Annotated in this window: 50 protein-coding genes; 23 read left to right on the top strand and 27 right to left on the bottom strand. The window is 63.8% G+C overall.

The window, feature by feature from the left end; all coding sequences use genetic code 11:
- Nucleotides 1-58: 58 nt before the first annotated feature.
- From NKI37_RS12850 to NKI37_RS12840, 3 genes are all read left to right on the top strand, one after another.
- Entirely contained in the window at nt 59-1,060 is a 1,002-nt protein-coding gene (locus tag NKI37_RS12850; protein WP_023714560.1) for an Ldh family oxidoreductase, read from the top strand.
- A gap of 328 nt (nt 1,061-1,388) precedes the next feature.
- A complete protein-coding gene (locus NKI37_RS12845) occupies nt 1,389-1,841 on the top strand; it encodes a DoxX family protein (RefSeq protein ID WP_023700422.1) in 453 nt (150 codons plus the stop codon).
- Between the two features lie 104 nt (nt 1,842-1,945).
- Nucleotides 1,946-2,926 (top strand): complex I NDUFA9 subunit family protein, encoded by a 981-nt coding sequence (locus tag NKI37_RS12840; protein ID WP_023732640.1) that lies wholly within the window; start codon nt 1,946-1,948, stop codon nt 2,924-2,926.
- Between the two features lie 14 nt (nt 2,927-2,940).
- Here NKI37_RS12840 and NKI37_RS12835 read toward each other — a convergent pair whose 3' ends face one another.
- Complete coding sequence (locus tag NKI37_RS12835; protein ID WP_352789717.1) at nt 2,941-4,311, bottom strand: cytochrome P450; 1,371 nt, start codon at nt 4,309-4,311, stop codon at nt 2,941-2,943.
- Nucleotides 4,312-4,528: 217 nt separating this feature from the next.
- Between NKI37_RS12835 and NKI37_RS12830 the strand changes: the two genes are divergently transcribed.
- The 3 genes from NKI37_RS12830 (at nt 4,529) to gyrB (ending at nt 10,422) form a co-directional block, all read left to right on the top strand.
- Nucleotides 4,529-5,098, top strand: coding sequence for an NADPH-dependent FMN reductase (locus NKI37_RS12830; protein ID WP_023745825.1), 570 nt, complete (start codon nt 4,529-4,531; stop codon nt 5,096-5,098).
- Between the two features lie 76 nt (nt 5,099-5,174).
- A complete protein-coding gene (locus NKI37_RS12825; RefSeq protein WP_352789713.1) occupies nt 5,175-7,805 on the top strand; it encodes a caspase family protein in 2,631 nt (876 codons plus the stop codon).
- 145 nt (nt 7,806-7,950) lie between these two features.
- Nucleotides 7,951-10,422: a DNA topoisomerase (ATP-hydrolyzing) subunit B gene (gyrB, locus tag NKI37_RS12820; protein WP_352789710.1), complete on the top strand. Its 2,472-nt coding sequence runs from the start codon at nt 7,951-7,953 to the stop codon at nt 10,420-10,422.
- A gap of 36 nt (nt 10,423-10,458) precedes the next feature.
- Here the strand turns inward: gyrB and NKI37_RS12815 are convergent, their stop codons facing one another.
- Nucleotides 10,459-10,902, bottom strand: a complete 444-nt coding sequence (locus NKI37_RS12815) for a hypothetical protein (RefSeq protein ID WP_352789707.1) — start codon at nt 10,900-10,902, stop codon at nt 10,459-10,461.
- 136 nt (nt 10,903-11,038) lie between these two features.
- The gene (locus tag NKI37_RS12810) at nt 11,039-11,908 is read right to left on the bottom strand and encodes a hypothetical protein (protein WP_352789704.1); all 870 of its coding nucleotides are present in this window, start codon (nt 11,906-11,908) and stop codon (nt 11,039-11,041) included.
- 331 nt (nt 11,909-12,239) lie between these two features.
- Here NKI37_RS12810 and NKI37_RS12805 point away from each other — a divergent pair, with 331 nt between their 5' ends.
- A complete protein-coding gene (locus NKI37_RS12805) occupies nt 12,240-13,157 on the top strand; it encodes a membrane protein (RefSeq protein ID WP_023689227.1) in 918 nt (305 codons plus the stop codon).
- A gap of 92 nt (nt 13,158-13,249) precedes the next feature.
- On the opposite strand, the gene NKI37_RS12800 is transcribed toward NKI37_RS12805, so the two are convergent.
- From NKI37_RS12800 to NKI37_RS12755, 10 genes are all read right to left on the bottom strand, one after another.
- Nucleotides 13,250-14,647 carry an NAD(P)(+) transhydrogenase (Re/Si-specific) subunit beta gene (locus NKI37_RS12800; protein ID WP_023671337.1) on the bottom strand — a complete coding sequence of 466 codons (1,398 nt, stop codon included), beginning with the start codon at nt 14,645-14,647 and terminating at the stop codon, nt 13,250-13,252.
- A gap of 6 nt (nt 14,648-14,653) precedes the next feature.
- Nucleotides 14,654-15,079 carry a proton-translocating transhydrogenase family protein gene (locus NKI37_RS12795; protein ID WP_032885960.1) on the bottom strand — a complete coding sequence of 142 codons (426 nt, stop codon included), beginning with the start codon at nt 15,077-15,079 and terminating at the stop codon, nt 14,654-14,656.
- On the bottom strand, nt 15,079-16,356 hold the full coding sequence (locus NKI37_RS12790) for a Re/Si-specific NAD(P)(+) transhydrogenase subunit alpha (RefSeq protein ID WP_023729729.1): 1,278 nt from the start codon (nt 16,354-16,356) through the stop codon (nt 15,079-15,081). Before NKI37_RS12790 ends, NKI37_RS12795 begins: the two co-directional genes overlap by 1 nt.
- Before the next feature lie 101 nt (nt 16,357-16,457).
- Entirely contained in the window at nt 16,458-16,682 is a 225-nt protein-coding gene (locus NKI37_RS12785) for an aa3-type cytochrome c oxidase subunit IV (protein WP_023671340.1), read from the bottom strand.
- Nucleotides 16,683-16,847: 165 nt separating this feature from the next.
- Nucleotides 16,848-16,997: a DUF3096 domain-containing protein gene (locus NKI37_RS12780; protein ID WP_352543913.1), complete on the bottom strand. Its 150-nt coding sequence runs from the start codon at nt 16,995-16,997 to the stop codon at nt 16,848-16,850.
- Nucleotides 16,998-17,101: 104 nt separating this feature from the next.
- Complete coding sequence (locus NKI37_RS12775) at nt 17,102-17,869, bottom strand: N-acyl amino acid synthase FeeM domain-containing protein (protein WP_023671342.1); 768 nt, start codon at nt 17,867-17,869, stop codon at nt 17,102-17,104.
- A gap of 167 nt (nt 17,870-18,036) precedes the next feature.
- Complete coding sequence (locus tag NKI37_RS12770) at nt 18,037-20,379, bottom strand: putative bifunctional diguanylate cyclase/phosphodiesterase (RefSeq protein ID WP_502896363.1); 2,343 nt, start codon at nt 20,377-20,379, stop codon at nt 18,037-18,039.
- Nucleotides 20,380-20,491: 112 nt separating this feature from the next.
- Complete coding sequence (locus tag NKI37_RS12765) at nt 20,492-23,962, bottom strand: indolepyruvate ferredoxin oxidoreductase family protein (RefSeq protein ID WP_352789701.1); 3,471 nt, start codon at nt 23,960-23,962, stop codon at nt 20,492-20,494.
- A 221-nt stretch (nt 23,963-24,183) separates the two neighbouring features.
- On the bottom strand, nt 24,184-24,714 hold the full coding sequence (locus NKI37_RS12760; RefSeq protein ID WP_023671345.1) for a hypothetical protein: 531 nt from the start codon (nt 24,712-24,714) through the stop codon (nt 24,184-24,186).
- Entirely contained in the window at nt 24,707-25,315 is a 609-nt protein-coding gene (locus tag NKI37_RS12755) for a CGNR zinc finger domain-containing protein (protein ID WP_023694705.1), read from the bottom strand. The genes NKI37_RS12760 and NKI37_RS12755 overlap by 8 nt, the downstream gene beginning before the upstream one ends.
- A gap of 89 nt (nt 25,316-25,404) precedes the next feature.
- Between NKI37_RS12755 and NKI37_RS12750 the strand changes: the two genes are divergently transcribed.
- From NKI37_RS12750 to NKI37_RS12735, 4 genes are all read left to right on the top strand, one after another.
- The gene (locus NKI37_RS12750) at nt 25,405-26,310 is read left to right on the top strand and encodes a branched-chain amino acid ABC transporter permease (protein ID WP_023695936.1); all 906 of its coding nucleotides are present in this window, start codon (nt 25,405-25,407) and stop codon (nt 26,308-26,310) included.
- 197 nt (nt 26,311-26,507) lie between these two features.
- Nucleotides 26,508-27,113: a TRAP transporter small permease subunit gene (locus NKI37_RS12745; protein WP_023671348.1), complete on the top strand. Its 606-nt coding sequence runs from the start codon at nt 26,508-26,510 to the stop codon at nt 27,111-27,113.
- Nucleotides 27,110-28,888, top strand: a complete 1,779-nt coding sequence (locus NKI37_RS12740; RefSeq protein ID WP_352794460.1) for a TRAP transporter large permease — start codon at nt 27,110-27,112, stop codon at nt 28,886-28,888. The genes NKI37_RS12745 and NKI37_RS12740 overlap by 4 nt, the downstream gene beginning before the upstream one ends.
- Nucleotides 28,889-28,921: 33 nt before the next feature.
- On the top strand, nt 28,922-29,950 hold the full coding sequence (locus NKI37_RS12735) for a zinc-dependent alcohol dehydrogenase family protein (protein ID WP_023694709.1): 1,029 nt from the start codon (nt 28,922-28,924) through the stop codon (nt 29,948-29,950).
- Between the two features lie 251 nt (nt 29,951-30,201).
- Here NKI37_RS12735 and NKI37_RS12730 read toward each other — a convergent pair whose 3' ends face one another.
- Complete coding sequence (locus NKI37_RS12730; RefSeq protein WP_352789697.1) at nt 30,202-31,311, bottom strand: TRAP transporter substrate-binding protein; 1,110 nt, start codon at nt 31,309-31,311, stop codon at nt 30,202-30,204.
- A gap of 294 nt (nt 31,312-31,605) precedes the next feature.
- Here NKI37_RS12730 and NKI37_RS12725 point away from each other — a divergent pair, with 294 nt between their 5' ends.
- Nucleotides 31,606-32,379 (top strand): gamma-glutamyl-gamma-aminobutyrate hydrolase family protein, encoded by a 774-nt coding sequence (locus NKI37_RS12725; protein WP_023703661.1) that lies wholly within the window; start codon nt 31,606-31,608, stop codon nt 32,377-32,379.
- Nucleotides 32,380-32,389: 10 nt separating this feature from the next.
- Here the strand turns inward: NKI37_RS12725 and NKI37_RS12720 are convergent, their stop codons facing one another.
- The 5 genes from NKI37_RS12720 to NKI37_RS12700 all read right to left on the bottom strand — a co-directional run bounded on the left by NKI37_RS12720 (nt 32,390) and on the right by NKI37_RS12700 (nt 36,919).
- Nucleotides 32,390-32,800 carry a hypothetical protein gene (locus tag NKI37_RS12720; RefSeq protein WP_023683514.1) on the bottom strand — a complete coding sequence of 137 codons (411 nt, stop codon included), beginning with the start codon at nt 32,798-32,800 and terminating at the stop codon, nt 32,390-32,392.
- An 82-nt stretch (nt 32,801-32,882) separates the two neighbouring features.
- Nucleotides 32,883-33,866: a 2-hydroxyacid dehydrogenase gene (locus tag NKI37_RS12715; RefSeq protein ID WP_023671354.1), complete on the bottom strand. Its 984-nt coding sequence runs from the start codon at nt 33,864-33,866 to the stop codon at nt 32,883-32,885.
- The gene (locus NKI37_RS12710) at nt 33,863-34,885 is read right to left on the bottom strand and encodes a LacI family DNA-binding transcriptional regulator (protein ID WP_023671355.1); all 1,023 of its coding nucleotides are present in this window, start codon (nt 34,883-34,885) and stop codon (nt 33,863-33,865) included. Before NKI37_RS12710 ends, NKI37_RS12715 begins: the two co-directional genes overlap by 4 nt.
- A gap of 65 nt (nt 34,886-34,950) precedes the next feature.
- Complete coding sequence (locus tag NKI37_RS12705) at nt 34,951-35,835, bottom strand: DMT family transporter (RefSeq protein ID WP_032906353.1); 885 nt, start codon at nt 35,833-35,835, stop codon at nt 34,951-34,953.
- A 181-nt stretch (nt 35,836-36,016) separates the two neighbouring features.
- Nucleotides 36,017-36,919 (bottom strand): LysR family transcriptional regulator, encoded by a 903-nt coding sequence (locus tag NKI37_RS12700; RefSeq protein ID WP_023694713.1) that lies wholly within the window; start codon nt 36,917-36,919, stop codon nt 36,017-36,019.
- Between the two features lie 128 nt (nt 36,920-37,047).
- Between NKI37_RS12700 and NKI37_RS12695 the strand changes: the two genes are divergently transcribed.
- Nucleotides 37,048-37,836, top strand: coding sequence for an alpha/beta fold hydrolase (locus NKI37_RS12695; RefSeq protein ID WP_352789693.1), 789 nt, complete (start codon nt 37,048-37,050; stop codon nt 37,834-37,836).
- On the opposite strand, the gene NKI37_RS12690 is transcribed toward NKI37_RS12695, so the two are convergent.
- Entirely contained in the window at nt 37,833-38,240 is a 408-nt protein-coding gene (locus NKI37_RS12690) for a DUF2000 family protein (protein WP_023694715.1), read from the bottom strand. The two genes, NKI37_RS12695 and NKI37_RS12690, sit on opposite strands and share 4 nt — an antisense overlap.
- A 47-nt stretch (nt 38,241-38,287) precedes the next feature.
- Between NKI37_RS12690 and NKI37_RS12685 the strand changes: the two genes are divergently transcribed.
- Nucleotides 38,288-39,151: an AraC family transcriptional regulator gene (locus NKI37_RS12685; protein WP_023694716.1), complete on the top strand. Its 864-nt coding sequence runs from the start codon at nt 38,288-38,290 to the stop codon at nt 39,149-39,151.
- 26 nt (nt 39,152-39,177) lie between these two features.
- On the opposite strand, the gene NKI37_RS12680 is transcribed toward NKI37_RS12685, so the two are convergent.
- Complete coding sequence (locus NKI37_RS12680) at nt 39,178-39,648, bottom strand: MarR family winged helix-turn-helix transcriptional regulator (RefSeq protein WP_023694717.1); 471 nt, start codon at nt 39,646-39,648, stop codon at nt 39,178-39,180.
- A gap of 421 nt (nt 39,649-40,069) precedes the next feature.
- Here NKI37_RS12680 and NKI37_RS12675 point away from each other — a divergent pair, with 421 nt between their 5' ends.
- Together NKI37_RS12675 and NKI37_RS12670 are read left to right on the top strand one after the other, a co-directional pair.
- On the top strand, nt 40,070-41,122 hold the full coding sequence (locus NKI37_RS12675; RefSeq protein ID WP_023703656.1) for a CobW family GTP-binding protein: 1,053 nt from the start codon (nt 40,070-40,072) through the stop codon (nt 41,120-41,122).
- 249 nt (nt 41,123-41,371) lie between these two features.
- Complete coding sequence (locus tag NKI37_RS12670) at nt 41,372-42,346, top strand: WD40 repeat domain-containing protein (protein WP_023711331.1); 975 nt, start codon at nt 41,372-41,374, stop codon at nt 42,344-42,346.
- 1 nt (nt 42,347) lies between these two features.
- On the opposite strand, the gene NKI37_RS12665 is transcribed toward NKI37_RS12670, so the two are convergent.
- A complete protein-coding gene (locus tag NKI37_RS12665) occupies nt 42,348-42,800 on the bottom strand; it encodes a hypothetical protein (protein ID WP_023683507.1) in 453 nt (150 codons plus the stop codon).
- A 155-nt stretch (nt 42,801-42,955) separates the two neighbouring features.
- Between NKI37_RS12665 and NKI37_RS12660 the strand changes: the two genes are divergently transcribed.
- The 4 genes from NKI37_RS12660 to NKI37_RS12645 all read left to right on the top strand — a co-directional run bounded on the left by NKI37_RS12660 (nt 42,956) and on the right by NKI37_RS12645 (nt 48,583).
- On the top strand, nt 42,956-44,338 hold the full coding sequence (locus NKI37_RS12660) for an aspartate aminotransferase family protein (protein ID WP_023711330.1): 1,383 nt from the start codon (nt 42,956-42,958) through the stop codon (nt 44,336-44,338).
- Between the two features lie 35 nt (nt 44,339-44,373).
- Nucleotides 44,374-45,759, top strand: a complete 1,386-nt coding sequence (locus NKI37_RS12655) for a glutamine synthetase family protein (protein ID WP_023695949.1) — start codon at nt 44,374-44,376, stop codon at nt 45,757-45,759.
- Between the two features lie 119 nt (nt 45,760-45,878).
- Entirely contained in the window at nt 45,879-47,114 is a 1,236-nt protein-coding gene (locus NKI37_RS12650) for a putative DNA modification/repair radical SAM protein (protein WP_023700413.1), read from the top strand.
- 2 nt (nt 47,115-47,116) lie between these two features.
- Nucleotides 47,117-48,583, top strand: a complete 1,467-nt coding sequence (locus NKI37_RS12645; protein ID WP_352789690.1) for a UdgX family uracil-DNA binding protein — start codon at nt 47,117-47,119, stop codon at nt 48,581-48,583.
- A 138-nt stretch (nt 48,584-48,721) separates the two neighbouring features.
- On the opposite strand, the gene NKI37_RS12640 is transcribed toward NKI37_RS12645, so the two are convergent.
- The 4 genes from NKI37_RS12640 to NKI37_RS12625 form a co-directional block, all read right to left on the bottom strand.
- Nucleotides 48,722-50,002 (bottom strand): glycerate kinase type-2 family protein, encoded by a 1,281-nt coding sequence (locus NKI37_RS12640; protein WP_031209106.1) that lies wholly within the window; start codon nt 50,000-50,002, stop codon nt 48,722-48,724.
- Between the two features lie 159 nt (nt 50,003-50,161).
- Nucleotides 50,162-50,668 (bottom strand): heme-degrading domain-containing protein, encoded by a 507-nt coding sequence (locus tag NKI37_RS12635; RefSeq protein WP_352594976.1) that lies wholly within the window; start codon nt 50,666-50,668, stop codon nt 50,162-50,164.
- Between the two features lie 311 nt (nt 50,669-50,979).
- On the bottom strand, nt 50,980-52,296 hold the full coding sequence (gene guaD / locus NKI37_RS12630; protein ID WP_352594973.1) for a guanine deaminase: 1,317 nt from the start codon (nt 52,294-52,296) through the stop codon (nt 50,980-50,982).
- 2 nt (nt 52,297-52,298) lie between these two features.
- Entirely contained in the window at nt 52,299-53,516 is a 1,218-nt protein-coding gene (locus NKI37_RS12625; protein ID WP_023694727.1) for a urate hydroxylase PuuD, read from the bottom strand.
- A 135-nt stretch (nt 53,517-53,651) separates the two neighbouring features.
- Here NKI37_RS12625 and NKI37_RS12620 point away from each other — a divergent pair, with 135 nt between their 5' ends.
- From NKI37_RS12620 to NKI37_RS12610, 3 genes are all read left to right on the top strand, one after another.
- Nucleotides 53,652-54,572: a LysR family transcriptional regulator gene (locus NKI37_RS12620; protein WP_023671373.1), complete on the top strand. Its 921-nt coding sequence runs from the start codon at nt 53,652-53,654 to the stop codon at nt 54,570-54,572.
- 107 nt (nt 54,573-54,679) lie between these two features.
- On the top strand, nt 54,680-55,621 hold the full coding sequence (locus NKI37_RS12615; RefSeq protein ID WP_352791822.1) for an LLM class flavin-dependent oxidoreductase: 942 nt from the start codon (nt 54,680-54,682) through the stop codon (nt 55,619-55,621).
- A complete protein-coding gene (locus NKI37_RS12610) occupies nt 55,618-56,877 on the top strand; it encodes an LLM class flavin-dependent oxidoreductase (protein ID WP_352791821.1) in 1,260 nt (419 codons plus the stop codon). Before NKI37_RS12615 ends, NKI37_RS12610 begins: the two co-directional genes overlap by 4 nt.
- On the opposite strand, the gene xdhC is transcribed toward NKI37_RS12610, so the two are convergent.
- On the bottom strand, nt 56,874-57,671 hold a 798-nt coding region (xdhC, locus tag NKI37_RS12605; RefSeq protein ID WP_352794458.1), incomplete at its 5' end, for a xanthine dehydrogenase accessory protein XdhC. The two genes, NKI37_RS12610 and xdhC, sit on opposite strands and share 4 nt — an antisense overlap.

Raw genomic sequence — 57,671 nt, 5'->3', positions numbered from 1 at the left:
CTTTCGGTACTCCCTACTGACTACTCCCTACTCACTCACCACCAATCGGGTCCGCACCATGCAACTCTCTCTCGACCAGGCAACAGGGCTGTGCCGGATGGCGGCGCTCGGCGCCGGCGCCAATGAGGAGGCGGCGCGGTCGCTCACCGCCTCGATCATTGCCGCCGAGGCGGAAGGGCTTTCGACCGTCGGGCTGACCCATTTCATCGATTACCTCGAAGCGCTGGAAGCCGGCCGCATCGACGGCAATGCCGATCCGGTGATCACCAGGCCGGCGCTCGCCGTCTATCTCTCCGATGCGCGTGGCGGCCTCGCCCATACCGGCTTCGACCGCACCATCGACGACCTCGCCAAGGCGGCAAAGCTGTTCGGCGTCGCCATCTTCTCGCAGAAGAACGCCTATACGTGCGGCGCACTAGGCTATTTCACCGGGCGTCTGGCGCAGCTGGGATTGGTCTCCTTCGCCGCCACCAACGGGCCGGCGGTGCTGGCAGGCTCGGGCTCGGTCAAGCCGGTCTATTGCACCAACCCGATGTCGTTTGCGGCACCCGCCGCCGATGGCGCGCCGCTGGTCATCGACCAGTCGTCGAGCGCCACCGCCTTCGTCAACATCCGCAAGGCGGCCGAGGACGGCAAGAAGATCCCCGAAGGCTGGGCGCTGGACGCCAGCGGCAACCCGACCACCGATCCGGCCGCGGCCATGAAGGGCGCCATGCTGGCCTTCGGCGGCCAGCGCGGCGCCAACATCGCGCTGATGGTCGAAGTGCTGGCGGCTGGCCTGTCGGGCGCCAACTGGTCGCTCGACGCGCCCTGGTTCTCCGGCGGACCGGACAGCCCGGGAACCGGCCTGTTCGTGCTCGCTGTCGAGCCCAAGCTGCTCGACCCGGATTTCGAGCAACGCATGAAGGACCAGCTCGACCGGCTGCGCCGGCGCTTTGGCGTGCACGTGCCGGGCCGGGCGCGGGCCGAAGCGGCGGAGAAGGCGCAGGCGCGCGGCATCAACGCCCCCAAAGCCGTGGTGCAGCGCATTTCCGAATTCGCCGAGCGCTATTCGGGCTGAAGCAGTCCTGCGACAACGAATTTTTTACGCGACCTGGCTGAACCTTTCTACCGATCGCAACGACCAATAGCTGCCGGGTCGGGTTTGCCCGGTCGGTGTCTTCTGTCGGATGCGTTTAGGGCCCGGGCGGGCGTATGCCGTCTCAGGTTACCCGCCCGTTGCGCTCTGTCTCGACCGTTGCGTCACCCGGAAAACCCCGCTTCGGCGGGGTTTTCTGCGTTCGTGCTCTGTGTGCTAAAACATGATGGCGGAAGTTAACTTTTGTTAACTTGACTTGCCGGGAACCATCGGGCGTTTGCAAGGGATCGTCACAACAACAGGAGCTACGATGTCCGCAACCACCGACGCTTCCCGCGGCAAACTTATCGTTCCGGTGTTTGGCCGCCTGTATTCGTCGCTGCATGATGGCGCCGAAACCCTTCTGCGCGTCGTCGCCGGCGGGTTTCTCACCATTCACGGCTCGCAGAAGATCACCAACCCTTTCGGCGCCGCCGAGATGGTCGAAGGCCTCGGCTTCTATCCCGGCGCGTTCTGGTCGCTGCTTTTGTCCTGCACCGAATTCTTCGGCGGCATTCTGATCGCCATCGGCCTGTTGACTCGGCCCGCCGCCTTTGCCGGCATGATCGTGCTGCTGGTCACCGTCTGGTTCCACTGGATCACTGTCGGCCAGGGCTTTTCCGGCGCTGAAAAGTCGCTTCTGTGGGCGGCGATCCTGCTGTTCTTCGTTATCCGCGGCGGCAACCGCCAGTCGGTCGACGCGCGCCTCGGCAAGGCGTTCTGAAGGGTCCATAAGAGGGTGGCAGCGACGACGCGTCACCCTTTGCCTTTGGCCCAAAACGGACTATGAAACGGCTTCAGCCAAGCTTTCGAGCGCCGGAGCCAGCCATGACCGAAATCCTGCAGATCCCCAAGCTCGTGGTCGTCTTCGGCGGCTCCGGCTTCGTCGGCCGCCACATCGTGCGGGCGCTGGCCAAGCGCGGCTACCGCATCAGGGTGGGGGTGCGCCGGCCCGATCTCGCTGGACATCTGCAGCCGCTCGGCAATGTCGGCCAGATCCAGCCGGTGCAGGCCAATGTGCGCGTGCGCTGGTCCGTCGACCGCGCCGTGCAGGGCGCCGACCATGTCATCAATCTGGTCGCCATCCCGCATGAAAGCGGCCGGCAGAAATTCAACACCGTGCACGAATTCGGCGCCCGCGCCGTCGCCGAAGCCGCGCGCTCGGTCGGCGCAGGACTGACCCATATTTCGGCGCTTGGCGCCGACCTCAACGCCGAGTCCGACTATGCCCGCACCAAGGCGCTCGGCGAAAAGGCCGTCCTGGAGACGATCCCGGACGCCGTCATCTTCCGACCGTCGATCAATTTCGGACCCGAGGACAGTTTCTTCAACCGCTTCGCCGACATGGCGCGCTATTCGCCGGTGCTGCCGCTGATCGGCGGCGGCCAGACCAAGTTCCAGCCGGTCTATGTCGGCGATGTCGCCGAAGCGGTGGCGCGTTCGGTCGAGGGCAAGATCAAGGGCGGCCAGATCTATGAACTCGGCGGGCCGCAAGTGCTCACCTTCAAGCAGTGCATGGAAGAGCTGCTCACCGTCATCGAGCGCAAGCGGCTCCTGGTGCCGGTGCCGTGGTGGATGGCCAATCTGCAGGCCTCGATCCTCGGCCTGCTGCCCAACCCGTTGCTGACCAAGGACCAGGTGCTGCTGCTGCGCCAGCCCAACATTGTGTCGGAGGAGGCCAACAAGGCCAACCGGAACCTTGCCGGCCTCGACATCCAGCCGCAGTCTATCGGCACAATCCTGCCCAGCTATCTCTGGCGCTTCCGCGCCGCAGGCCAGTTCCAGCGCAAGCCCGCCGGCATCGCGTAACAAGGCGTGCGCCGTTAAACGCGCCGCGTCACCTGCATCGGCAGGCCGCCCTGCGGCTGTGTCGTCAGTTTCTGCACCGGCCACGGCTTGGTCTCGGCGGTCACATCGAAGCGGAAGCGCGACAGCATGATGGCCAGCGCAATGATCGCCTCCTGCATGGCGAAGCTGGCGCCGATGCAGATGCGCGGACCGGCGCCGAACGGCAGATACTGGAAGCGGTCGATCTTCTCGCGGTTTCCCGGATGGAAGCGTTCGGGCATGAAGGCGTCGGGCCTGTCCCACAGTTTTCTGTGGCGGTGGACGACCCAAGGCATCACCAGTACGGCCGCGCGCTTGGGGAGCACCAGATCGTTCCAGGTCTCCGTCTCGATCGGCTCGCGGTTGATCGACGGCGCCGGCGGATAAAGCCGCAGCGCCTCCTCGAAGGCGGCGCGGGTGAACGGCATTGCGTCGAGCCATTTCGTCGGGTCGGGTTCGCGCGCCAGCACGGCCTCGATCTCGCGCTCGACCTTTTCGCGCTCCCACGGCGCTTCGGCGAGGCAGTAGATCGTCCAGCCCAGTGCCCGCGCGGTGGTCTCGTGGCCGGCGCCGATGAAGGTGATGATGTTGTCCTCGACTTCCGCCCGCGTCAGCCCGTCGGGGCCTTCGGCGCGCAGCAGAAGCGTCAGGAAATCCTGCGGCGCGGTGTCGGGGTCGCGCTTCAGCCGCTCCTCGCGCATCTTGACTGTATCGGTGACGATCTTGCGGAAATAGGCCATGGTCTTGCGGCCGCGGATGCGGGTCAGCCGCGGCAGCCATTCGGGCGCGCGCAACAGGTCGAGCGGATCGACACGGCCCATGGTTTCGAACAGGCGGTCGATTTCCTGCGCGAAACTGCCGGGCTCGCCCGCAATCTCGCCCGAAAACAGCGTTTCGGCCAGGATATCGTAGGTGAGCAGCGTCATATCATGGGCGACATCGGTCATCCCGCCTTCGTCATAGCGGGCGACGAACTGCATCGTGCGGCGCAGCATCGGCTCGGCGAAGCCGAAGATATGCCGCGGCGTGAACACCGGCGCCATCGCCTTGCGCGAGCGCTTCCACACCTCGCCTTCGGCGGTCAGCAGCCCGTCGCGCAAGATCGGCCGCAGGATCATCTGGCGCACCGTCGCCATCTTGTAGTTCTTGGCGTTGTCGATCAGCACGTGGCGGATAAGGCCGGGATCGTTGGCGACGATCAGATGCCCGCCGACGCCATTCGCCGAAATCCAGGGTTCGTTGTAGGTGTGCTCGCCCCAGAGTTCGAGGGGATTGCGGTAGACGATCCGCATCATCTCCAGCGTCGAAGGCGGCGTCGTGCGCGGCTTGGGCGCCGGCGGCACGAAGGGGACGGGCTGCGTGTCCATGAGGTACTCCGCTGATAGCTTAGATGTAGTGGTTGACGATCCGGGCGTCCATGTGACCGAAGGGCAAGCCGAAACGCTGCAGCGCCCGGTGTGCCCGACAGACGGTGTGTTCATCGGATCGTGACCGCCGGTGAAACGGTTGCGGCTTGTCCGGTTGGACACTCTGCCATAGGTGACAGTTACCAACAGCTACTGCCAATCGCCCAGGAGAGTCCGCTTGAAGCACAAGCTGAACATCATAATCGGCAGCACGCGGCCGGGCCGCGCCGGGCCGGTCTTCGCCCACTGGCTGGAGGATTTTGCCCGCGAGCACGGCAAATTCGAACCGGTGCTGACCGACATTGCCACGTTCCATCTGCCGGTTCTGGACGAGCCGCATCACCCCAGGCTCGGCAATTACCAGAACGACCACACCAAAGCCTGGTCGAAGGTCATTGATGCCGCCGACGCCTTCGTGTTCGTTGCGCCGGAGTACAATTATTTCGTGGCGCCTGCGATCGTCAACGCCATCGACTACCTTGCGCGCGAATGGAAATACAAGCCAGCCGCCATCTTCAGCTATGGCGGCGTTTCCGGAGGCCTGCGCGCCGCGCAGGCGCTGAAGCCGCTGCTGACCGCGGTGGGCGTCATGCCCATCTCGGAAGGCGTCGCGCTGCCGATGTATCAGAAACTGCTGGAGAGCGACGGCTCCTTCCAGGCTAGTGAGCAGGTAGAGGGTGGGACCAAGACCATGCTGGACGAGCTCTCGCGCTGGAGCGGGGCGCTGAAGCCGATGCGGGCTACGTAACGCAGCCGGCCCCGGCTTGCTCATGCCATAAAGAGGTGGAATGGTCGGCAGGTGACTGAGCCGGGGGCGGTTCGATTTGCGCCTGTTGTTTGCCTTGCTGTTGATGCTTGCGACCACCGCCACAGCGGTGGCGGAGCGGCGCGTGGCGTTGGTCATTGCCGAGGACGACTACCGGCTGGTGCGGCCGCTGGCCAATCCTGTCAATGACGGCGAGGTGATGGAAGTGGCGCTGAAGAAGCTCGGCTTCGAGGTCGTGGTCGAGACCAATCGTGATCTCAGGCGCATGCGCCGGGCTCTCGACGATTTTCGCGAGGACGCCATGGGCGCCGACGTGGCGCTGGTGTATTTCTCCGGCCATGGCGTCGAAATCTCCGGCGACAACCGTCTTCTGCCGGTCGATGCCGATGCCTCCTCGCTCGACCAGCTGGAGAAGACCAGCCTGCCGCTGGAGGAAGTGCGCGATGCGGTTGCCGCCACGGCGAAGGTCGGGCTGATCGTGCTCGACGCCTGCCGCAGCGATCCGTTCACAGGCGGCAACGGCGACGGGCGTGGCGCCACATCGCTGATCAAGGACCTGGTGGACAAGATCAAGCCGGGCCTCGGACGCGTCGGCAAGGCGGAAAACATCCTGTTCGCCTTTTCGGCGGCGCCCGGCGAGACGGCTGCCGACGGTACCGGTGCGAATTCGCCCTTTACAGCGGCGCTGATCAAATACCTCGGCACCGACGGGCTCGAAATCCGCTCGGTGCTGACGCTGGTGCAGCAGGAGGTCTACGACCTTTCGCGCGGAAAACAGCTGCCCTACGTCGAGAGCGGGCTGCCGAAGCTGTTCTTCGCCTCGGCGGCCAAGGAACAACTGCCGGAGCGCGAGCGGCTGTTGCTTGCCATGGCCGATGTGACGCCGGAAATGCGCGGCGCGGTCGAACGGGTCGCCAGCGATGCCGACATGCCGCTGGCGCCGCTCTATGGCGCGCTGATCAGTTCCGACACCAGCCATCTCTCCGGCGAAAGCCTGGACGCCAAGCTGCGCGAGGCGGCCGACGCCTTCGTCAAGGTGCGCGGCGAGATGAAGACGCTGGCCGCCGACGACCCGCAGGTGACCGAACTGCGCCGCCAGGCCGAGGAACAGTTGGCGCTCGGCGCTTTCGATGGCGCACGCGTGATCCTCGCCAAGGCCGCCGACGTCGACAATGTCTCGCGCCAGGCGTTGAAGGCCAATTTCGTCAGCCGCACCCTGTCCGAAGCCGCGACGCGATTTCTCTCGGGCGGCGCGGCGCGTGCCACCCTGGACTATGCAACCGCCATCAAGGACTATGAAACGGTGCTGGCGCTCTATGGCGAAGCCGGGCAGACCTCGCTCAGCCTGGAACAGGCCGACCGCCAAAGCCGCACGCTGGAAGAGCTCGGCATCCTCTACACAACGGTCGGCAACACCGACGCCGCCAGCCGCGCCTTTGCGGCGCTGGTCGCCAATCTTGAGCAGCGAGCGCGCCAGGAAACCGATCCGAGCGTCAAGCGCGACCTGGCCATCGGCCATATCAAGTTCGCCAACATCAAGATGGCGCAAGGCGATCTGCCGGCCTCCCTGCAAAACTATGAGGCGGCCAGGGACATGTTGCAGGGCCTGACCACAGACGTGCCGGACAAGAAGGACTGGCTCGGCGATCTCGCCATGGCCAATGACAAGATCGGCAATGTGCTGGCCACGCAAGGCGACGTGGGTGCGGCAGCCCAGGCCTACCAGCAAAGCCTGTCCATCAAGCAGCAATTGGCCGATGCCGAGCCGAACAGCGTCTATCTGCTGCGCGACCTGACCATTACCTACGACGAAATCGGCGGTCTTGCCCGCACCGCCGGCCAGCTGGATGGCGCCCAGACTGCATTCGAAGAGAGCCTGAGAATTCGGCTGGCGCTGGCGCAGAACAACCCCGACGACCCCAGGCATCAGCGCGCCGTCTCCGTCAGCTACACAAGGATCGGCGACGTCCTGCGCGAGCGTGGCGACGCTGCGGGCGCGCTCGACGCCTACAACAAGAGCCAAATAATCGCCGAAGCGCTGGTGCGCCGCGACTCAAACGACACCGATTTGAAGCGCGACCTGTCGGTCGGTTACGCCAAGATCGGCAATGCTTACGGCGACCAGAAGGACTGGCCACTCGCGTTGGAGGCCTACCAGCAGGCGCTGGCCACGGCGCGAGACCTTGCCGCCAGCGACCCAGGCAACACCGATTGGCAGCGCGACCTGTCGGTCTGTCTGGAAAAAATTGCCGGCGTGTTTGATGCCCAGGGCGATATCACCGGTGCTTTGCAGAACTACCAGGACAGTCTCGTCATTGCCGACCGGTTGGCAAATCTCGACCCGGGCAATTCCGACTGGCAGCGCGACCTGTCGATCACGTTCGAGGAAATAGGCCTGCTGGAGACCAAGCAGCGCCACTATGAGGGCTCGAAGAAGGCCTTCGAAGCCAGCCTGGCCATCCGCCAGCGGTTGGCCCTGTCCGATCCGGACAATGCGATCTGGCAATTCGATCTGGTACAGGCCTACATCAACTATGCCTATGTGGCGAAGAATCCGAAGGCTGTGTTGTCGCAGGCGCTAGACCTGACGCTGGAGCTTGACCGCACAGGCAAACTGGCGCCGAGGGACAAACCCACGATCAAATATCTGCGCCGTCTTCTGGCCAAATTGAAAGCCGCGAAAAAATAGCCGGCTGCCAGCTCGGGATTCAGCCCTGAAATGCCCGCAAACCTTGGAAAAACCGCCTTTTGCGCCTATATCTAGGACATCAAAGCGGCGTGATTCGAAGCCATTTTTTCGCGCTGAGCATGCGGCATCAATCAGACAGGTTTTCATGAGCGATCAAAGCGACAACGCCAACGGCGCTGAGGCCGAATACGGCGCCGATTCCATCAAGGTTTTGAAGGGGTTGGACGCTGTCCGCAAGCGGCCGGGCATGTATATCGGCGACACCGACGACGGCTCGGGCCTGCATCACATGGTCTATGAGGTGGTCGACAACGCCATCGACGAGGCGCTGGCCGGCCATGCCGACCTGGTCACGGTGACGCTTAATCCCGACGGTTCGGTCACCGTTATCGACAATGGCCGCGGGATTCCGACCGATATTCACACTGGCGAAGGCATTTCGGCGGCCGAAGTGATCATGACGCAGCTGCATGCCGGCGGCAAATTCGACCAGAATTCCTACAAGGTGTCTGGCGGCCTGCACGGCGTCGGCGTCTCGGTGGTCAATGCGCTGTCGGCCTGGCTGAAGCTGAAAATCCGCCGCAACGGCCAGATTTTCGAGATGAGCTTCACGCATGGCAATGCCGATGCGCCGCTCAAGGCCACCGGCAGCTATGAGCAGAACAAGCAGCCCGGCACCTATGAGGGCCGCAGCGGTTCCGAGATCACCTTCTTTCCGTCGTCCGAAACCTTCACCATGGTCGAATTCGACTTCGGCACGCTGGAGCACCGGCTGCGCGAACTCGCCTTCCTGAATTCCGGGGTGCGCATCATTTTGACCGATGCCCGCCATGCCGATCTCGTGCGCCACGAACTGCACTATGATGGCGGCCTGGAAGAGTTCGTCAAATATCTCGACCGGGTCAAGAAACCGCTGATCGACAAGCCGATCGCCATCAAGGCCGAGCGCGACGGCATCACCGTCGAAGTGGCGATGTGGTGGAACGACAGCTACCACGAGAACGTGCTGGCCTTCACCAACAACATCCCGCAGCGCGATGGCGGCACCCATCTGGCCGGCTTCCGTGGCGCGCTGACGCGCCAGATCACCGGCTATGGCGAATCGTCGGGCCTGAACAAGAAGGAAAAGGTGGCGCTGATCGGCGACGACTGCCGCGAAGGCCTGACGGCGGTGCTGTCGGTCAAGGTGCCCGACCCGAAATTCTCCTCGCAGACCAAGGACAAGCTGGTCTCGTCAGAGGTGCGGCCCGTGGTCGAAGGCCTGGTCAACGAGGCGCTTGGCACATGGCTGGAAGAACACCCGACCGAGGGCAAGGTGGTCATCGACAAGGTGATCCAGGCGGCCGCGGCGCGTGAAGCCGCGCGCAAGGCCCGCGACATCACCCGCAAAAGCTCGCTCGGCGTCACCTCTCTGCCCGGCAAGCTTGCCGACTGCCAGGAACGCGACCCGGCGAAATCCGAAATCTTCATCGTCGAGGGTGACTCGGCCGGCGGCTCCGCCAAGGGCGGCCGTTCGCGCCAGAACCAGGCGATCCTGCCGCTGCGCGGCAAGATCCTCAATGTCGAGCGCGCCCGCTTCGACCGCATGCTAGGCTCCGAGATGATCGGCACGCTGATCACCGCGCTCGGCACCTCGATCGGCAAGGACGAGTTCAACGCCGACAAATTGCGCTACCACAAGATCATCCTGATGACCGACGCCGACGTCGACGGCGCCCATATCAGGACCTTGCTGCTCACCTTCTTCTTCCGCCAGATGCCGGAGCTGATCGAGCGCGGCCATCTCTACATCGCCCAGCCGCCGCTCTACAAAGTGACGCGCGGAAAAAGCTCGCAATACATCAAGGACGAGAGCGCCTTCGAGGAATTCCTGATCGGCTCCGGGCTGGAAGAGGCGTCGCTGACGCTTGCCTCCGGCGAGGCGCGGGCCGGACAGGATCTGCGCGGCTCGATCGACGATGCACTGGCAGTACGCCAGCTCATCAACGGGCTGCATACGCGATACAACAGGGGTGTGGTCGAACAGGCGGCGATCGCCGGTGCGCTCAATGCCGATGTGCTGAACGATCTCGGCCGCGCCAACGCCATGGCCGAACGCGTCGCCCAGCGCCTCGACATCATCGCCGAGGACACCGAGCGCGGCTGGACCGGCCGGCTGTCGACCTCCAATGAAGGCGTCGGCGGCTACGTGTTCGAACGCACGGTGCGCAGCGTCAAGGAATTCGCGCAGCTCGATGCCGGGCTGATAAATTCAGCCGACGCACGCCAGCTCGACCGCTATGCTCCGCGCCTCATGGAGGTTTATGGCGAGCCGCCGGTGCTGCGCCGCAAGGATGTCTCCGAAACCATTTCGGGGCCGCTGGCGCTGCTCAACGCGGTGTTTGCGACCGGCCGCAAGGGCCTGACTATGCAGCGCTACAAGGGCCTCGGCGAGATGAACGCCGAGCAGCTCTGGGAAACCACGCTCGACCCGAATGTGCGCTCGCTGCTGCAGGTCAAGGTGAATGACGCAACCGATGCTGACAGCTTGTTCTCGCGGCTGATGGGCGACGAGGTCGAGCCGCGGCGCGAATTCATCCAGGACAATGCGCTGTCGGTGGCCAATCTGGACATTTGATGGCGGGGGCCTTGCCGCCGAAGCTCCACTCCGGGGTCAGGCCTTTGGTTCCAGCTTTCGCCCGAGGTCCACCACGTCGCGCAGCACTTGCAGATGCGAGCGTGGCGCGGAGCCCGACGGCAGGGCGATTTCGACGCCGTTTGCCGTCGATGACCAATAAAGCGTGTGGGTGAAGATACGGCCAAGTGAGCTGCGAAGCTCGACCTGGATGTTCTCCACACCGGGGCCGAAATTTTCCGTCATCGGACCGGAAATCGGATCGCCTGTCGCCCAGCCATTGCCGCGGTCGTAGACGTTCGTCCAGCGCGTTGCCGCAAACACCGCGCCATGATGCACCGCGCGCTGCGCCTTGCCTGCTTGGCTGTGTCCTTCCTGGTAAAGCACGGTGCCGCCGGCGCGCCCGTCATCGGCCATCGGGGGGCAGGCCGAGAACAGGCGCTCGGCAAGGCCACGCCTGAATTCCGCGAGATTGTAGGTCACCAGGAATTCGCTGTGGGAGAGCGGACTGCCAAGCGTGACGAAATCGCTGATCTTCCAGGGCAGCGGGTGGTCGGCGTCCTTGGTCCGAAGCTGCTGGTAGAGCGCCCATTGGCCGCGCCGGAACCCGGCGAGGTCTTCAAGGTTCTTTGGCCACGCTGACCCATCTGAGCCGAGCGTTGCCTTGTCGATGGCGTCGACCGCCGCCAGTTTGGCCTTGTCGCGGACTGCTTCCAGCCTTCGCGGCCGGAACTCGGCCCCACAGGATCTGCAGCAAATCATAGGCGATGATCGACCCAAAGCTGTGCGAGACCAGCACGATGCGGTCGTAAGCATCGTCCTTCATCAGCGTCTTGAGCAACGTCAGGCCTCTGTCGCGGATCAGCGCACGCTTCTCGATCGTCGCCGCCTCGGCGCGCACATAAGCTGCGACGTCACCGAAATAGGGCAGGGCGAACTGATCCACCGCCCAGATGACAAAAGAAGCGAGGGTGGTGATCATCAGGCCGGTCGTCAAGGTAACGGCCTGTTGCCAGACCGATGTTGCCAGCACGAGTGCTGCGCCCAGAATGACGATAACGATCAGAAGTGTGGCGACGTAAAGCTTGCGGGCGTCGGGCGGAATGTCGGCGGGCTTGCGCCACAACAGGTTCGTCACCCAGGCGGCCAGCCGGCCGCGCGTCGTGCCTTGCGTGATGTCGGCCCAATAAAGCTCGTAGAAATCGGTACGGCGGCCATCGACGTCGTAGGGCGTGGTGATGCGGCGCAGCTCGTGTGACTTGGTCCGGCTGTCGGGCGTGATCCAGCTCTGGTTGATCGTGGCGCCGGAAACGTCCGGATCGGGAATCTGGGCGTAGGGTGGAGCACGGGTGGGATCGCTGCTCCAGACCGCCTGGACGAATCCCCTCAGCGTACCCATCGGCCGCTGCTCGCCCATGCCGTGCACGATCACCACCGCCTGGCTGGGCTGCGCCTTTTTGTAAGCCAGCGATGCGACAGTCTTGGGCATCAGCGTCTCCGTTGACGACATCCGACGGCGGGATCGCTCATGCTACCCCCGGCTCACCGAGCCAACAATACACGGCAGCCCATGTGGAACTCCGTGAACCAATCCACAGTTTCGCAGTCGTGCCTCGGGCCGCGCGGAAAATAGTTCCGTTCCCGGTAAGCAAATCATTTCATTGCTCCTCGGAACGGAAATCGCTCAGGAACATTGTGACGACATCGATCAATTTCTCGCAGGGAGGCTCTTTATGGGACGCGGTATTTTGCTCTGGTTGCTCGGTATTCCGATCCCGATCATCATTCTCATCATGCTGTTCGTACGGTAGGAGGCGTCGATGCAGTCCACCGTATCGGCTGTCGACGTATCTGCTTCAACAGAATCCTCCGCCACGGCCGTCAGCTGGGGGCCCATCATCGCCGGCGCCTTCGCGGCCTCGACGCTGACCTTCATCCTCATGCTGCTCGGCTCAGGACTGGGGCTGACCATGGTCTCGCCATGGTCCGGCGCCAGTGCCTCGCTGACCACCTTCGCGGTGTCCGGCGCGATCTGGCTCATCATCGTGCAATGGCTGTCCTCCGGGGTCGGTGGCTATCTTGCCGGACGCCTGCGCACCAAATGGGTCGGCATCCACACCGACGAGGTCTATTTCCGTGACACCGCGCACGGCCTCCTCGCCTGGGCGCTGGCGACATTGCTGGTCGTCGGCATTCTCGGGTCGGCGCTGTCGGCAGTGCTTGGTTCAGGCGTGCAGGCGGCTTCTACTGTTGCCTCAGGCGCCGCCATGGGTGCTTCGGCCGGCGCGTCCGCCAATGCGGGCAGCGCACCGGCCGACAATGCAACGTCCTATCTTGTGGATACGCTGTTCCGTCCGGCTGATGCCGCCAGGCTCGCGGCGGCCAATCCGGACAGCGATGCGGCTGCGGCCGGGCAGGCTTCGCGCATCCTCATCGCCAGTGCGGCGGCAGGCGAAATTTCGGCTGACGACAAGACCTATCTGTCGCAGCTGGTCGCCGCCCGCACCGGGCTTTCCGAGGCTGACGCCAAGGCGCGTGTCGACGCCCTGGTGGCCAGGGTCGAGGACGCCAAGGTCAAGGCCAAGCAGGCCGCCGACGCCGCACGGAAAGGCAGCGCCACCTTCGCACTGCTTGGCGCCCTGTCGCTGGTTATCGGCGCCTTCATCGCCAGCGCTGCGGCAGCACTGGGCGGCAGGCAGCGCGACGACGAGGAAGCGGTTTTCCTGACCAGCCGCTGAACCGGTCTTCAACATCAAAAAGCCCGGTCGAACCGGGCTTTTTTGTTTCCGATGATGGACCGACAACCTTCCAGTGGAAGGTTGCGGCGGGGTCAGTGATCCATGGCCTTGACGATTTCCTCGGTCATCTTCTTGGCGTCGCCGAGCAGCATCATGGTGCCGTCCTTGTAGAACAGCGTGTTGTCGATGCCGGCGTAGCCCGAGCCGAGCGAGCGCTTGACGAACAGGCAGGTGCGGGCCTTGTCGACGTCGAGGATCGGCATACCGTAGATCGGCGACGACTTGTCGTCGCGGGCGGACGGATTGGTGACGTCATTGGCGCCGATGACATAGGCGACATCGGCCTGCGCGAACTCGGAGTTGATGTCTTCCAGTTCGAACACTTCGTCATAGGGAACATTGGCTTCGGCGAGCAGCACGTTCATATGGCCGGGCATGCGGCCGGCCACGGGGTGGATGGCGTATTTGACGTCGACGCCATTGGCCTTGAGCTTGTCGGCCATTTCGCGCAGCGCGTGCTGGGCCTGGGCGACCGCCATGCCGTAGCCCGGCACGATGATGACCTTCTGTGCGTTCATCATCAGATAGGCAGCGTCGTCGGCCGAGCCCTGCTTGACCGTGCGTTCGATGCCGTCGTCGGCAACCGCCGCGGTCTCGCCGCCGAAGCCGCCGAGGATGACCGAGATGAACGACCGGTTCATGCCCTTGCACATGATGTAGGACAGGATGGCGCCGGACGAGCCGACCAGCGCGCCGGTGATGATCAACGCCAGATTGCCAAGCGTGAAGCCGAGTGCCGCGGCGGCCCAGCCGGAATAGGAATTCAGCATCGAGACGACGACCGGCATGTCGGCGCCGCCGATCGGGATGATCAAGAGGACGCCGAGCGCCAGCGACGCCGCGACGATCAGCCAGAACACCAGCTTGGCCTCGGTGGTGACCAGAAGCACGATCAGCACGATCAGCGCGATGCCGAGGACCGCGTTGATGATGTGACGGCCGCCGATCATGATCGGCTTGCCCGACATGCGGCCATCGAGCTTGAGGAAGGCGATGACGGAGCCGGTGAAGGTGATGGCGCCGATGGCAACGCCAAGGCTCATCTCGATCAACGCCTGGGCGTGGATGTCGCCATTCGTGCCGATGCCGAAACTTTCCGGCGCGTAGATGGCGGCTGCCGCTACCATGACGGCGGCAAGGCCGACCAGCGAGTGGAAGGCGGCAACCAGCTGCGGCATCGAAGTCATGGCGATGCGGCGCGCGGTAACGGCGCCGACGCCGCCGCCGATGGCCAGACCAAGCACGATCAGGCCGAAGCGCCCGGCGGACGGAGTCGCCAGCGCCAGCGTGGTGGCAATGGCAATGCCCATGCCGATCATGCCGTAGAGATTGCCTTGGCGGCTGGTGGTCGGATGCGACAGGCCGCGCAGCGCCATGATGAACAGGACGCCGGAGACCAGGTAGAGGAAGGACGCGAAGTTGGCGTTCATGGCTCTCTACCGGTCCTTCTTCTTGTACATGGCCAGCATGCGCTGGGTGACCAGGAAGCCGCCAAAGATGTTGACCGAGACCAGCATCAGCGCGACGAAGCCGAAGCCGGTGGCAATGCCGGAGGCCGAGATGCCGACGGCCAGCAGCGCGCCGACGACGATGACCGAGGAGATGGCGTTGGTGACCGCCATCAGCGGCGTGTGCAGCGCCGGCGTCACCGACCAGACGACGTAGTATCCGACGAAGATCGCAAGTACGAAGATGGCGAAGCGGAAGACGAAGGGATCGATGGCGCCGCCGGACAGTGCGTGCGCGGCATCGCCCGCCGCATCGGCGCCACCGGGCGCGTTGGCCAGGTTCTGCACAGCCAGCCGGACGGCGGCACTTGCCTGGTCGAGCTGATCGAGGGCTTTCTGCAAGGTCTGATCCATCACGCGATCCCCTTCGGCTTGGCGGCGGACTTGCCGGCAGTGGCTTTGTCGGACGCCTTTTTCGGTGCAGCCTTCTTCGGCGTGGCATCAGCCACCATGGTCTCCGCCGGAATGGCCGCCGGTTCGACATGGGGCTGTTCCGCCGCCTTGGCGAAGGCCGGATGCACCACGCGGCCAGCGTCGGTCAGCATCGTCGCCTTGACCAGATCGTCTTCGCGGTTGATGGCGAGCGTCTTGCTGGTCTTGTCGACCAGCGTCTCGAGGAAGGCGAACAGGTTCCTGGCGTAGAGCAGCGAGGCCGATGCGGCGACGCGGCCGGGCACGTTGAGGTGGCCGACGACCTTAACGTTGTTGGCCGTCGTCACCACCTGACCCGCAACCGCGCCTTCGACATTGCCGCCGCGCTCGACGGCGAGGTCGACGATCACCGAACCCGGCTTCATCGAGGCGACCATCGCCGCCGACACCAGCTTCGGCGCCGGCCGGCCGGGGATCAGCGCCGTGGTGATGACGATGTCCTGCTTGGCGATGTGCTCAGCGGTGAGCGCTGCCTGCTTGGCCTGGTACTCCTTCGACATTTCCTTGGCGTAGCCGCCGGCGGTCTCGGCCGCCTTGAACTCCTCGTCCTCGACGGCGAGGAACTTTGCGCCAAGCGACGCCACCTGTTCCTTAGCGGCGGGGCGAACGTCGGTGGCGGTGACGACGGCGCCGAGGCGGCGCGCCGTGGCGATCGCCTGCAGGCCGGCGACGCCGACGCCCATGATGAAGATCTTCGCCGCCGGCACAGTGCCGGCCGCCGTCATCATCATCGGCAACGCCCGGTCATACTCCGATGCGCCGTCAATCACGGCCTGGTAGCCGGCGAGATTGGCCTGCGACGACAGCACATCCATCGACTGGGCGCGGGTGATGCGCGGCATGAATTCCATCGAGAAGGCGGTGACCCCAGCCTCGGCAAGCGCCGCGACCGCGGCATCATTGCCGTAGGGATCCATGATGGCGATGACCGCCGCACCCGATTTGTAGTCCTTCAACTCGGCGTCGGTCGGCCGGCGCACCTTCAGCACCACATCCGCCCGGCTCGCATCCGAAGCCTTGCCGATCGCGGCACCCGCCTTGGCGAACTCCTCATCGGGGATGCGCGACCTGGTGCCGGCGCCCGTCTCGACGGTGACGTCGAAGCCCAGCGCCGCCAGCCGCTTCACGGTATCGGGCGAGGCCGCGACACGAGGCTCGCTGGCATCGAGCTCGCGAGGGATGAAAACCGTCTGTCCCACCGCATGATCCTTTCGGCTGGAACCTGTTTGCGCAAGAGTGCGGCTTTGCGAAAGAGTGCGGCCGGATGTCCGGCTACGCCCTTGGCAAGGGTCTGAAGAGACTATCGGAGAATGAAGGCGCCGAGGGCGAGGATCAGCACGAACAGGATGGTCGCGGAGAAGAAGCCGCCTGCGAAGAAGCCGAAAGCCATTGCCAGGAGCAGGGCGCCGCAGAACAGCGAGCCGTATTTGGCCAGCGCCAGAAAGCCATGATAGGTGCGGTCATGTTCGGCATAGTCCATCTTCGCGCCCAGTTCGACAGGACCGGTCGGCGTGTGATCAGCCATAGGAATACCCCTTCGAAGACATCTTTGAGGCACATAGCGAAAAGCCGGGCCAAGAGCAATGGCGCTATTGCCGCACGACCAGTGACAACAGCCTCAAAGGAATGTTGAAAGCCGGCGGCATGGGCTTGTCGCCGGCCTGGCGTCGAACGTTGAGGGTTTTGCGTTTCAACCAGCCAGATGCGGGAACAGCCCGAGCAGTCCGACGACGATCAGATAGAGCGCGACGATGTAGTTCAGCAGCCGCGGCATCACCAGGATCAGCACGCCGGCAATCAGCGAGATCAGCGGGGTCAGTGCTAGCTCGGGAATATGCATGTCGGTTCCTTTCTATGGCCGCGTCGGGGTCGTGACGTCCAGAACGCGGAAGCGGCCGGAAAGCTCCTCGCACCGGGCGCTAAAGTGCGCCGGTTTTGCCGACATTACGCTGCTTCGCGAAAATATTTGGCGGTGGGCAGGATGGTCAGCGGCGCGAGCTCGCCGGCCGGCGCCTTGGCAAACAGCATACGCCGCTCCAGCGCCGTCGACTGGAAGAAGGGAAAGCGCTCCAGCGTCGGGGCCATGTTCTGCTCGCAGATCGATTCATAGAAGAAGATCGGCATGGTGAAGGGCGGGTAGAGGCGCGGCTCGCCGACCTGCACCGATCCGAAGATGCGATGGTAGAAGGCCGTGTGCTCCTCGCGGATCATCGAAATGCAGCTGGTGGCGTTGAAGAAGGTGTTGGCGATAACCGCGAGCCGCAGCGTGACATAGGGCAGGGCGCGGTTGGCCGACGACATTTGCGGATCGATCGCCAACCGGCTCGGGTCGATGAAGGTTTCACCGCGCGCCAGCCGCAGCAGCAGCCGGTCGCCGAAAACGGTCATGATCGGCGCTTCGGGGGTCTCACGGGTTAAATGGTGGAGCCTGACGGTGCTGACCAGCTCGCCATCCATGAAGACGCCGAAACAGTAGCAATTGCGCACTTCGTCAAGGTGATCGACGAGCTTCTGTTCGGTAATGGTATCAAGCAGGCCGTGTGTATGAAAGGCCTTGTAGCGCAGCCGGTAGACCGCTTCGAGATCCTCGCCGCTTTCGCAGCGCCGGTATTCGACACGCTCGAGGACGTCGAGGACGTTGCGGGCGAACAAGGAAGGCGGGCCAGATTTGACTGCCGCACCCGAAAGCACACCTGACTGATGCGTGTCCATTACTTCCCCTCGTACCGCCGCAGGAGAACAATACCGGACGACCGAAGGAACAAGAAGATGAAACTCTAATCGTCTGTGTTTACCGATCATTAACCTTAACAATCAGTTAACGCCTAGACAATACAACGCTTTTTAGACGGGCTTTTCAAGCGCAATTTAATGACGGGTCAGGGCGTGGCGAGTTTTGCCGCCGGCCGCAGCTCGGCGGCGAAAGGCCAGGTCACGTTGGACATGGTCTCTATGCCCGAGGCACTGAGTGCTGCGCCAAACAGGAAGCCCTGGACGAGGTCCGGCTTGACCGAATGCACCAGGATCTTCAGCTGTTCGAAGGTTTCCACACCTTCGATGGTGACGGTCAGCCCGAGCACGCGGGTCAGGTCGACGATGCCCTTCAACAAGTCGAGCGAACGCTTGTTTTGGGTCACGTCCATCAGGAACGAACGGTCGATCTTGATCTTGTCGAGCGGCAGCTTGTGGAGGTAGCTCAGGCTTGAATAGCCGGTGCCGAAATCGTCGAGCGCGATGCGCACGCCAAGCTGCTTCAGTTCCTCGATATACTGGCGCGTCAGCGATTTGTCGTCGAGCAGCGCGGTTTCGGTGACTTCGATCTCGAGGCGGCCGGCGGCGAGCCCCGAAGTGGCAAGCGCGTCGCGAACCTTCTGGACAACGTCGCGGTTGCGGAAATCCTTGGCCGAAAGGTTGACCGAGACGCTGGTCTGGCCCGGCCATTTGGCGCATTCGGCGCAGGCAGCCGCGAGCACAAAAGTGCTGATCTCGGAAATGATGCCCATTTCTTCGGCCAGCGGAATGAAGATGCTGGGCGAAACCGGCCCGAGATCGGGATGATCCCAGCGGCACAGCGCCTCGCAACTGGCGATGCGCATGGTGTTCATCGCCACGATCGGCTGATAGACCACCCGCAGCGCCTTGCCTTCGACCGCCGTGCGCAGGTCGGCCTTCATCAGCTGGCGGTTGCGGAACGCCGCATCCATCGCTGCCTCGAACAGCCGCCAGTTGTTCTTGCCGAGTTCCTTGGCCTTGTAGAGCGCCAGATCGGCCTTGACGATCATGGCGTCGACATCGGTGTCGTCGACCCTGGACAGCACGGCGCCCGCGCTTGCCTGGATGCGCAGACCGTGGCCTGCGACGTCGACCTCGCCCTGCAGATCGGCAAAGATCTGGTCGAGCAGGCCCGTCAGATGGCTTTCATCCTCGACGCGGTCGAAGAAGATCATGAACTCGTCGCCGCCGAAACGGCTGACATTGACGCCTTGCCCGGCGACGGCCGCCAGCCGCTCGGCAACGGCATAGATAAGTCCGTCGCCGACCGGATGGCCGAGGGTGTCGTTGACGCTCTTGAAATCGTCGAGATCGAGCACCGCCAGGGCACACAGGCGGTCGCGGCTGCCCGACGCCATGGCCTCGCCGACCAGCTCATGGAAATACGCGCGGTTCGGCAGGCCGGTAAGGCTGTCATAGCGCGCCATGAAGCGGATTTTTTCCTCAGCCTCGACACGGGCGGTGACGTCCTCGAAGGTGATGACACCGAGGTCCTGATTGCCTTCACGGGCCGAGAACTCATAGTGCTGGCCATTGGAGAAGGAGACCAGCACCTTGCGGTCGCGGCCCTCGCGCAAGGCGCGCGTCAGCTGCGCTTCGACATAACGACAGTCTTTCGGCGCCAGCATGCCTCCGGCGACGCCGCGCAGGAGCAGCGAATGGATCGACCGCCCGAGCAGTTGGTCAGGCGAGCGCAGCGACATCAGATGCGCGGCTTCGGCATTGCCGACCACGACCTTGCCGTCGGGGCCGAGCATGACCAGGCCATGCGACATGGTGTTGAGCGCGCGGTTGAAGCGCTCGGCGAGCCTGGCGGCCGTCTTGCGCTCCGAAATGGCGTTGAACAGCACGGTGCGGACGTGGCTGGCCATCCGGGTGATGATGAAGATGAACGGCACGATGTAGAGGCCGAGGATGAAATCGCCGAGATGTCCCTTGAGCATCAGCCCGACCGCGATCGGCAGCACGACCGTGAAGGCCTGCACCGCAACCATGGTCTTGGAGCCGTAATTGCGGCCGACAATGGTCACCGTCGAGCCCATTATGACGGCGATGGCGGCGCTTTCCCCGAAGACATCGGGAATGAGATAGATTGAGGTGAAGCAGAAAAGCCCCATGAAGAAAGCCTGGATGGTGCCGCCAACCAGGTAGTAGCGTTCCCACTTCTTGGCTTGTTCATAAGTTTCGAAACTGCCTATGCGCAGGCCTTTGCGGATGCCGTAGTAACGGTAAAGCCCCGCCCCAAGCATAAGCGCGGCCAATGCAAGATAGGCCGGATGCCCCGAGGTAAAATAAACCAGAATGCCGATGAGGCCATGGCAAAATGCGCCAATCAGCAGGATCCCGGGATCGTTGAACAACGATCGCACGAACCCAGCATAGACGTCCTCACCTATCTCTGCGGCTTTGTTTTCTTGCATGGCCTGCGGTGTCGCACGAACCGCAGTCATGTCACATTCGCCTTAAGAAAGGTTTAGAGATGCCGTTTCGACGCTTGGCGTCAAGTCGGCTCCACCGGCGTAAACCGCGAAAATTCGTGTTCAGGTAAACAAGGCGTATCGATCACTCGGCGGCCTGAAGTTCAGGCCGCGCCGGCGTGTTGGCCAGCCGCTCGACAAGCCTTGTGCGCTCGCCCTCGGCCTTTTCGGCGCTGCCCTGCCTCACATGGCCGTAGCCGCGAATGAGCGCCGGCACCGAGGCAAGGGCGATGGCGGCCTCGATCCTGCCTGGCGCAAGTGCTTTGGCGACAAGCTCCAGATCGGCCTCATAGCCGGCCAGAAGCTGCCGCTCCATGCGCCGCTCAGTGCTGTAGCCGAACACGTCGAAGGCCGTGCCGCGCAGGCCTTTCAGCGCCGCCAGCAGGCGAAATCCCTTCATCATCCACGGGCCGAAGCTCGATTTCCTCGGCTTGCCGTCATTGCCGCGCCTGCCCATGATCGGCGGCGCCAGATGAAATTCGAGCTTTTCGTAGCTCTGGAACTGTTTTGAGAGCTCCATAGCGAAGGAGCCGTCGGTGTAGAGCCGCGCCACCTCATATTCGTCCTTGATCGCCATCAGCTTGAACAGGTTTCTGGCGGCGGCCTCGGTCACCGCGGTCGAGCCAGGCACGGCCTTGGCCTCGGCAGCACGCAAAACCGCCAGCTTCTCGGCGTAGCGCCTGCCATAGGCGGCATTCTGATAGGCAGAGAGGAAAGCGACGCGGCGGGCGATGATATCGTCCAGCGTCTTGGCGATCTCAGTGGCCTTGCCCGGCTGGGCGACCAGGCCGCGCACAAACTCCGGCTGATGCGCGGCGCGCCGGCCCCAGCGGAAGGCGGCGATGTTCATCGCCACCGCCTCGCCGTTCAATTCGATTGCTTTTTCAACGGCTTGCGCCGACAGCGGCAGCCCGCCATGCTGGAAGGCGAAGCCGAGCATGAACATGTTGGCGCCGAGCGAATTGCCGAACAATTGGGTGGCGGTGCCCGTCGCGTCGAAGAAATGCGTCTTGTCGTCGCCAGCCGCAGCGCGGATCGCCTTCTTCAGGCGCTCGATGGGCAGCGAGAAATCGGCCGAGCGGGCGAACTCGCCAGGCATGATCTCGGCGGTGTTGGCAAGGAAGATGGTATGGCCTTCGCGCACCGCGCCAAGCACCTTCTTGGCGCCGGACACGACAAGGTCGCAGCCGAGTACCAGGTCGGCCTTGCCGGCCGAAACGCGGATCGCGTGGATGTCGTCCGGCGTGCGGGCGATGCGGACATGAGTGAACACCGAACCGCCCTTCTGGGCGAGGCCGGCCATGTCGATCATGCCGCAGCCCTTGTCCTCGAGATGGGCGGCCATACCGAGCACAGCACCTATGGTGACGACGCCGGTGCCGCCGACGCCGTCGATGATCGCCGCCCAACCCTCGCTACCGAGCGGGAATTCGGCTGGCACCGGCACGCCGTCAAGCGGGTCGGAGCGCCCGGCAATGCCTTCGGCCTTCCTGATCTTGGCGCCGTGCACGGTGACGAAGGACGGGCAGAAGCCGTTGACGCAGGAGAAGTCCTTGTTGCAGCTCGACTGGTCTATTCTGCGCTTGCGGCCGAACTCGGTTTCGACCGGCTGGATCGAGACGCAGTTCGATTGCACCCCGCAATCGCCGCAGCCCTCGCAGACCAGTTTGTTGATGAAGACCCGCTTGTCGGGATCCGGGAAGGTGCCGCGCTTGCGGCGGCGGCGCTTTTCGGCGGCGCAGGTCTGGTCGTAGAGCAGCACCGAGACGCCCTTGACGTCGCGCAGCTCGCGCTGAACGAGGTCGAGGTCGTCGCGGTGGTGGATGGTGGCGCCGAAGGGGAATTCGGCCTTCCCCGCATATTTGTCCGGCTCGTCGGTGACGATGGCGATGCGCTCGACGCCTTCGGCGCGCACCTGCTTGGCGATCATGTCGACAGTCAGGCCGCCCTCATGCGGCTGGCCGCCGGTCATGGCGACGGCGTCGTTGTAGAGGATCTTGTAGGTGATGTTGGCATCGGTCGACAGCGCGAAGCGGATCGCCAGCGTGCCGGAGTGATTGTAGGTCCCGTCGCCGAGATTCTGGAAAATGTGGCCGCGCTTGGAGAATGGCGCCTGGCCGACCCATTGTGCGCCCTCGCCGCCCATGGCGGTGAAGCCGACCGTGTTGCGGTCCATCCACAGCGCCATGAAATGGCAGCCGATACCGGCGGCGGCGATCGAGCCGTCCGGCACCTTGGTCGAGGAATTGTGCGGGCAGCCGGAGCAGAAGAACGGCGTGCGCGAACCGATATCGCTGGTGTCGGCAAGCATCGCCTGGAACTGGCGCAGCTTTGCCACCTTTGCAGTGATCTCTTCCGAAGGGCCGATTGTGCGCAGGATGCGCTCGCCCAGCGCAATGGCGATCTCGTTGGGGTCGAGCGCGCCCTTGGCCGGGAACAGCCAGTCGCCGCGCTCGTCCTTCTTGCCGACGATCATCGGCTGGGTGGCGGTGCCGTAGAGGTTTTCGCGCAGTTGCACCTCGATCAGCGAGCGCTTCTCCTCGACGACGACGATGGTGTCGAGGCCGCGGGCGAATTCGGCGATATGCTGCAGGTCGAGCGGCCAGGGGCAGCCGACCTTGAACAGGCGGATGCCAATGCGGTTGGCGGCGGCCTCGTCGATGCCGATGTCTTCCAGCGCCTGGCGGACATCGAGATAGCTCTTGCCCAGCGTGATGATACCGAGCTTCGGCGCGCGGCCGCCCGAATAGACGATGCGGTTCAGGCCGTTGGCATGGATGAAGGCGGATGCAGCGGCGCGCTTGTATTCATGCAGCCGCTCCTCCTGGCCGAGCATGTCGATCTCATCGCGGATGTTGAGGCCGCCGGGCGGCATATCGAACTCCGGCACGACGATGTTCAGGCGCTCGAGCGCGGCATCGACGGAGGCCGTGGATTCGATGTTGTCCTTGACGCATTTGATAGCCGCCCAGGTGCCGGCGAAGCGCGACATGGCAAAGCCGTAGAGGCCGTAGTCGATGATCTCCTGAACGCCGGCCGGGTTGAGGATCGGCACCATGGTGTCGACGAACAGGAATTCGGTGGCGTGCGCATTGGTCGATGATTCGGCCATATGGTCGTCGCCCATCAGCGCAAGCACGCCGCCATACTTCGAGGTTCCCGCGAGGTTGGCGTGGCGGAAAACGTCGCCGGAGCGGTCGACGCCCGGTCCCTTGCCGTACCAGACCGAAAACACCCCGTCATGCTTGCCTTCGCCCATTAATTCCGTCTGCTGAGAGCCCCAGCAGGCGGTGGCGGCAAGCTCCTCGTTGAGGCCGGGCTGGAAGACGATGTCGGCCTGCGCCAGCTGCTTTTTCGCCCGCCACAGCTGCATATCGAGGCCGCCGAGCGGCGAGCCGCGATAACCGGACACGAAGCCGGCCGTGTTGAGGCCGGCCCGGCGGTCGCGCTCGCGTTGCATCAAAAGCATGCGGATGACCGCCTGTGCGCCGGACAGGAAGATGCGCTCCTTACCAAGATCGAACTTGTCGTCGAGCGCGACGTCGTGAAGCGTCATCAGGCATTTCCTCTGCGGAGACAGCACCGGGGGCGCGCAGCCAACGTAGGAGTGAGATGGCGCAGTCTTTCTCCGCTTGCAAGGCAGGTCAAACGAAATCGAAAGTGCCAGGCAAAGCGCAACGAACGATCCGCTGCCGTCGCGTATCCGGCACGAAATCGGTCCGCGGCGGTTGTCCGGCGACCAGAAATTTCCACGCAGTCGCGCCGGGCAAAGACGCGTCAGCCTTTCGAGCAATCCGGCTTCGGCTCACCCGGCAGCTTGCCGTCGGGATGGCCGGCAAGATCGGGATTGGCCGTATAGAGCTGGTCAACCACCAGCGGCCGGTCGGGAAGGATCGACTGGTCCTCGCTCGACATCAGCGTCGTGTCGATCTTCTGCAGGAACGTGCCGTCAGGACCCCTGATGCTGATCGAAATCGCGTAGGGCTTGTCCTTGACGATACAGGTCAGCGCCGGGCTTTCCAGGCTGACCTTGTCGAGCTTCGGCCAGACCTTCTGCTCGATCACCAGGGGAGGACCGCCAGCCGGATTCTGGAAGCTGGCGACCGCAACCTGGCCTTCGCCCATCGGCTGCAGGGGCCGCAGCGTCACGACATAGGTCGCCCGGGCGAGACGGTAGTTGAAGACGACGACCTTGCCGGAAACCTCGAACAGCTTGCCGTCGCCGCCGGTGTCGCGGCAGGCGCCAAGCGCAACGGCTGCAATGAGCGCAGCACCGACAAGGATCGAACGAAAAACAACCCTAGGCATTGTTGACCTCATGTGCCGCCGTGCGGCGGCGATAGTGACGGCTTGCTTTCTGGCGGTTGCCGCACACAGCCATATCGCACCAAAGGCGGCTGGAATTGCGGCTCCTGTCGAGAAACAGCCAGCTGCAATTGGGACAGATCCTGAGCCTGGCGACCGTGTCGTCGCGCAGCAGCGACAAGGCCGAAACCGCCAGCGCCGCCTCGAACGCGATCGGCGTCGATGGATCGCCGAACGGTCTACCCGGTGCGCCGATTTCGGCAGGGCTCCGATCGAGGCCGTTGGCGCAGGCCTTGAGAAAAGCGGCGAGGTCGCCGGCGGCAAGCGCACCTTTCGACACCGCGCCGCGAAACAGGCGGTCGGTCGTCTCGCGGATCGCCAGCACCACCGGCGCGATGCTGTCCGGCGAGGTCGCCTCTAGCGGTCTGCCGCCAAGCTCGGCACCGCGAAAGCCGGTTGCGGCGTTGGCGAAGCGCGCGATCTCGGCCGGATCGGCAAAACGGTCGAAAGTCTTTTCCGGATCGTTGCGCAACACCACGGTGTTGGCCGTATCGAGCGCAAGAATGCCGCCGGTGAAGCGATGTGGGCTCCAAGATACTGTCATATCAGAAATCTAACCGATAAATCGCGTTTGACAAGTTAGATTTTACGATGCAAACCTTGGCGCGGGCTCCGGCGCCCGGAAAGCTGTCTATGCTCTATTTCTTCCAGCAGGTGCTGAACGGGCTGCATTCCGGCGCGCTCTATGCGCTGCTTGCCTTCGGCTACGTGCTGACCAATGGCATCCTGCACCGGACCAATCTCGCCTATGGCGCGCTGTTCGCCTTTTGCGGCCAGACGATGATCCTGACCGTGGCCTTCGGCTATCAGGTATTGTGGCTGACCTTGCTGGCGGCAGTGGTGCTCGGCGTCGTCACGGCTTTCCTTTATGCCGCGCTGATCGGCCACGTGCTGTCGCGCAGCGTCTTCGAACCGCTGGCCGACCGCACGCCCAATGCCATTGTGGTGACGACGCTCGGCATCCTGCTGGTGCTGTCGGAAGCAAGCCGTATCGCCGCCGACACGCATGATTGGTGGCTGCCGCCGATGCTGGCGCAGCCCATCGTTTTTGCTCAGGATGCCGGCTTCCAGGCGACGCTGACGCTGATCCAGCTCATCGATTGCGCGGTGGTTCTGGCGGCAATCATGCTCGCTGCATGGGCGTTTGCCCGCTCGGGCTTCGGCCGCCGCTGGCGCGCCGTCTCCGACGATCCCAAAGCGGCTGCCATGTGCGGCGTGGACGTGCGCGCAGTGTTCCGGCATGCGGTGCTGTTCGGCGGTTTCTGCGCCGCGCTGGCCGGAATCATGGCCGCCCTTTACTACGGCAATGTCAGCTTCGGCTCCGGCCTCGTCTACGGGCTGAAAATCCTGTTCGTGACGGCGGTGGGCGGCTATCTCTCTCCGCCTCGGGCCGCGCTCGGTGCGGCCGCCTTCGGCATGGCGGAGTCGCTATGGGCCGGCTATTTCCCGATCGAATGGCGCGATGGCTGGATGTATCTGTTCCTGGTCGCGGCACTTGTGCTGATCGGTCCCGGCCGCGACCAGCAGAAGATCGCCTGATCGCCGCATCCGCTGTCAGACTTTGGTTGCATGACGCAGCAGCCGGTCGGCACTTATCCCCTGCCCCCCGTCACGACGGCGTTGATCGCGCCCATGCCATGTTGACCCGCCGAACCACGCACGGCATACCGTTGGGCCACAGCGGCGCGACGGAAAATAGGGGAGCCGGCGCGCCTTCGACCTCAGGGAGGAAATGCATGGCAGGGCTGCTCGCTCTATCCAGAACGATCGACCGTATGAACGAGTTCATCGGCCGGTGGATATCGTGGCTGATCCTGCTGGCAATCCTGGTCAGCGCCGCCAATGCCATCATCCGCAAGGTCTTCGACGTCTCGTCGAATGCCTGGCTGGAACTGCAGTGGTACCTGTTCGGCGCCGCCTTCATGCTGGCCGCCGCCTACACGCTGAAACAGAACGACCATATCCGCATCGACATCGTCTACGGCATGTGGTCGCGCCGCGTGCAGCACTGGATCGACCTGCTCGGCCATGTCTTCTTCCTGATGCCGTTCGTGACGCTGATGGTGATCTATTTTATACCCTACGTGTCGCTGTCGTTCCGCAGCGGCGAAATGTCGAACAATTCCGGCGGCCTGATCATCTGGCCGGCCAAGGCGATCCTGCTCGTCGGCTTCTTTCTGCTGGCGCTGCAGGGCATCTCCGAGATCATCAAGAAGATCGCCATCATGCGCGGCGACATGGACGATCCCAATCCGTTCATCTCGGTGCACGAACAGGCCGAGCTCGAGGCGAAAGCCCTTGCCGAAGAAGCCAAGGCGCTCGCCCAGGAGGCGCGCCCATGATCGAGTTCATCGCCCAGAACATGGCGCCGATCATGTTCGCTTCGCTGATCATCTTCCTGCTGATCGGCTACCCCGTCGCTTTCTCGCTCGCCGCCAACGGCCTGATGTTCTTCTTCATCGGTGTCGTGCTGTCGCCCTATTCGGGCGGCTCGATCAACCTGGCGTGGCCGCTGCTGCATGCGCTGCCCGACAATTTCTACGGCAGCCGGGTGATGTCGAACGACACGCTCTTGGCAATCCCGTTCTTCACCTTCATGGGCATCGTGCTGGAACGATCGGGCATGGCCGAGGACCTGCTCGACACGATCGGCCAGCTGTTCGGCCCGGTTCGCGGCGGCCTTGCCTATGCGGTGATTTTCGTCGGCGCGCTGCTTGCCGCGCCCACGGGCGTGGTCGCGGCTTCGGTCATCGCCATGGGCCTGATCTCGCTGCCGATCATGCTGCGCTACGGCTATGACCGACGACTGGCGTCGGGCGTCATCGCGGCATCCGGCACACTCGCCCAGATCATCCCGCCGTCGCTGGTGCTGATCGTTCTGGCCGACCAGCTCGGCCGTTCGGTCGGCGACATGTATGCCGGCGCGCTGATCCCCGGCCTGGTGCTGACCGGCCTTTACACGCTCTACATCCTGATCATGTCGGTCGTCCGGCCGAACTCGATGCCGGCGTTGCCGCTGGCGGCCCGCACGCTTGGCCACGGCGTGCTGTCGCTGCTCGCGGCACTGCTGGTGGCAGTCGCGGCTTCCTATGCGGCCTATCGCTACCTTGCGCCGGCGCATGGCGACAATGCCGATATCCTTGGCGCCAGCATCGGCGTGATCCTGATCTATATCGTGGCGATCGCCGACAAGGGCCTGAACATCAACATGATGTCCAGGCTGGCGCAGCAGGTGATCATCGTTTTGATCCCGCCTCTGGCACTGATCTTCCTGGTGCTGGGCACCATCTTCCTCGGCATCGCAACCCCGACGGAGGGCGGCGCCATGGGCGCGGTTGGCGCCCTGGCGATGGCGGCAATGAAGGGGCGGTTGTCGCTGGAGGTCATCAAGCAGGCGCTGGCTTCGACGACCAGGCTTTCCTCCTTCGTGCTGTTCATCCTGATCGGCGCGCGGGTGTTCTCGCTGACCTTCTACGGCGTCAACGGCCACGTCTGGGTCGAGCATTTGTTGACGTCGCTGCCGGGCGGCGAAGTCGGCTTCCTGATCGGCGTCAACATCCTGGTCTTCGTGCTCGCCTTCTTCCTCGATTTCTTCGAGCTCGCCTTCATCATCGTGCCGCTTTTGGCGCCGGCAGCCGATAAGCTCGGCATCGACCTGATCTGGTTCGGCGTGCTGCTCGGCGTCAACATGCAGACCTCCTTCATGCACCCGCCTTTCGGCTTTGCGCTGTTCTACCTGCGCTCGGTCGCCGCGCGCGTGCCCTATCTCGATCGCCTCACCGGCAAGCAGATCGCGCCGGTGACCACCGGCCAGATCTATTGGGGCGCCGTGCCCTTCGTCTGCATCCAGGTGATCATGATCGGGCTGACCATCGCCTTCCCGCAAATGGTCATGCGCTACAAGGGTGCGGCCGTCGATCCGGGAACGATCGAGATCAACTTGCCTGATATGCCAGGCCTTGCGCCTCTCGGCACACCACCACCAGCCAACGGTGGCCCATCACCCGCGGCGCCACCGTCGAACGATCTCTCGCAGCCGCCGAATTTCGGCGAGACGCCGCCCGCCAAGCCGGCGGCGCCGGCGACCGACCTGTCGCAGCCGCCGAACTTCAACTGATGTGTGAACACTGAGAACCTGAGTGAGGATGTCATGAGAGCCGTGCGCCTGGAAGCCGTGGGCAGCATTGCGCTACGGGAGGTCGACAAGCCTGTTGCGGGACCGCAGGACGTTCTGGTGCGCGTCGAAGCCTGCGGCGTTTGCGGCACCGACCGTCACCTCCTCCACGGCGAATTCCCTTCGAGCCCGCCGGTGACGCTTGGTCACGAATTCTGCGGCATCGTGGAGGCTGTCGGTGATGCGGTTTCCGGCATCGCCATCGGTGACCGTGTTACCGGCGATCCCAACATCTTCTGCGGACGCTGCAGTCATTGTCGGGCTGGCCGGGTCAATTTGTGCAGCAATCTCAGGGCCATCGGCATCCATCGCGACGGCGGCTTCGCCGACTACGTCGTGATGCCGCAGAGCCAGGCCTTTCTTCTGCCTGCGAACCTCAAGCCAACGCATGGCGCCTTCTGCGAGCCGCTGGCCTGCTGCCTGCACGCTGTCGACCTCGCCGGAATCAGACCCGGCGCTGCCGTGGTGGTGCTTGGTGGCGGCGTCATCGGCCTGCTTACCGTGCAATTGGCGAGGCTCGCAGGAGCGGCGACCATCATCCTGTCGACGCGGCAGGCCTCCCGCCGGGCGCTCGCTGAAGAACTCGGTGCAACGGCGACGGTCGACCCAAACGCGGTCGACCCGATCGAGGCGATCGCCGGCCCAGCCGGTCTTGTGCCCGGCGGGGCCGACGTGGTGCTCGAATGCGCCGGTGTCCCCGATACCGTCGAACAATCGATGCGGCTGGCGAAGTCCGGCGGCTCGGTGGTGATCGTCGGCGTGATGCCGCAAGGCGTGAAAGTGCCCTTCGAACCGTTCGACATCCTGTTTCGCGAACTGAAGGTTCTCGGCTCGTTCATCAACCCCTTCACCCACAGGCGGGCGGCGGACCTTGTCGCGTCCGGCGCAATCGAGATCGACAAGCTCATCTCAAGGCAGGTCGGCCTGGAGGAAGCCGCCTCGGTGATCGCCAATCCGGCAGCGCCCGGCGAGGTCAAGGTGTTGGTGGTGCCGGGCATGGAATGAAGGGCAGCCTCAATCCTGCGGCGTTGGCGATTGGCGAAACGGCGATGACCGCGCCCCTCTCCCCGTCACTATACGGGGACAGGATGCCGGCAGGCAGGTGAGGGGTAGCGTCAATGCTCGGAAAAATAAGCTATAATTTCGGGGCGGCTACCAAGCCCAAGGCGATCGATCGCCGAAGTTTGCGCCGCCCCTCATCCACCTGCCGGGACCTTCTCCCCGTATAGTGACGGGGAGAAGGGACAGATCCCAGCCTACAGTTTGCCGTTGCGCTGCTGGACCATCATGAAGGTGTCGTAATTGTACTCGGCCACCTGCGCCCACAGATAGTGCTCCTTGCGGAAGCCCTTGATCGAGTCCCAGATCTTCTTGAACGGTGCGTTGGTGGCTTCCATTTCGGTGTAGACCTCATTGGCCTTCTCGAAACAGGCGGCCATGATGTCCTGGCTGAACGGGCGCAATTTCGCGCCGCCGGCCACCAGCCGCTTCACCGCCGCAGGATTGAGAAAATCGTATTTCTGCAGCATGTTGGCGTCCGCCGCCTGCGCGGCGGTGTGCACAAGCGACTTGTAGGCGGGCGACAGCTCCTCGTACTTGGCCTTGTTGAACAAGAGATGGACGGTCGGGCCGCCTTCCCACCAGCCGGGATAATAGTAGTAGGGCGCGACCTTGTAGAAGCCGAGCTTCTCGTCGTCATAGGGGCCGACCCATTCGGCGGCGTCGATCGTGCCTTTTTCCAGCGCCGGATAGATGTCGCCACCGGCGATCTGCTGCGGCACGACGCCGAGCTTCTGCACCACTTTGCCGGCAAAGCCGCCGATGCGCATCTTGAGGCCGGACAGGTCGGCGACGGTGTTGATCTCCTTGCGGAACCAGCCGCCCATCTGCACGCCGGTGTTGCCGCCGGGCAGGCCGAAAAGACCCTGCGTGGCAAGAAACTCGTTGAACAGGTCGATGCCGCCGCCATGATAGTGCCAGGCGTTCATGCCGCGCGCGTTGAGCGAGAACGGCACCGCCGCACCGAGCGCCCATGTCGGGTCCTTGCCCCAATAATAGTATGACACCGTGTGGCAGGCCTCGACGGTGCCGGCAGTGGTGGCGTCGGCGGCCTGCAGGCCGGGCACGAGTTCGCCGGAGGCGAAGACCTGGACCTGGAAATTGCCGTCCGTCGCGTCAGACAGCATCTTGGAGAAGACTTCGGCGCCGCCATAGATCGTATCGAGTGACTTGGGAAAGGATGACGCCAACCGCCACGTCACTTTCGGATTGGACTGGGCGATTGCCGGTGCGGCTAGCGTAGCGGCAGCCGCCGCTGCGCCCACGCCGGTGACCCCGGCCTTGCGGATGAATGAACGACGATCCATGCAGTTCCTCCCTATTGGACCAACAACCGATATCAGGGACATCTCCTCACGTACGGTATCGATTTGCCCGAAACAATACACGGGCAAAAGGTCGAGTCCAGCATGGTGGCGGGATTTGACGGCGGCGCTGGCGACAAATCCGCGGGCCGGCCGGCCAGCCTGCAACTATAGTCTAACGTTCGCCGCGTGGCCCATGCGAGATGGCGAAACTTGCCATGGAAAAGCGCCTTCGGATCGCCTATTTTGCAGGCACAATAGCTATTCGCTTCGCGCCAAATGGAATCCGGACCCAAAATGCACCAGCCGCTCGTCGCCATATCAACCGACGTCCGTCAGTTCGACAACTACACCTGGCATGCCGTCCCGCAGCAATATATCGAGGCAGCACTTTCCGGCGCCGGCGTGTTCCCGCTTTTGGTGCCGTCATTCGGTGACCGGCTCGACTTCGACGAGCTGTTGTCTTCGGTCGACGGTGTCATGGTCACTGGCTCGAAGTCCAACGTGCATCCATCGCTCTATGGCGGCGACGCCAGCGAAGCCAACGGCCCCTACGACCCGGCGCGCGATTCCACCACGCTGCCGCTAATCCGCAAGGCGATCGAGCGCGGCGTGCCGCTGCTTGCCATCTGCCGCGGCATCCAGGAGTTGAACGTTGCGCTGGGCGGCACGCTTGGCACCGAGATCCAGGAGCGCGAAGGCTCGCTCGACCATCGCGCGCCGGTGAGCGACAACCAGGACGAACGCTTCGCCATTCACCAGACCATTTCGATCAAGCCGGGCAGCTGCCTGGCCGGCGTGTTTGGCGCCGGCGACATCAAGGTCAACTCGCTGCACCGCCAAGGCATCGACCGGCTCGGCTCGAAGCTGCAGGTCGAGGCGGTTGCCGGCGACGGCACGGTGGAGGCAGTTTCGGTGAAGGACGCCCGCGCCTTCGCCGTCGGCGTGCAATGGCACCCCGAATACTGGGTCAAGTCGGACGGCAACTCGGCCAAGATCTTCCGCGCCTTCGGCGATGCGGTGCGCCTGCATGCGGCGGCGAAGGCCGGCGCGCGGGCGGCGGCGGAATAAATCCCGACGATCAATTGCCGGCGGATTGATCCCGTTCGCCGGTTGTCGCCAGCGAAAGCAGCGGCGTGGCCGGAGCGTAGGATTCGTAGCCGTCGCCATCCGCAACCGAGAAGGTGACGATCGGGTCGGTGCCGTCGGCGCTGAACGCGATCGTGCCGTCCTCGCCCTCTCGCCAGAATTTTGCCCGCTCGATCCCCGGCAGCAGCCCGCGGCAGTTCGGCGCCACGGTCAACAGCGACAGGCCATCGTCAATCGCGGCGCCGCGGCTAACCGCGCAGTCGCCTTCGTCGCCATTGGCGACCAGCCTGAAGGTGGTTGCCGGCCTTGCTTCATTGGCCGAACTTTCACTGCTGCCGCCGTGAAACAGCTGAAAGCCGGCGAAAAGTGCCGCTGCCGCAATCAATGCCGGAAGTTTCGTCATCTTGCACTCCGCGCCCCCCGGCGCAGATGCAGAATGATTCCAAAGCGTTAAGCCGACGTTAACGAGTGTGGCAGACAGCCGCTCAGCTTCGTGGCTTGACTTGCGCCGTCTCCGGCACCGGGGTCAGTGGCCGGCGCTCGCTGAACCAGGATACCAGATTGTCGACGCACAGATCCGCCATGGCGCGGCGCGTGTGGTGCGAGGCCGAACCGACATGGGGCAAAAGCGAGGTGTTGGGCGCCTCCAGCAAAGCCTTGGGCACATTCGGTTCATCGGCGAAAACATCGAGCCCGGCCGCGGCGATGGTGCCGTTGGCAAGCGCTGCGGCGAGGTCTGCCTCGTCGACCGTGCTGCCACGGCCGATGTTGACGAAAACGCCGTTGGCGCCAAGCGCCGCCAGGATTTCGGCATTGACCGCCTTCTCCGTGGAAGCGCCGCCCGGCACTACGGAAATCAGCGTATCGACCGCTTCGGCAAGGCCCTTCAGCGTCGGGTGGTATTCATAAGCCAGACCTTCGACCTTGCGCCTGTTGTGGTAGGCCACCGGCAGCCCGAACGCTTCCAGCCGGCGCGCAATGGCAAGGCCGATGCGGCCCATGCCGAAAATGCCGACATGCCGACCGCGCAAGGTCAGCCGGCTCAGGGGATAGTTGCCCTTCTTCACCCAACTGCCGTCGCGCAGCCATTTCTCGGCGTTGTAAAGTTCACGCACGGTGTTGAGCAAAAGGCCGATCGTGGTGTCGGCGACCTCCTCGGTCAAAACATCGGGGGTGTTGGTGACCATGATGTTTTTCTTGGCCGCATGGCCGGCATCGACCGAATCATAGCCGACGCCGAAGGAGGCGATGAGTTCGAGGTTGGGCAATGCATCCATCAATGCCGCATTGACGCCGGCAAAGGACGCAATGGCGCGCACGTCATGGCGCATCTCCTCGGTGACCAGGGCGGGATCGGCTCGCTCTATCTTGACCCGCTTGAAGGTGCGGTCGATGCGCTCGACCGCATGGTCGTTGAAATGTCCTGGCACCAGAACGGCGACGGTCTGCAACGCATCAGTCTTGGTCATGCACGCTCCACCGGCTTGCCGGTCGACTGGCGCACATGCAGTTCCGGCTTGATCAGTTCCTGTGACGGCCGTACCGCCTGTCCGTTCAGCTTGTCGAGCAGCGCGCTGGCGGCACGGCGGCCGACCTCGCGCTGGCCATTCCAGACCGTGGTGAGCGCCGGTGTCGCGATTGCCGCCTCCTCGAGATCGTCATAGCCGGTGACCGAGATGTCGGCGCCCGGCACCAGGCCGGCGCGGGCAATGCCGTTCATCAGGCCGATGGCGACCAGATCATTCCAGCAGCAAGCGGCGGTTGGCTTGTCTTTAAGCGCCAAAAACTGTCCAGCCGCCTCGAATCCGCCCTGCTTGGTGCGCGGCCCGGCGATGCGCCAGGATGGCCTGACCTCAAGCCCGGCGGCCTCCATGGCGTTGAGATAGCCCTGGTAGCGGTCGCGCCCGGTCGAGGTCTGGTCGGTGCCGCCGATCATGGCGATGCGCTTGTGCCCGAGCGAGATCAGATGATTGGTGGCAAGTGCCGTGCCATAGGCATCGTCACCACGAAACACCGGCACGTCGGCGCCTTCCACGCTGCGTGCAATCAGCACCGCAGGCAGGCCGTTTTCCTCGGCCATGACGATGTCGGAGGCCGGCGTGCCGATGGCCGGCGACATGATGACGCCGTCGGCGCCGAGCTGCAGCAGCGTGTCGATGAAGGTGCGTTGCTTTTCCAACTGGTCATAATGGTTGGACAGGATGAAGGTCTGCCGGCTGCGATCGAGTTCGCTTTCGATCGAGCGCAGGATCTCGGCGAAGAACGGGTTCATGATGTCGTGCACAACGACGCCGACAATCCCCGAGCGCGAGGTGCGCAGTGAGGCGGCGCGGCGGTTGTAGATATACCCGATGGCCCGCGCATGTTCCTTGATGCGGTCACGCGTGGCGCCGGCGACCAGCGGGCTGTCGCGCAAGGCGAGGGAGACGGTGGCCGTGGAGACGCCAAGCGCATCCGCGATCGTCGAAAGCTTGATCTTTTGTGCCAGCCCTTCGCTCCCCGAGTTTTTTAAATTTTTTAAATGCGGCGTTATGCCATCGGATTCGGAGCAAATCAAAGTTTTTTCGCCAGCGCCTCCGCCTCGGCATCGACGGTCGTGCGATTGTGCAGCTGCAAACGGTGCTCGCGATGGATGATGTAAAGGCCGCTGGCGACGATGATGGCAGCACCTACGAGCGTCCAGCGGTCGGCGAACTGGTGGAAGATGATCCAGCCGGACAGGATCATCCAGACCATCTGCGAATAGGGGTACGGCGCCAGCGCCGTGGTGGTCGCCAGGCGGTAGGCCTGCACCAGCAGCCAGTGGCCGCCGGCGCCGAACACGCCCAGCATCACCAGTATGAACCAGTGCCAGCCATCCTGCGGCAGGCCATGCGAGAACGGCAGCATCGGCAGAAGCAGCACGGCCGGCGCCAGTGCCGAAAACAGGATCAGGCTTTCCGAGGTTTCGCTGGCCGACATCCGGCGCGTCATGATGACGTAAAAACTGTTCGACAGCATCGAGCCGAGCGCGAAGAGATGGCCGATGCCGAACACGCCGACGCCCGGCCTTGTAATGACGAGCACGCCGACAAAGCCCGACAGGATTGCCAGCCAGCGCCGCCAGCCGGCCCATTCACCAAGCAGCGGTCCGGCAAGGGCGGTGATCACCATCGGCCCGAAGAAGTAGATCGAGGTGGTCTCGGCCAGTTGAAGCGTTTTGAGCGCCATGACGTTGCACATCGTCGAGCCGAACAGCAGACCGCCGCGCAGGATGTGGGCCGGCAAATTGTTGGCGCGGAAGCGCGACGGCTCGCGCCAGCCGCGCAGGAAGACGCCGACAAGCAGGACATGGACGGTGAAGCGGGCCCAGGCGACGATCAGCGCCGAGACGCCGGCCAGCACCAGATATTTGCTCGAGGTGTCGAGAAAGGTGAAAAAGACATAGGTCGAAAGCATGAACAGCATCGCCGCGGGCGGCGTTGCGCTTTCGTCTGATTTTGCGGGAACGTTCAATGTCAGGCCGGGCAGGGAGGATCAACGCTTAACCTTTGCGGCAATCGCCTGCGCCCGGCAAGCCAAAAGCGACTGGCACAACAGGAGCCGCGCGCAGGCTCAGCGCGGGCCGATCCTATGCCGGCTAAAGCGCCTCGCCGGATGCCACTTGCGCCTGGAGATGAAGCCACAACGCCTGGGCGACGGGTCCGTGCGGTCGGTCGCGCCGGCGCACCGCCGCCAGGGTCTCCGTCCGGCCGGGCAGATGTGCACCAGCGATCGAGATCAGCCTCCTATCCCGCAGTTCGTCCTCGATCAGCCATGCCGGCAGATGGCCCCAGGCCAATCCGTGAAGGATCAGTTCCTTCTTCATCAGATGATCCGGCACCGAGCACTGATGCGCACCGTCGACGAGGAAATAGCTCTCCGGCGACGGCCGCCGCGCCGTGTCGCGGATCACGCACTGGGTGAAGGGCCGCATCTGCTCCGGCGCAATCTCGCGGCCAGGCGCGAACGGAAGGAACCCAGGCGCCACCACCGGCACGAGGGGCACCGCGCAGAGATGGATCCGCTCGAGATGCGGATCGGAAGGATCCGCGCGATGGAAGATGAGGTCAGCCTCGCCTTCCATCAACCGTTCGAGCGGACCGCCGACCGCCTCGTACTCCAGGTGCAGGCGTGTCCCGGTGCGTTCGGCAAAGAAGCCGCTGAGCATAGGCAGGATTTGCGGTCGCGGGCACAGATCACCCACGACCACACGCAGGACCGTCTCCTCGCCACTCGCCAACTGGCCCGCATAGGTTCGCAGATGGTCGAGCTCGCGCAATGTCAGCTGCGCTCGCGCGTGAAACTCGCGGCCCGCCTCCGTCAGCCCCACCCGATATCCGCTGCGGTCGAGAAGTGTGAGCCCGAGCAACTGCTCGAGGCGTGCGACAGCGGCGAAGACGGATGGATGCGATCGGTTCAAGGCAAGGGCGGCCGCCTGGAAGCTGCCCTCGCTTGCCACGGCGTCAAAGCACCGTAGGTCGTGGAGTTTCAGACCATTCATTATCGCCAAAACCTACTGAGATTGTCCAATCATAGTAATTTTCCTGGATAATTACGAGGCCTAGGGTGGCTCATTCAAAGGGCGGCGGGAGCATCGAACTCCTTTCGCCAGGGTGAGATGAGGACCAGATGACTGACACGCTTTATTTTACGACGGGCGACGGCTGCCGGATCGCCTATCAGCTGGCGGGGGCCGGCCCTGTACTTGTGCTCTCGAATTCCATTGCGACGAACCTGCATATGTGGGACCGGCAGCTTGCGGAATTTGCCGGATCTTTCCGGGTGCTGCGCTATGATCTGCGCGGCCACGGCAGTTCCGATGCTCCGGCCGGAGCCTATTCGCTCGATCGGCTGGGCCGCGACGTCCTTGAGCTGCTGGATGCGCTTCAGATCGCCCGCGTGCATTTCTGCGGGCTGTCGCTGGGCGGCTTCGTAGGGCAGTGGCTGGGTATCCATGCCCCGGACCGCATCGAGCGTCTCAGCCTTTCCAACACCTCGCCACATCTCGGGCCGGCTTCTTACTTTGACGGGCAGATCCGTACTGTCCTTGCTGCGAGCAACATGTCGGCCGCCGCGGACATGTTCATGCACAACTGGTTTCCCGCCTCGATGCTTGCCGGCCCAAACGAAACCGTCGACGCGTTCCGCGCGATGGTCCTGGCGACGCCGCCCCAAGGTCTCGCGGGATGCTTCGCCGCCGTACGCGATTGCGATCTGCGCCGGACTGTCTCCCTCATTACCGCCCCCACCCTGGTGATCGGTGGAGAAGACGACAAGGTAACGCTGGCAAGCCACAGCGAGGCGATCGCAGTCAGCATCCCCGGCGCCACGCTTACACTGCTTCCGGGCGTCCATATGCTGAACGTCGAGCGGCCGACTGAATTCATGAGCGCCGTTACACGCTTCCTGCTGAATTAGGCGTGCATGCGGGCGCCCTTGGTGATCTTGTCGACGAGTTTCTTGTCGGCACGCAGCGCGATGCCGACGATCTTGGCGTCCTCAGGGCCGAACTCGGCGAAGACGGCGCGGTTGGCCGCATCGAAGCCGGTGGCAAACATCTCCTCGACATAGGCTGACGCCGTCACGCCCCGCTCCAGCGCCTTCCGGTGGATGGAGTTGAGCGTCGGCCCATCGGCCGAAAGCACGATGACCGGCTGGATCGACAGAGGATTGTAAAGGTTGCCGGCGCGGTCGCGGTAGGGTTCGCCGATAATGTCGGGGAATTGCGCGACGACGCCGCTGGTCAGGAAGGCCGTGACGTTGAGCTTTTGCCAGACGGCGAGATCGTCCCGCAGCACGATTGCAAATTTCGTATCGAACACCAAAATGAGGACTCCGGAGCACGCCCATGAAGGGGCAGGGATAGGTGATGACGCACGATCTAGACGGTGAGGCGACGCAGGGTCTTGAACGTTCGTGCGCGGATGAGGACCGGATCGTGTCGGCGCCTGTTACCGCTGGCATCGAGCGCATCGAGGCGCATTTCCATGGCAACGCCTTCGACCTGCACCGTCATGATACACTTGCCGTCGGCGTGACGCTTTCCGGTGTGCAGCGCTTCCACTACAGGGGCACTGTCAACCACAGCCTGCCCGGCCAGGTTATCGTGCTGCATCCCGACGAAGTGCACGATGGCGGCGCCGGGACCGAGGATGGTCTGCGCTACCGGATCCTCTATCTGGAACCGTCTCTGCTGCTCGACTGCCTCGACGGCGCGCCGCTGCCTTTCGTCAGGGATGCTGTGGTCAGCGATCCCGCCTTGCGTGGCACGCTGCTTTCGGCCCTGTCGCCGCTCGATGAGGAACTGAACGAGCTGTTCGTCGCCGATTTCGTTGCGGAGCTGGCGCGGCATCTGGGGCGTCATGCGGGACAGAAGGCAAAGCCGATGGGGAAGTCGGCCTCGCGTGCGGCAGCGCTGGCGCGCGGCTATCTCGAGGAGAATGCCGAGCGGTCCGTTCGTTCCGATGAGCTGGAAGCCGTCACCGGGCTCGACCGCTATGCGCTGTCACGCCATTTTCGCGCGACCTATTCCACCAGCCCGCATCGTTTCCTGCTGATGCGCCGGCTGCAAAAGGCAAGACGGATGATCGAGATCGGCGAACCGCTGGCCGAGATTGCCGTCGGCGCCGGCTTCAGCGACCAGAGCCATTTCAACAGACATTTCAAGAAAGCATTCGGCCTGACGCCCGGCCGCTGGTCGGCGCTGGTGCGCGGCCCTTCGGTGGCGGCCTAGCTCAAGACACGCGGCCGCCGTGCCGGTCAGTCGTCGATGTCGGCGTCGTCGTCGACGAGCACCAGCTCCTCGTTCGACAAATTGGCCTCGATGCGGGCGAGCAGCTTGAACAGCGTCTTCTGTTCTTTCTTGTCGAGGCCCTTCAACGCCTGCTTCTCGGTCTTCTTAACCGACTTCTCGATGGCGTGGATGATCTCGCGGCCGGTGTCGGTGAGAAAGATATGCGCCTGGCGTGCATCCGCGGAAGAGGCGCGCTTTTCCAAAAAGCCCTGGGCCTGCAGCCGGTTTATGGTCTTGGTGATGGTCGGCGGGCGCACGCCGAGGCGGCCGGCGAGATTGCCGGGCGTCTGGCCGTCCTCGCGGTCGAGCGTCAGCATGATCTGGTCCTGGCCGGCATAGAAGCCATGCGCCAGAAGCCGCGCCGCCAGCGCGGTCCTTGCCAGCCTTGCCGCCGAATGCAGCCGGCTCATCGTTGCAGTCTTGTCCGCCTTGGCCATGGTGATCCCTCTTCGGCCGTACCGGTGCGTGCAGCATAGACGCAGCCGGCCGGTTGGCAATCGACGATCCAAAAGATTCCGGCTTTCGAAACAGCTTTGCCGGCAAGCATTTGTGGTGCTCGAAATGGTGATGCCAGATGTTTATTTCAGTTAGATGACAAACGAGTTTCCGCCAAGGCGATTGCAACGGTTTGACGCGGCGCGGCTCAGCACAGGTCAACGAAGAGGCGTTTCCGGCGACACGTTGATGGTCGGCATCCCTCGCACTCGGCCTCTCGGGTCTACCCATCCGCTTCGTCAATCCTGGGTCAAACACCCAGGCGGTTTGCCTCGTGCAAAAGGCCGGCACACATCCTATATCAGGCCAACAATCCCTTCTTGCGGCCCGCAATTCCGTGGCCCAGCCATTTCGAGGCAAGATATGAGCGAAGCACAGACGCAAATCCCCGTGACCGTTCTCACCGGCTATCTCGGCGCCGGCAAGACGACGCTGCTCAACCGCATCCTGTCGGAAAACCATGGCAAGCGTTATGCCGTCATCGTCAATGAATTCGGCGAGATCGGCATCGACAATGATTTGATCGTGGAATCCGACGAGGAAATCTACGAAATGAACAATGGCTGCGTCTGCTGCACGGTGCGCGGCGACCTGATCCGCGTCGTCGAAGGCCTGATGCGCCGTCCCGGCCGCTTCGACGCCATCGTCGTCGAGACCACCGGCCTCGCCGATCCTGTGCCGGTGGCGCAGACCTTCTTCATGGACGACGACGTGCGCTCCAAGACCAAACTCGACGCTGTCGTGGCTCTGGTCGACGCCAAGCACCTGCCGCTCAGGTTGAAGGATTCCAAGGAAGCCGAGGACCAGATCGCCTTCGCCGATGTCGTCGTGCTCAACAAGACCGACCTGGTGACGCCCGAAGAACTGGCCAAGGTCGAGGCCACCATCCGCGCCATCAACCCGGCGGCCAGGATCCACCGCACCACGCGCGCCGGCGTGGCGCTGTCCGAAGTGCTCGACCGCGGCGCCTTCGACCTGTCGCGCGCATTGGAAAACGACCCGCATTTCCTTGAGGCGCACGATCATGATCACGACCACCATGATCACGACCACGATCACCACGACCATGATCACGACCATCATCATCACGGTCACGCGCATCCCTCCGACATCCATGACGTGACCGTGCAGTCGGTGTCGCTGCGCGGCGGCGAGATGGACCCGAAGAAATTCTTCCCGTGGATCGAGAAGATCACTCAGATGGAAGGTCCCAACATCCTGCGGCTGAAAGGCATCATCGCGCTCAAGGGCGACGACGAGCGCTATGTCATCCAAGGCGTGCACATGATCATCGAAGGCGACCACCAGCGCGCTTGGAAAGACGGCGAAAAGCATGAGAGCCGGCTGGTGTTCATCGGCCGCGAGCTTGACGCCGAACGGCTGAAGAAGAGCTTTGACGCCTGCCAGGCGGCTTGATTTCCGGACTCTATGGCGCTAGCGCTGCCCGCTCTTCCTTCTCCCCTTGTGGGAGAAGGTGGCCTCGCGAAGCGAGGTCGGATGAGGGGTGCTCCAGCTCGGCACCGACGGCGATCCGTTCAACACCCCTCATCCGTCTCGGCGCTGCGCGCCGATCCACCTTCTCCCACAAGGGGAGAAGGTTGACGCCAGGCCTGGCCGCCTCAGTGGCTTCCCGGGAGTGGTGACAGCTTCATTGGAATGGTCCTGATGCCCACAGTTGCTCCCCTCGACCTGGAAGGTCACTGCCTTGCCGCCGTCTTCCTCGACAACGTGCCGCATTTTGCGCTCGCCGATGGGACAGTTCATAGGCTCGACAACGGCCACAAGACAATTCAGGCCAATGACGGCCTGCTCTCCACGTTCCATGACGCCGCCAACGACCGCCTGATCACCGGCGGCGAGGACGGCAAGATTTTTGCCGTTGCCGCCGGCGGCAATGTCAGCGAACTCGCCAGCGCCGGCAAGAAGTGGATCACCAGCGTCGCCGCCGGGCCGCAAGGCGCTATCGCCTATGCCACAGGCAAGACTGCGTTCGTGCGCTTTGCCGACGGCAAGACCAAAGAGTTTGCCCATCCACGTTCGGTCGAGGGGCTGGCCTTCTCCCCCAAGGGCATGCGCTTCGGCGTCGCCCGCTACAATGGCGCGACGCTGCATTTCCCGGCCGCCGAGGGCAGACCGGTGGAGCTGGAATGGGCCGGCGCCCATACCGGCGTGACCTTCTCGCCGGATGGCGCCTTCCTCGTCACCACCATGCAGGAAAACGCGCTGCATGGTTGGAAGCTCGCCGACGGCAAGCACATGCGCATGACCGGCTATCCCGGCAAGGTCAAAAGCCTGTCGTGGAGCGTGAAGGGCAAGTGGCTGGCGAGTTCCGGCGCGCCGGCGGCGATCGTCTGGCCGTTTTCGGGCAAGGACGGCCCGATGGGCAAGGCGCCGCTGGAGCTCGGCACGCGCGGCAACGCCATGGTGACATCGGTTGCCTGCCATCCGAGCCAGGATGTCGTCGCCGTCGGCTATGATGACGGCATGGTCATGGCGGTGCGCTTTACCGATGCCAAAGAGGTGCTGTTGCGCCGCCCGGGCATGGGCGCCATCACCGCGATGATGTGGGACAAGGAAGAGCGCCGGGTCGCCTTCGGCAGTGCCGCCGGCGACTGCGGCGTCATCGATATCTCGGCGTGACCTATTCGGCTCCGCACGACACCTTGCCGGTCAATTCTTTCGGCTTGCCGTCCTGTTCCGTGTCGGCGGCGTTGTCGTAGACGGCAAGCGTGTACCGGCCGTCATAGACGCCCTCGTCACTGGTCTTGGTCAGGATCGTCAGTTCGACAGAGTTGAATTTATCTCCGAGCTGATGCTCGTGGTAGACGTTCAGCCGCAACTCCTTGTCGTCCAGCCAGTACTGGGTGAGGTCGGAATCCTCGAAGACGGTCTTGCGCAGACTGTCGCCTTCCGGCCGGCCAAGTATCTCGAGATCGCCGCGAAAATTGAAGGTCGGGCCGCCCATACCTCTGGTGACCCCGGCGCCGACCTCGAATTGCACCGCTTTGTCATCGACGGAACACCAGACGCCGCCCGATGCGGAAGCCGCAGCGGCCGACAAGAGTAGCGCAATAGCGCAGATGATCGTCCGCATTTTTCTCCCCAAACCACAGACCCGATCGCATTGGCGCCCGACTGCGCCGGAAGGTCAAGTCTGCCGAACTTGCTGCTGACCCAATGCAGCGCACCAACACGGCCAATTGCGGTTGCCGTCGCCAATTGGGTAGTGTGCCGGCCGAGAGGGATTTCATGTACAGCACGAACAGTTCAAAGGCGTCCATTGGCGGTATCAGCCGTGACCGCATCGCTGCATTGCGGACAAGCGAGGCGAACACCTTCCGCAAGGCGCGGCCGAAATCGCAGGCCAAGGTCGGTAACGGCCTGCCAGGCTTCTTCGGCGGTGTGCCGATGCACTGGATGAACGACTGGCCGACGCCATTCCCGATCCTGGTCGAAAGCGCCAAGGGCGCCGCCATCACGGATATCGACGGCAACAGGCTGGACGATTTCTGCCTCGGCGACACCGGTTCGATGTTCGGCCATTCGCCGCCGCCGGTGGCGCGCGCCATCCGCCGCCAGGCCGGGCGCGGCCTGACCTATATGCTGCCTTCGGAGGATGCGCTGGCCATCGGGCCGCTGCTCACACAGCGTTTCGGTCTGCCGTTCTGGCAGATCGCCACCAGCGCCACCGACGCCAACCGCTTCGCGCTGCGTGTTGCCCGCGCTATCACCGGTCGGGAAAAGATCCTGGTCTTCAACGGCTGCTATCACGGCTCGGTCGACGAGACGATGGTCCGGCTGGTCGACGGCAAAGCTGTCAACCGGCCGGGCCTGGCGGGCGAATTCCGCGACCTGACCAGGACGGCGAAGGTCATCGAATTCAACGATGTTGCTGCACTGGAAGCGGCGCTCGCCGACCGCGATGTCGCCTGCGTCATCGCCGAGCCGGTGCTGACCAATTCCTGCATGGTGCTGCCCGATCCGGGTTTTCACGACGCCTTGCGCAAACTGACGCGCGCGGCCGGAACGCTGCTGCTGATCGACGAGACCCACACCATCTCGACCGGCCCAGGGGGCTACACCAGAAAATTCGGGCTGCAGCCCGACCTTTTCGTGCTGGGCAAGCCGATCGCCGGTGGCGTGCCGGCAAGCGTGTGGGGCATGAGCGACGAGGTCGCCTCGCGCTATGCCGACTACAACCGAACCAAGGAGCCGGGCTATTCCGGCATGGGCACGACGCTGTCGGCGAACCCGCTGCAGTTCGCAGCCATGCGCGCAACGCTCGAAGAGGTGATGACGCAGGAGAATTATGCCCGGATGGATCGCCTCGCCCTGCGGCTCGATGCCGGGCTGACCGGCGTCATCGATCGCTACAATCTGCCCTGGCATGTCGCCCGCGTCGGCGCCCGCGTCGAGTTCATCTGCGCCCCTGGCCCGCTCAGGAACGGCGCCGAAGCCGAGACTGCCCATGCGCCGGAGCTTGAGGCGGCTATCCATGTCGCGCTGGTCAACCAGGGCGTGCTGATCGCGCCCTTTCACAACATGATGCTGATCTCACCGGCCACCACCGGCGCCCAGGTCAACCGGCTGATCACCGCCTTCGCCACGGTTGCGGCAAGGCTGACGGCATGAGACAAGCTGCCAAGCCAAACTCGAGTACACTAATCATGACTTCACCTTCGGGCTCGACGCCCGCCGAGGCGCAAGCCTTTCTCGACGCCCATCCCGAAATCGAAGCCTTCGATATCGTCTTGACCGACGCCAACGGGGTCGGCCGCGGCAAGATCGTGCGCCGGCATGAGCTGAAAAGCATCTTCGAGGGCGGCCGCCACATGCCGATCTCGATCCTCGGCCTCGACATCACCGGCGAGGATGTTCACGAAACCGGGCTGATCTGGACGACCGGCGATGGCGACCTCAGGGCCTGGCCGATCCCCGGCACCCTGGTGCCGCTTTACGGCACGAACCCGCCGCGCGGCCAGTTGCTGATGGCGATGTACCATCTCGAGGGACAGCCTATGTCGTCGGACCCACGGCTGGCGCTGGCCAGGCAGGTCGACATCTTGGCGGCCAAGGGCCTCTATCCCGCCGGCGCCTTCGAACTCGAATTTTTCCTGCTTGCCAATGAGCGTGACGCCGACGGCAAGGTAAAGCCGGCGGACGCCGTGCTCGACGGCCGCCGCTCGGCCAAGACGGAAGTCTATTCCGTCGACCATCTGCACGGCATGGAGCCGCTGTTTTCCGACATCTATGCCGCGGCCAAGGCGCAAGGCATTCCGGCCGAAACGGTGATTTCCGAATACGCGCCCGGCCAGTACGAGCTGACGCTGAACTATCGCAAGGATGTCATGCGGGCGGCCGACGACCTCGTCATGTTGAAGCGGCTGGTGCGGGCGCAGGCGCGCCGCCATGGTGTCACCGCCTGCTTCATGGCCAAGCCGATCGAAAAATACGCCGGCTCCGGCATGCATTTCCATGTTTCGTTGCAGGACAAGAACGGCCGCAACGTTTTTGCCGAGGCTGGCGGCGAAAGCTGGTCGCTGCCGCTGCTGCAGGGGCTCGGCGGGCTGATCCAGACCATGGCCGAATCGATGCTGGTGTTTGCGCCGCACGCCAATTCCTGGCGGCGCTTCGTCTCGCAGTCCTATGCGCCGGTGGCGCCGACCTGGGGCGTCAACAACCGTTCGGTGGCGCTGCGCATCCCGGCGGGCGACGCCAAGAACCGGCGCATCGAGCACCGGCCGTCGGGTGTCGACGCCAATCCCTACCTGATCGCGGCAACGGTGCTGGCCGGCATCATCAAGGGTCTGGATGAAGGCCTCGACCCCGGCCCCGAAACCACTGGGAATGGCTATGAAGCCGCCATCACGCGCACGACCATGCCGGTCGACTGGCGCGCTGCGATCGAGGCGGCGCGGGCATCGAGCTTCCTGAAAGAGGCGCTTGGCGAGGATCTGCATCGCACCTTCGTGGCGATCAAGCAGTCGGAGTATCTGCGCGTCGCCCGCACCGTCAGCGAGCTGGATTACCACCTCTACCTCCATGAGGTCTGAGAGACCGCCTGGAACTCGGGCAGTCGTCCTGCTAGCCCGACGATCAGGCGGCGATTACTTTTTCGCCGCCTGCATCAAATGAGGTGGCGCTGCAGCCTTCAAGAACATATCATGAACGGATGAGCGCACCTACCGTCCGTGAAAAGCTGGCAATCCTGTCTGACGCCGCCAAATACGATGCTTCCTGCGCCTCGTCCGGCTGGGCGAAGAAGGATTCGCTCCAATCCGGCGGTATCGGCTCCACAGAAGGCATGGGCATCTGCCATTCCTACGCGCCGGATGGCCGCTGCATTTCGCTCCTGAAAATCCTGCTCACCAATTTCTGCATTTACGATTGCAGCTACTGCATCAACCGCTCGTCATCGAATGTGCGCCGCGCCCGCTTTAGCATCGACGAGGTGGTGAAGCTGACCATGGATTTCTACCGGCGCAACTACATCGAGGGCCTCTTCCTGTCCTCCGGCGTCATCCGTTCGCCCGACGAGACCATGGCCGAGATGGTGGAGGTGGCGCGGCGGCTGCGGCTGGACGAAAAATTCTCCGGCTATATTCATCTGAAGACCATTCCGGAAAGCTCGGCCGAACTGGTCGAGCAGGCCGGGCTCTACGCCGACCGGCTGTCTATCAACGTCGAACTGCCGACCGATGAGGGCGTCAAGAAACTGGCGCCGGAGAAGAAGCCGGAAACGATCCGCCTTTCCATGGCGAACCTGCGCCGGAAGATGGAGGAAAAAGCCGAGCCGACGCTGAGGACCAAGAAGCGCGAACGCTTTGCGCCCGGAGGTCAGTCGACGCAGATGATCGTCGGCGCCGACAAGACATCCGACGACGGCATCTTGCACACCAGTGCGCGGCTCTATGGCAGCTACCATCTGCGGCGCGTCTATTACTCCGCCTTCAGCCCGATCCCGGATTCGTCATCGTCGCTGCCGCTGCAGAAACCGCCGCTGATGCGCGAGCACCGGCTCTATCAGGCCGACTGGCTGATGCGCTTCTACGGCTTTTCGCAGCCGGAAATCCTCGCCGGCAGCAGCGACGGCATGCTCGATCTCGCCATTGACCCCAAGCTCGCCTGGGCTTTGCGCAATCGGGCGAGGTTTCCCGTCGACATCAACCGCGCCGATCGGGAAGCGCTGCTGCGGGTTCCGGGTCTGGGCACCAAGGTGGTGGCGAAGATCCTTGAAACCCGCCGCCACCGACACATGCGGCTGGAAGATGTCGGACGGATCTGCCATTCGATCGCCAAGCTGAGGCCCTTCATCATCGCCGAAGGCTGGTCGCCGGGTGGACTAACGGACAAGACCGGCTTGCGCGACACGATCGTAAAGTCCTGCGAACAACTGTCTCTGTTTTGACCATGCAGCCGGCCCAGCTCGACCTTGCCCGATACACTGTCCGGCTAGCGAGCCAGACCGATTTCGCCGGTTGGCGCGATGCGGCACGGCGTCTGGCGCTGAATGAGGTCCGACCTGAGGATATTAGTTGGGGTGTCGGGTCCGACGCCAATGATACTCAAGATGCCTTGCCGGCGGTGCCAGAGGGCGCGCAGCTTACCGTCCCGCGCGAGTTCATCGCCCATGCCGAAACGGCCTTCTGCCACTCCGACCCCGGCCGGTTTGCCTTTCTCTACTGGATGCTTTGGCGCCTGCGCACCGAGCCGAAACTGCTGGCGATCGCATCCGATCCCGACACCAGGCGGCTCGAAGCCATGGAAAAGGCGGTGCGGCGCGACAGCCATAAGATGCATGCCTTCGTACGCTTCCGGAAGATCGGCGACGGCGAGAACGAGCGCTACGTCGCCTGGTTCGAGCCGGAGCATTTCATTGTCGAGCGCAACGCGGATTTCTTCGTCCGGCGGTTCACCGGCATGCGCTGGACCATCCTGACGCCCTATGCCTCCGCCGACTGGAACGGCGAAAGGCTGGCGATCGGGCCGGGTGCGGCCAAGGGCGATGCACCCGATCAGGACGACACCGAGGCGTTGTGGCTGACCTATTTCGAAAACATCTTCAACCCGGCGCGGCTCAAGGTGAAGGCGATGCAGAAGGAGATGCCGAAGAAATATTGGCGGAACCTTCCCGAGGCCTCGCTCATTCCAGATCTGATCGCAGGAGCGGACGAGGCCGCCAGGGATATGATTGCCAGACTGCCGACAACGCCGGCGCCGCACCACGCCAAGCTGCAGGCGAAACATTGGCCGAAGCGCGAGCCGGCCGAGGCGCCGGACGATGACGCCAACACCATTTCCGAGCTACGCGAAGCCGCGAAAGGCTGCCGCCGCTGCCCGTTGTGGCGCGACGCGACACAGACCGTGTTCGGCGAGGGGCCGGATGATGCCAAAGTGGTCTTCGTCGGCGAACAACCTGGCGATCAGGAAGATCTCGCCGGCAAACCTTTTGTCGGGCCAGCGGGCAAAGTGTTCGATGCAATTCTCGATGACGCAGGCGTCGACCGGCAAAAAGTCTACGTCACCAACGCCGTCAAGCACTTCAAGTTCGAGCCGCGCGGCAAGCGCCGCATCCACTCGAAGCCAAATACCGGCGAAGTCCAGGCCTGCCGCTGGTGGATCGGCCGGGAGCTTGAGCTGATCAAGCCGGACCTCGCCGTGGCGCTTGGGGCAACGGCGGCGTTGTCGCTGCTGGGCAAGGCCATTGCCGTGACGAAAATGCGCGGCCAGTTGATCGAACGCGAGGATGGCTTGCGCGTGTTCATCACCATCCACCCGTCCTTTATCCTGCGCATTCACGAGCCGACGGACAAGGAGGCTGAGCGCGAGCGGTTCCTAAAGGATATGAAAGAGGTGAAGCAGCTGATGGGGTCGTGAGATGAGCGAAAGCCTCAGCGACATCGTCATCCGCGGGCGGAACAAGGAGCTTCGCTCCTGCTTCGCCCAGGGATGACGAAGCTGAGTGGCTTCACGGTCGTGAATCCAACGTTGGAAACTTCGGCCGCCACGGCCGAATTAACTGATCAGGATTGCCCTCAGATCATTCACATTCGTACCCGTCGGCCCCGGCACGAACAGATCGCCGATCGCGTTGAACGCCGTCCAGGCATTGTTGCCGGCCAGCATCGCCTTGGCGCCGACGCCGGCGGCACGCATGCGCGAGACGGTCGAGCCATCGGCAAAGGCGCCGGCATTGTCTTCCGAGCCATCGATGCCGTCGGTATCGGCGGCCAGTGCATGAATACCTTCCGCGCCGCTGATGCCGATGGCAAAGGCGAGCAGGAATTCGGAGTTGCGGCCGCCCTTGCCCCTTTTTCCGTCAACAGGGGCCCGCAAGGTCACGGTCGTCTCGCCGCCGGACAGGATCAGCACCGGCTTTTTGAACGGCCGGTTGCGCGTCGCCACTTCGCGCGCAATGGCTGCATGCACGCCACCGACCTCGCGCGCCTCGCCCTCGATGGAATCGGAGAGGATGACGGCTTCGATGCCCTGCCGTTTTGCCTCAGCGGCTGCCGCTTCCAGCGACACGCCAGCCGAGGCGATCAGGTGCACTTCATTGCGTGAAAAGCGCTGGTCATCCGGATCTGGCGCATCGGCCTCTGGCGAGTTGATGTGCGCCATGACGGCGTCGGGCAGTTTCATGCCGTAGGCCGCTATCGAGGCCAGCGCATCGGCGCGGTTGCCGGAGTCGGGCACGGTCGGGCCGGAGGCCACCAGCGCCGGGTTGTCTCCGGGAATATCAGAGACAACCAGTGATACCAGTTTGGCCGGCCAGGCGGCAGCTGCCAGCCGGCCGCCCTTGATGGTCGAGAGATGCTTGCGGATTGTGTTCATCGCCGCAATCGGCGCGCCGGAGGCAAGCAGCGCCTCGTTGACGGCGATTTCGTCGGCGAGCGTCAGGCCGGGGGCAGGCGACGGCAGCAGCGCCGATCCTCCTCCCGATATCAGCGCCACTACCAGGTCGTCCGCAGTCAGCCCTTGCACCTTTTCGAGCAGGCGCCGCGACGCCTCAAGACCGGCAGCGTCCGGTACCGGATGTGCCGCCTCGATGATTTCGATGCGCTCGCATCTGGTGCCATAGCCGTAGCGGGTGACGACCAGCCCTTCGATCGGCCCGTCCCACACCTTCTCGAATGCCGCCGCCATCTGCGCCGATCCCTTGCCGGCGCCGATGACGATGGTGCGGCCACTGGGCCTCGCCGGCAGATGATTCCGGATGGTCCGTTCAGGATCGGCAGCGGCAACAGCGGCATTGAAGATCGAGATGAGAAAGGATTTTGGGTCGAGCACGGTTATCCTTGGCCGTAACTGGCGGTTTTCAAACTGAGCAAACGTTGGCGCTGCCCCTCTCCCTTATCCTTTCCCCGTGAAAGACGGGGAGAGCGGGCTTGTCCCTTCTCCCCGTCACTATAGGGGGAGAAGGTGCCGGCAGGCGGATGAGGGGCAGCGGTAGCGTCACGATTTATCTTCCGGCGGCAGCGCCAATTGTGTCCGATCGAGGCCGAGATGATCGCACAGTGCATCGACGACGACGCCGTGGTCCTGGCGTTCCGGCAGGCCGGAGACGGCGATGACGCCGATCACGCCAGCCCCCTTTACAGTCACCGGAAACCCGCCGCCGGCCAGTACGTAATCAGCAATATCCAGCCCCTCGCCGACCTTGAAGGTGCGGTCCGGTCGCTGCTGCTCCAGCACCAGGCGATAGGTGCTCCTGAGGTAGCGCTTGACCACATTGATCTTGCGTCGCGCCCAGTCGGGGTTGGAGGCGTTCGAACCCGGCAGCGCGGCATAGAACAGCGGCCGATCCCACAGCCTGATATCGACAATGATGGGCAGCTTTTCGGCCAGCGCCCGCTCTCGGATCGCCGCGCCGATCTTGAACGCGACGGCCTCGTCGAAGGCCGGGAAGACCAGTGTCTCTTCCTGTTTCTGGATCAGAGCGATGTCGTCGGCAGCGGCCATTTTGTTCTCCGAAATCGTCACAAATCGTGTGTACGACAAGCTCCGCCCGGTCAAGGTCTCGTCGCGGTGGTGGTCTTGCCCCGCCAGGGTCGCCCCCCACTCCGTCGAGCTTCTCTCGACACCTCTCCCCCGATCGACGGGGTAGAGGAAGGGCGCAAAGCTGTCCGAACCGGCGCCCGTCCTCCGAAGCAAAGGCTCCCTTCCTCTCCCTCCGGAGGGGGGAGAGTTGGCGCCCCGAAGCGGCGCCGGAGTGGGGGAACCTCTTGGCAACCAGGCGCAATCATCATCTTGTCCCGCGCGGATGATGAGTCCTAACCCGCGATCATATCACTCTTGGCCGGCCGCCCCGCGACATAGACCTCGCGCACGGCACGGTCGTCGCCCAGCGTCTGCAGCAGGAACAGCTCCTCCGCCAGCGTCTCCACAGTCGCCATCCTCAGCCGCATCGCCGGCGTGGCGCGGGCGTCGAGCACGGTGATGTCGGCATCGGTGCCTTCATCCAGCGTGCCGACCTTGTCCGCCATAGACAGCGCCTCGGCATTGCCACGTGTTAATTGCCAGAAGGACTGGAACGGGTTCAGCTTTTCGCCAGTCAGCGCGATCACCTTGTAGCCCTCGTCCATGGTGCGCAGCATCGAATAGTTGGTGCCGCCGCCGACATCGCTGGCCGCGGCGATGCGCAGCGGCTTGTCGCGGCGCCGAAAGCGCTGGTAATCGAACAGGCCGGAGCCGAGGAACAGGTTCGAGGTCGGGCAGAACACCGCCACCGAGCCTGAGTCCGACAGCGCATCGGCCTCTCGTTCCGAGAGATGGATGCAGTGGCCGAACAGGCTCTTTGGCCCCAGCAGGCCATACTGCTCGTAGACATCGGTGTAGTCGCGCGCCTGCGGATAGAGTTTTTGCGTGAAGGCGATTTCGGCGTGGTTTTCCGACAGATGCGTCTGCATATGCAGATCGGGATGCTCGCGGCAGAGCGCGCCCGACATCTCCAACTGTTCGGGCGAAGAGGTGATGGCGAAGCGCGGCGTGATCGCATAAAGCTGGCGGCCCTTGCCGTGCCATTCCGCAATCAGTGCCTTCGTATCGTCATAGCCGGATTGCGGCGTGTCGAGCACGCCTGCCGGCGCGTTTCGATCCATCATCACCTTGCCGGCAATGTTGAGCATGCCGCGCGCATGCGATTCGGCAAAGAACGCTTCGGCAGACGCCTTGTGCACCGAGCAGTAGGCGGCGACCGTCGTCGTGCCGTGGCGCACCATCTCGTCCAGGAACAGCCGGGCGATGCGGCGGCCATGCTGGGCGTTGGCGAATTTGGTCTCTTCGGGAAAGGTGTAGGTGTTCAGCCAGTCGAGCAGTTCGGCGCCGTAGGAGGCAATGACCTGCATCTGCGGGAAATGCGCATGCGCATCGATGAAGCCGGGCAGCAGCAGATGCGGCCGATGATCGATCCTTTTCGCACCGTCGCCCGCTTGCTTTTCGACTTCCGTGTAGCTGCCTGCGGCAACGATCCGGCCGTCGCGGATCAGCAGGCCGCCATCCTCCTCATAGCGCCAGGCGGCATGGTCGTCGATGGCTTCGGGCCAGCGCAAGAAGCTTAGCGTGCGGCCGCGCAGAAGTGTGGAGGTCATCCCTATTTCCCTGCGCCTTCGAACCAGGCGACCAGCAGCGCCCGTTCCTTGTCGCTGATCTGGGTGACGTTGGCGGGCGGCATGGCGTGGCTGCGCCCGGCCTGCAAATAGATTTCACGCGCATGCTCGGCAATGCCGGCGTCGGTGTCGAGCATCACGCCCTTCGGCGCATGGTAGATGCCTTCATAGACCGGCTCGGCCGTATGGCACATCGAGCAGCGGCCAAGCACGGTGTCGCGCACCGCCGGGAAATGCGACGAGGCGATATAGACTTCAGCCGCGGCGGATGCCTTGAGCTCGCCGGTCAGTATTTTCGGCGCTGTCGACAGCCACATGATGATGACGAACAGCACCGCAGCCGCCATCCAGGTCCAGTGCGGGTTGCCGGCACGCTTATGCACGGTATTGAAATAGTGCCGGATCAAGACGCCGATGATGAACACCAGCGAGGCGATGACCCAGTTGAACTCCGTCGCAAACGCCAGCGGATAGTGGTTCGACAGCATCAGGAACAGCACGGGCAGCGTCAGGTAATTGTTGTGCAGCGAGCGCTGCTTGGCGATCTTGCCGTATTTCGGGTCGGGCTTGCGGCCGGCAATCAGGTCGGCGACGACGATCTTCTGGTTTGGAATAATCACCATGAAGACATTGGCCGACATGATCGTGGCGGTGATGGCGCCCAGATGCAGGAAAGCGGCGCGGCCGGTGAACAGATTCGTCAGCCCCCAGGCGATGAACACCAGCACGCCATAGAGCACCAGCATCAGTCCGGTGTCACTTTTGCCGAGCGGCGACCGGCAGAGCAGATCGTAGACAACCCAGCCGACGCCGATCGTCGCCATCGACAGCAGGATGCCCACGGGAACCGACATGGACAGAACATTGGGGTCGATCAGGAACAGGTCGGCGCCGGCATAGTAGACCACGCACAGCATGGCGAAGCCGGACAGCCAGGTGGCGTAGGATTCCCACTTGAACCAGGTCAGGTGTTCCGGCATTTCGGCCGGCGCCACCAGATATTTCTGGACGTGGTAGAAGCCGCCGCCATGCACCTGCCATTCCTCGCCGAATGCGCCGGCCGGCATGCCGGGGCGCTGGCGCAGGCCAAGGTCGAGCGCGACGAAATAGAAGGACGAGCCGATCCAGGCGATGCCGGTGACGACGTGCAGCCAGCGCACGGCGAAACTCAGCCAGTCCCAGAAAATCGCGAAATCCATCATGTGAAATCGTCCCTGCCGATCGGCTGACTTTACGGTGTGGGGCGCAAACGAAAAGAGGCGAGGTGTACGATGACTTTCAAAAAAAAATGGAAAATACTAGGCTGACCACGTACGCCGCCACATAAAGAGCCACGAATGGCCTATCTCGACAACATCGCCGTCTTCGTCCGCGTCGTCGAGCTTGGTAATCTCTCGGCGGCGGGCCGCGACATGCGCATTTCGCCGGCGGTCGCCTCCAACCGCATCAAGGAGCTGGAAAAACACCTCGGCGTGCGGCTGTTCAACCGCACCACACGGCAATTGATGCCGACGGAGCATGGCACGGTGTTCTACTCCGGCGCCAAGCAGGTGCTGGAGGCGATCACCGAGGCGGAAGCCGCGGTCTCGGCTCTTTCCGGCCAGCCGCGCGGCACCATCAAGGTGACCGCCCCGCTCGGCCTTGGACGGCGGCTGGTGGCGTCGGGCATTCCGGATTTCCACGACAAATACCCCGATATCGAGGTGCGGCTGAGGCTCTCCGACCACAATATCGACATCATGAAGGAAGGCATCGACGTCGCCTTCAAGCTCGGCATCATCGAGGATTCCAGCCTGCGGATGCGCGGCATCATGGAATGTGAACGCGTGCTGGTGGCGGCACCGAAATATCTCGAAGCGCGCGGCGAGCCGGTGGAGCCACAGGAGCTGATCGGCAAGAAGCACGACTGCCTGATGCTGCGCTATTCCGGGGCGCGCGAATATGTCTGGACGCTGCAGACGCCGTCCGGCCCGCAGAAATTCGAGGTGCACGGCCCCTACGACACCGACGATGGCGATGTGCTGACCGGCTGGGCGCTGTCGGGCCGCGGCATCATCAACAAGCCGCGGTTCGAAGTGGAACCTTTCATCCGCGACCGGCGGCTGCAGGTCATCCTGGCCAGCACACCGCCAACGCCGGTGCAGTTCGCCGCCGTCTATCCGCACAAGAAGCTCCAGGATCCAAAGGTGCGGCTGCTGCTCGACTTCATGGCCGAGCGTTGCCAGCGGCTGATCAAGGATTTGCTGGCCGGCAAGTGAGGGGCTGTTGGCCCAGTCGCCAGGATTGTCTTACAAGCAGGTGACCTTAGGTTCGCATACGCCGCCCTATGATCGATGGTCCCATGCCGACTGACCAGCAAGCCACAATGCATCTTGCCGTTTCGCTCAACATTGCTTGCGGGCAGCCGCTCGGGTTTAGCGATCTGGCCGGCTTTGCCAAGCAAGCGGAAGCGGCGGGGCTGGACATGATTGTCCTCGATGATTCCGCGCCGAACAGCGCCGGGTCGAGTTCTTTCGAAGCGACGACCTTGCTGGCGGCGCTGGCGACGATGACAAGTCGGATCGGCCTTGTCGCTGCAGCTTCGACGGTCGCTCACCAGCCGTACAATCTGGCGCGCCGTTTTGCTTCGCTCGACATCATCAGCCATGGCCGCGCCGGCTGGCACGCGACCATGGCGCAGGCGCCAGGGGAAGCCGCCAATTTCAGCCGGCCGGATGGATTTTCTGACGATGTGTTCCGCCGCCGCACGCAGGAATACATCGGCATCGTTCAGCGCCTGTGGCAGGGCTGGGATGCCGACACGCTGCTGTTCGACAAGGCCGGGGGTCGCTTCCACGATCCCGAAAAAATGCACCTGCTCGACCACAAGGGCGAATTTTTCTCCGTGCGCGGGCCGCTGAACGTCGCGCGCTCGCCCCAGGATACGCCGGTGCTGGTGCTGTCCGGCCTGTCCGAGGCCGACCTGGATATCGCCGCCCGCACCGCCGATGTCGTCCTGCTGGACAGACCCACAAAGGACGCCAAGGCGCGCCATGACGATCTCAAGCGCCGCGTTGTGGCCTGCGGACGCGATCCGGGTGCGGTCAAGCTGCTGCTGAACGTTGGCGCAGATGTCGCTGCCAACGCGCTCGAAACATGGTTCAGCTCGCAAAGCTGCGACGGGTTCAACATCGCAATACCGCCTGCGGCGATTGACGGTTTCATCGGCCGCGTGCTGCCGGAATTGCAGCGCCGCGGCCTCGTCCGCCCGGATTATCCCGGCACCACCTTGCGCTCGCATCTCGGACTTGCCGGAGGAGCGCAATGACCCGCCAGATGAAGCTTGGCGCCTTCCTGTGGGCGACGGGCCACCACATCGCCGCCTGGCGTCACCCCAAGGCGCATGTCACGGCAGGCATCGACATCGATCACTACATCCAGCTGGCGCGCACGGCGGAAGCGGCGAAGTTCGACATGGTGTTCTGCGAGGACGCCGCCGGCCTGCGCGAAGCCAATGTCGGCATCGCCAGCCAGACCTCACGCTCGATCGGCTTCGAGCCGATCAGCCTGCTGTCCGCGCTCGCCGTGCAGACCAGCCGCATCGGCCTCGTTTCGACGGCGTCGACCAGCTACAACGAGCCCTACGGCCTGGCGCGCACCTTTCTGTCGCTCGATCATCTGAGTGGTGGCCGGGCTGGCTGGAACCTGGTGACGTCGACCAGCCCCATCGAAGCCGCCAATTTCGGCGCGACGGGCCTGAAACCGCATGCCGACCGCTACGAGCGGGCGCGCGAATTCGCCGAGGTGGTATCAGGACTTTGGCAAGGCAGCGGCTTTCACGGTCACAACGGCCAGAGCTTTTCGGTGCGCGACTCGCTCGACCTGCCGCGCTCGCCGCAGGGCGCGCCGGTGATGGTGCAGGCCGGCGCCTCGGATGTCGGCCGCGACCTTGCCGCCCGCACCGCCGACGTCGTGTTCACGGCGGCGCAGACCCTCGAGGAAGCCAAGGCCTTTTACGACGACCTCAAGGGCCGTATGGCGGGCTATGGGCGGGAACCCGACGACATCAAGATCATGCCCGGCGTCTCCCCGGTGGTGGCGGAAACCGAGGCCGAAGCGCGGGAGAAACAGGAGGAATTGCAGGCGCTGATCCCCGACGATGTCGGCGTGGCGCTACTGTCCAGCTATCTCAGCATCTCCGATCTCGGGAGCTATCCGATCGACGGACCGATGCCCGAACTGCCGGAGACCGAGGGCATGAAAAGCCGCCAGGCGCTGGTCATCCAACAATCGCGCCGCGACGGCCTGTCGATCCGCCAGCTTGCGCGCCATTTCGCCGGCGCACGTGGCCATTGGCGTATCGTCGGCACGCCGGCGCGGATCGCTGACGAATTGCAGGCGCGGTTCGAGGGCGGCGGCGCGGACGGCTTCAACGTCATGCCGTCATACTTCCCCGGCGAGCTCGATGCCTTTGCCACGCTGGTGGTGCCGGAACTGCAGCGGCGCGGACTGTTCCGTCGGGAATACGAAGGCAGCACCTTGCGAGATCATCTTGGCCTGAAGCGGTCGGATAAAAAAGATTAGCCGGCTACCTCTTGGCCTTGCCGCGCCTGCTGGCTTACCGCCGGTGCCGCGCCGTGCGCGACCAGCGCCGTCATGATCTCGGCCGCGGCCAGCGCAGCTATGACCGGTGGGCGCTTGTCCTTGACCGCATCGCCGATCGGCGAGACGAGGCGGGCGAACTCAGCCTCCGTGCCCTCAGCCGATTTCAGGAACCAGTTCCTGAACGTCGCTCTCTTGGTTTTCGAGCCGATCATGCCGACATAGGCCGCGTCGTCGCGCTTCAGCGCTTCGGCGACGATGAGGAAATCCAGCGCATGGTCGTGGGTGAGGATGGCGAAGGCGGTGCCGGCGGGGGCGTTTCGCACCTCGGCCTCGGGCATCGGCGTCAGCAGCGTCTCGACGGTTTCCGGCATGCCTTCCAGCGCTTCGGCCCGCGTCTCGATGACGACACCACGCACGGGAAGAAGTGCAACGGTCGAGGCCAGCGCCTGGCCGACATGGCCGCCGCCGAAGATATAGACATGCGGCAGGTGGGCTTCCTCGGCTTCTGCGGCCGCGATCAGCTCGGCAGCAAGCGCGGCATCGACGATACGGATCAAGACTTCGACGCGCCCGCCGCAGCACTGGCCGATCTCGGGACCTAGCGGCACGTCAAGCGTGGCGCGGACTTCATCGACCGCGATGCGGGCTTCTTTACCCTCCCCCTTGTGGGGAGGGTCGGTGAGCGGACGCCGCGTGGCGGCGTCCGCCAAACGGGGTGGCTTGGCAGGATAGTCCGCCCCCCCCACCCCCCCCGCGCAGAAGAGGCCCCCCCC

The sequence above is a fragment of the Mesorhizobium sp. M0626 genome (assembly GCF_040320665.1).
Lineage (GTDB): Bacteria > Pseudomonadota > Alphaproteobacteria > Rhizobiales > Rhizobiaceae > Mesorhizobium.
The sequence above is the reverse complement of the archived record's forward strand: the minus strand, read 5'-3'. Positions and strand labels throughout refer to the sequence as shown.

Coding starts and splice junctions, on each gene's coding strand:
- NKI37_RS12635 (WP_352594976.1), bottom strand. CDS start 50,668: ATGGCCGCTGCCGACGACATCGCTCTGATCCAGAAACAGGAAGAGACA.
- NKI37_RS12720 (WP_023683514.1), bottom strand. CDS start 32,800: ATGACGAAACTTCCGGCATTGATTGCGGCAGCGGCACTTTTCGCCGGC.
- NKI37_RS12775 (WP_023671342.1), bottom strand. CDS start 17,869: ATGGACACGCATCAGTCAGGTGTGCTTTCGGGTGCGGCAGTCAAATCT.
- NKI37_RS12670 (WP_023711331.1), top strand. CDS start 41,372: ATGCCCACAGTTGCTCCCCTCGACCTGGAAGGTCACTGCCTTGCCGCC.
- NKI37_RS12755 (WP_023694705.1), bottom strand. CDS start 25,315: ATGACAGTATCTTGGAGCCCACATCGCTTCACCGGCGGCATTCTTGCG.
- guaD (WP_352594973.1), bottom strand. CDS start 52,296: ATGACCTCCACACTTCTGCGCGGCCGCACGCTAAGCTTCTTGCGCTGG.
- NKI37_RS12740 (WP_352794460.1), top strand. CDS start 27,110: ATGATCGAGTTCATCGCCCAGAACATGGCGCCGATCATGTTCGCTTCG.
- NKI37_RS12645 (WP_352789690.1), top strand. CDS start 47,117: ATGCAGCCGGCCCAGCTCGACCTTGCCCGATACACTGTCCGGCTAGCG.
- NKI37_RS12695 (WP_352789693.1), top strand. CDS start 37,048: ATGACTGACACGCTTTATTTTACGACGGGCGACGGCTGCCGGATCGCC.
- NKI37_RS12700 (WP_023694713.1), bottom strand. CDS start 36,919: ATGAATGGTCTGAAACTCCACGACCTACGGTGCTTTGACGCCGTGGCA.
- NKI37_RS12785 (WP_023671340.1), bottom strand. CDS start 16,682: ATGGCTGATCACACGCCGACCGGTCCTGTCGAACTGGGCGCGAAGATG.
- NKI37_RS12620 (WP_023671373.1), top strand. CDS start 53,652: ATGGCCTATCTCGACAACATCGCCGTCTTCGTCCGCGTCGTCGAGCTT.
- NKI37_RS12735 (WP_023694709.1), top strand. CDS start 28,922: ATGAGAGCCGTGCGCCTGGAAGCCGTGGGCAGCATTGCGCTACGGGAG.
- NKI37_RS12730 (WP_352789697.1), bottom strand. CDS start 31,311: ATGGATCGTCGTTCATTCATCCGCAAGGCCGGGGTCACCGGCGTGGGC.
- gyrB (WP_352789710.1), top strand. CDS start 7,951: ATGAGCGATCAAAGCGACAACGCCAACGGCGCTGAGGCCGAATACGGC.
- NKI37_RS12805 (WP_023689227.1), top strand. CDS start 12,240: ATGCAGTCCACCGTATCGGCTGTCGACGTATCTGCTTCAACAGAATCC.
- NKI37_RS12650 (WP_023700413.1), top strand. CDS start 45,879: ATGAGCGCACCTACCGTCCGTGAAAAGCTGGCAATCCTGTCTGACGCC.
- NKI37_RS12655 (WP_023695949.1), top strand. CDS start 44,374: ATGACTTCACCTTCGGGCTCGACGCCCGCCGAGGCGCAAGCCTTTCTC.
- NKI37_RS12750 (WP_023695936.1), top strand. CDS start 25,405: ATGCTCTATTTCTTCCAGCAGGTGCTGAACGGGCTGCATTCCGGCGCG.
- NKI37_RS12675 (WP_023703656.1), top strand. CDS start 40,070: ATGAGCGAAGCACAGACGCAAATCCCCGTGACCGTTCTCACCGGCTAT.
- NKI37_RS12850 (WP_023714560.1), top strand. CDS start 59: ATGCAACTCTCTCTCGACCAGGCAACAGGGCTGTGCCGGATGGCGGCG.
- NKI37_RS12665 (WP_023683507.1), bottom strand. CDS start 42,800: ATGCGGACGATCATCTGCGCTATTGCGCTACTCTTGTCGGCCGCTGCG.
- NKI37_RS12685 (WP_023694716.1), top strand. CDS start 38,288: ATGACGCACGATCTAGACGGTGAGGCGACGCAGGGTCTTGAACGTTCG.
- NKI37_RS12705 (WP_032906353.1), bottom strand. CDS start 35,835: ATGCTTTCGACCTATGTCTTTTTCACCTTTCTCGACACCTCGAGCAAA.
- NKI37_RS12760 (WP_023671345.1), bottom strand. CDS start 24,714: ATGCCTAGGGTTGTTTTTCGTTCGATCCTTGTCGGTGCTGCGCTCATT.
- NKI37_RS12680 (WP_023694717.1), bottom strand. CDS start 39,648: ATGGCCAAGGCGGACAAGACTGCAACGATGAGCCGGCTGCATTCGGCG.
- NKI37_RS12800 (WP_023671337.1), bottom strand. CDS start 14,647: ATGAACGCCAACTTCGCGTCCTTCCTCTACCTGGTCTCCGGCGTCCTG.
- NKI37_RS12780 (WP_352543913.1), bottom strand. CDS start 16,997: ATGCATATTCCCGAGCTAGCACTGACCCCGCTGATCTCGCTGATTGCC.
- NKI37_RS12660 (WP_023711330.1), top strand. CDS start 42,956: ATGTACAGCACGAACAGTTCAAAGGCGTCCATTGGCGGTATCAGCCGT.
- NKI37_RS12840 (WP_023732640.1), top strand. CDS start 1,946: ATGACCGAAATCCTGCAGATCCCCAAGCTCGTGGTCGTCTTCGGCGGC.
- NKI37_RS12615 (WP_352791822.1), top strand. CDS start 54,680: ATGCATCTTGCCGTTTCGCTCAACATTGCTTGCGGGCAGCCGCTCGGG.
- NKI37_RS12625 (WP_023694727.1), bottom strand. CDS start 53,516: ATGATGGATTTCGCGATTTTCTGGGACTGGCTGAGTTTCGCCGTGCGC.
- NKI37_RS12610 (WP_352791821.1), top strand. CDS start 55,618: ATGACCCGCCAGATGAAGCTTGGCGCCTTCCTGTGGGCGACGGGCCAC.
- NKI37_RS12845 (WP_023700422.1), top strand. CDS start 1,389: ATGTCCGCAACCACCGACGCTTCCCGCGGCAAACTTATCGTTCCGGTG.
- NKI37_RS12715 (WP_023671354.1), bottom strand. CDS start 33,866: ATGACCAAGACTGATGCGTTGCAGACCGTCGCCGTTCTGGTGCCAGGA.
- NKI37_RS12795 (WP_032885960.1), bottom strand. CDS start 15,079: ATGGATCAGACCTTGCAGAAAGCCCTCGATCAGCTCGACCAGGCAAGT.
- NKI37_RS12810 (WP_352789704.1), bottom strand. CDS start 11,908: ATGCCCAAGACTGTCGCATCGCTGGCTTACAAAAAGGCGCAGCCCAGC.
- NKI37_RS12765 (WP_352789701.1), bottom strand. CDS start 23,962: ATGACGCTTCACGACGTCGCGCTCGACGACAAGTTCGATCTTGGTAAG.
- NKI37_RS12770 (WP_502896363.1), bottom strand. CDS start 20,379: ATGACTGCGGTTCGTGCGACACCGCAGGCCATGCAAGAAAACAAAGCC.
- NKI37_RS12725 (WP_023703661.1), top strand. CDS start 31,606: ATGCACCAGCCGCTCGTCGCCATATCAACCGACGTCCGTCAGTTCGAC.
- NKI37_RS12745 (WP_023671348.1), top strand. CDS start 26,508: ATGGCAGGGCTGCTCGCTCTATCCAGAACGATCGACCGTATGAACGAG.
- NKI37_RS12835 (WP_352789717.1), bottom strand. CDS start 4,311: ATGGACACGCAGCCCGTCCCCTTCGTGCCGCCGGCGCCCAAGCCGCGC.